At 71.1% G+C, this 52,126-nt stretch carries 46 protein-coding genes and 1 rRNA gene; 16 read left to right on the top strand and 31 right to left on the bottom strand.

Annotated features, from left to right (window positions below; genetic code table 11):
• Positions 1-313 precede the first annotated feature (313 nt).
• Entirely contained in the window at positions 314-727 is a 414-nt protein-coding gene (locus M8542_RS47780; protein WP_257927082.1) for a hypothetical protein, read from the bottom strand.
• 46 nt (positions 728-773) lie between these two features.
• Positions 774-1,640 (bottom strand): alpha/beta fold hydrolase, encoded by an 867-nt coding sequence (locus M8542_RS47775; RefSeq protein ID WP_257927081.1) that lies wholly within the window; start codon positions 1,638-1,640, stop codon positions 774-776.
• A 67-nt stretch (positions 1,641-1,707) separates the two neighbouring features.
• On the opposite strand from M8542_RS47775, the gene M8542_RS47770 reads away from it, so the two are divergent.
• Positions 1,708-2,451 (top strand): TetR/AcrR family transcriptional regulator, encoded by a 744-nt coding sequence (locus M8542_RS47770; RefSeq protein WP_257927080.1) that lies wholly within the window; start codon positions 1,708-1,710, stop codon positions 2,449-2,451.
• A 97-nt stretch (positions 2,452-2,548) separates the two neighbouring features.
• Here M8542_RS47770 and M8542_RS47765 read toward each other — a convergent pair whose 3' ends face one another.
• The 9 genes from M8542_RS47765 to M8542_RS47725 all read right to left on the bottom strand — a co-directional run bounded on the left by M8542_RS47765 (position 2,549) and on the right by M8542_RS47725 (position 12,968).
• Positions 2,549-3,196, bottom strand: a complete 648-nt coding sequence (locus M8542_RS47765) for a TetR/AcrR family transcriptional regulator (RefSeq protein ID WP_257927079.1) — start codon at positions 3,194-3,196, stop codon at positions 2,549-2,551.
• An 81-nt stretch (positions 3,197-3,277) separates the two neighbouring features.
• Positions 3,278-4,969: a flavin monoamine oxidase family protein gene (locus M8542_RS47760; protein WP_257927078.1), complete on the bottom strand. Its 1,692-nt coding sequence runs from the start codon at positions 4,967-4,969 to the stop codon at positions 3,278-3,280.
• Entirely contained in the window at positions 4,966-5,721 is a 756-nt protein-coding gene (locus tag M8542_RS47755) for a carbon-nitrogen hydrolase family protein (protein WP_257927077.1), read from the bottom strand. The genes M8542_RS47760 and M8542_RS47755 overlap by 4 nt, the downstream gene beginning before the upstream one ends.
• Positions 5,718-7,109, bottom strand: a complete 1,392-nt coding sequence (locus M8542_RS47750) for an amino acid permease (RefSeq protein WP_257927076.1) — start codon at positions 7,107-7,109, stop codon at positions 5,718-5,720. Before M8542_RS47750 ends, M8542_RS47755 begins: the two co-directional genes overlap by 4 nt.
• Before the next feature lie 255 nt (positions 7,110-7,364).
• Positions 7,365-8,654, bottom strand: coding sequence for a sensor histidine kinase (locus M8542_RS47745; RefSeq protein WP_257927075.1), 1,290 nt, complete (start codon positions 8,652-8,654; stop codon positions 7,365-7,367).
• A gap of 2 nt (positions 8,655-8,656) precedes the next feature.
• A complete protein-coding gene (locus tag M8542_RS47740) occupies positions 8,657-9,370 on the bottom strand; it encodes a response regulator transcription factor (RefSeq protein ID WP_257927074.1) in 714 nt (237 codons plus the stop codon).
• Between the two features lie 54 nt (positions 9,371-9,424).
• On the bottom strand, positions 9,425-10,237 hold the full coding sequence (locus tag M8542_RS47735) for a sugar phosphate isomerase/epimerase family protein (RefSeq protein ID WP_257927073.1): 813 nt from the start codon (positions 10,235-10,237) through the stop codon (positions 9,425-9,427).
• Complete coding sequence (locus M8542_RS47730; protein WP_257927072.1) at positions 10,237-11,370, bottom strand: DUF993 family protein; 1,134 nt, start codon at positions 11,368-11,370, stop codon at positions 10,237-10,239. Before M8542_RS47730 ends, M8542_RS47735 begins: the two co-directional genes overlap by 1 nt.
• A gap of 557 nt (positions 11,371-11,927) precedes the next feature.
• On the bottom strand, positions 11,928-12,968 hold the full coding sequence (locus tag M8542_RS47725) for a LacI family DNA-binding transcriptional regulator (RefSeq protein WP_257927071.1): 1,041 nt from the start codon (positions 12,966-12,968) through the stop codon (positions 11,928-11,930).
• A 212-nt stretch (positions 12,969-13,180) separates the two neighbouring features.
• Here M8542_RS47725 and M8542_RS47720 point away from each other — a divergent pair, with 212 nt between their 5' ends.
• From M8542_RS47720 to lpdA, 3 genes are all read left to right on the top strand, one after another.
• A complete protein-coding gene (locus M8542_RS47720; RefSeq protein ID WP_257927070.1) occupies positions 13,181-13,585 on the top strand; it encodes a nitroreductase family deazaflavin-dependent oxidoreductase in 405 nt (134 codons plus the stop codon).
• Positions 13,586-13,648: 63 nt separating this feature from the next.
• A complete protein-coding gene (locus M8542_RS47715; protein ID WP_257927069.1) occupies positions 13,649-14,413 on the top strand; it encodes a lysophospholipid acyltransferase family protein in 765 nt (254 codons plus the stop codon).
• A 49-nt stretch (positions 14,414-14,462) separates the two neighbouring features.
• A complete protein-coding gene (lpdA, locus tag M8542_RS47710) occupies positions 14,463-15,854 on the top strand; it encodes a dihydrolipoyl dehydrogenase (RefSeq protein WP_257927068.1) in 1,392 nt (463 codons plus the stop codon).
• A gap of 24 nt (positions 15,855-15,878) precedes the next feature.
• On the opposite strand, the gene M8542_RS47705 is transcribed toward lpdA, so the two are convergent.
• Positions 15,879-16,469 carry a DUF3558 family protein gene (locus tag M8542_RS47705; RefSeq protein WP_257927067.1) on the bottom strand — a complete coding sequence of 197 codons (591 nt, stop codon included), beginning with the start codon at positions 16,467-16,469 and terminating at the stop codon, positions 15,879-15,881.
• 68 nt (positions 16,470-16,537) lie between these two features.
• Here M8542_RS47705 and M8542_RS47700 point away from each other — a divergent pair, with 68 nt between their 5' ends.
• The 3 genes from M8542_RS47700 to M8542_RS47690 all read left to right on the top strand — a co-directional run bounded on the left by M8542_RS47700 (position 16,538) and on the right by M8542_RS47690 (position 20,070).
• The gene (locus tag M8542_RS47700) at positions 16,538-17,122 is read left to right on the top strand and encodes a nucleotidyltransferase family protein (RefSeq protein ID WP_257927066.1); all 585 of its coding nucleotides are present in this window, start codon (positions 16,538-16,540) and stop codon (positions 17,120-17,122) included.
• Positions 17,123-17,144: 22 nt separating this feature from the next.
• On the top strand, positions 17,145-18,032 hold the full coding sequence (locus M8542_RS47695) for an NADP-dependent oxidoreductase (protein ID WP_257927065.1): 888 nt from the start codon (positions 17,145-17,147) through the stop codon (positions 18,030-18,032).
• A gap of 136 nt (positions 18,033-18,168) precedes the next feature.
• A complete protein-coding gene (locus M8542_RS47690) occupies positions 18,169-20,070 on the top strand; it encodes a S8 family serine peptidase (RefSeq protein WP_257927064.1) in 1,902 nt (633 codons plus the stop codon).
• A gap of 96 nt (positions 20,071-20,166) precedes the next feature.
• On the opposite strand, the gene M8542_RS50515 is transcribed toward M8542_RS47690, so the two are convergent.
• Entirely contained in the window at positions 20,167-21,051 is an 885-nt protein-coding gene (locus tag M8542_RS50515) for a pentapeptide repeat-containing protein (RefSeq protein ID WP_257927063.1), read from the bottom strand.
• A gap of 94 nt (positions 21,052-21,145) precedes the next feature.
• Positions 21,146-21,691, bottom strand: coding sequence for a class I SAM-dependent methyltransferase (locus M8542_RS47680; protein WP_257927062.1), 546 nt, complete (start codon positions 21,689-21,691; stop codon positions 21,146-21,148).
• Between the two features lie 100 nt (positions 21,692-21,791).
• Here M8542_RS47680 and M8542_RS47675 point away from each other — a divergent pair, with 100 nt between their 5' ends.
• Positions 21,792-22,526 (top strand): SDR family oxidoreductase, encoded by a 735-nt coding sequence (locus M8542_RS47675; protein WP_257927061.1) that lies wholly within the window; start codon positions 21,792-21,794, stop codon positions 22,524-22,526.
• Positions 22,527-22,548: 22 nt separating this feature from the next.
• Here the strand turns inward: M8542_RS47675 and M8542_RS47670 are convergent, their stop codons facing one another.
• Positions 22,549-23,547 (bottom strand): SDR family oxidoreductase, encoded by a 999-nt coding sequence (locus M8542_RS47670; protein WP_257927060.1) that lies wholly within the window; start codon positions 23,545-23,547, stop codon positions 22,549-22,551.
• 70 nt (positions 23,548-23,617) lie between these two features.
• Here M8542_RS47670 and M8542_RS47665 point away from each other — a divergent pair, with 70 nt between their 5' ends.
• Positions 23,618-24,496: a LysR family transcriptional regulator gene (locus M8542_RS47665; protein ID WP_257927059.1), complete on the top strand. Its 879-nt coding sequence runs from the start codon at positions 23,618-23,620 to the stop codon at positions 24,494-24,496.
• 59 nt (positions 24,497-24,555) lie between these two features.
• Here M8542_RS47665 and M8542_RS47660 read toward each other — a convergent pair whose 3' ends face one another.
• The gene (locus M8542_RS47660; protein WP_257927058.1) at positions 24,556-25,125 is read right to left on the bottom strand and encodes a TetR/AcrR family transcriptional regulator; all 570 of its coding nucleotides are present in this window, start codon (positions 25,123-25,125) and stop codon (positions 24,556-24,558) included.
• Positions 25,126-25,163: 38 nt separating this feature from the next.
• On the opposite strand from M8542_RS47660, the gene M8542_RS47655 reads away from it, so the two are divergent.
• Positions 25,164-26,012: an SDR family NAD(P)-dependent oxidoreductase gene (locus M8542_RS47655; RefSeq protein ID WP_257927057.1), complete on the top strand. Its 849-nt coding sequence runs from the start codon at positions 25,164-25,166 to the stop codon at positions 26,010-26,012.
• On the opposite strand, the gene M8542_RS47650 is transcribed toward M8542_RS47655, so the two are convergent.
• Positions 26,009-27,454: a peptide ABC transporter substrate-binding protein gene (locus M8542_RS47650; RefSeq protein ID WP_257927056.1), complete on the bottom strand. Its 1,446-nt coding sequence runs from the start codon at positions 27,452-27,454 to the stop codon at positions 26,009-26,011. The two genes, M8542_RS47655 and M8542_RS47650, sit on opposite strands and share 4 nt — an antisense overlap.
• Positions 27,455-27,557: 103 nt before the next feature.
• Here M8542_RS47650 and M8542_RS47645 point away from each other — a divergent pair, with 103 nt between their 5' ends.
• On the top strand, positions 27,558-28,892 hold the full coding sequence (locus M8542_RS47645; protein ID WP_257927055.1) for an LVIVD repeat-containing protein: 1,335 nt from the start codon (positions 27,558-27,560) through the stop codon (positions 28,890-28,892).
• A gap of 72 nt (positions 28,893-28,964) precedes the next feature.
• Complete coding sequence (locus M8542_RS47640) at positions 28,965-29,144, top strand: hypothetical protein (RefSeq protein ID WP_257927054.1); 180 nt, start codon at positions 28,965-28,967, stop codon at positions 29,142-29,144.
• A gap of 30 nt (positions 29,145-29,174) precedes the next feature.
• Here the strand turns inward: M8542_RS47640 and M8542_RS47635 are convergent, their stop codons facing one another.
• The 7 genes from M8542_RS47635 to M8542_RS47605 form a co-directional block, all read right to left on the bottom strand.
• Complete coding sequence (locus tag M8542_RS47635) at positions 29,175-30,752, bottom strand: glycoside hydrolase family 13 protein (RefSeq protein ID WP_257927053.1); 1,578 nt, start codon at positions 30,750-30,752, stop codon at positions 29,175-29,177.
• A 34-nt stretch (positions 30,753-30,786) separates the two neighbouring features.
• The gene (locus tag M8542_RS47630) at positions 30,787-31,656 is read right to left on the bottom strand and encodes a carbohydrate ABC transporter permease (RefSeq protein ID WP_257927052.1); all 870 of its coding nucleotides are present in this window, start codon (positions 31,654-31,656) and stop codon (positions 30,787-30,789) included.
• Positions 31,653-32,627: a carbohydrate ABC transporter permease gene (locus M8542_RS47625; RefSeq protein ID WP_257927051.1), complete on the bottom strand. Its 975-nt coding sequence runs from the start codon at positions 32,625-32,627 to the stop codon at positions 31,653-31,655. The genes M8542_RS47630 and M8542_RS47625 overlap by 4 nt, the downstream gene beginning before the upstream one ends.
• Positions 32,605-33,981: an ABC transporter substrate-binding protein gene (locus M8542_RS47620; RefSeq protein WP_257927050.1), complete on the bottom strand. Its 1,377-nt coding sequence runs from the start codon at positions 33,979-33,981 to the stop codon at positions 32,605-32,607. The genes M8542_RS47625 and M8542_RS47620 overlap by 23 nt, the downstream gene beginning before the upstream one ends.
• 272 nt (positions 33,982-34,253) lie before the next feature.
• Positions 34,254-35,261: a LacI family DNA-binding transcriptional regulator gene (locus tag M8542_RS47615; RefSeq protein ID WP_257927049.1), complete on the bottom strand. Its 1,008-nt coding sequence runs from the start codon at positions 35,259-35,261 to the stop codon at positions 34,254-34,256.
• Between the two features lie 77 nt (positions 35,262-35,338).
• Entirely contained in the window at positions 35,339-37,513 is a 2,175-nt protein-coding gene (locus M8542_RS47610; protein WP_257927048.1) for a discoidin domain-containing protein, read from the bottom strand.
• Between the two features lie 12 nt (positions 37,514-37,525).
• Entirely contained in the window at positions 37,526-39,772 is a 2,247-nt protein-coding gene (locus M8542_RS47605; protein WP_257927047.1) for a discoidin domain-containing protein, read from the bottom strand.
• Positions 39,773-39,970: 198 nt separating this feature from the next.
• Here M8542_RS47605 and M8542_RS47600 point away from each other — a divergent pair, with 198 nt between their 5' ends.
• The gene (locus M8542_RS47600; protein WP_257927046.1) at positions 39,971-40,753 is read left to right on the top strand and encodes a class I SAM-dependent methyltransferase; all 783 of its coding nucleotides are present in this window, start codon (positions 39,971-39,973) and stop codon (positions 40,751-40,753) included.
• Positions 40,750-41,673, top strand: coding sequence for an alpha/beta hydrolase fold domain-containing protein (locus M8542_RS47595; protein ID WP_257927045.1), 924 nt, complete (start codon positions 40,750-40,752; stop codon positions 41,671-41,673). The genes M8542_RS47600 and M8542_RS47595 overlap by 4 nt, the downstream gene beginning before the upstream one ends.
• Here M8542_RS47595 and M8542_RS47590 read toward each other — a convergent pair.
• The 5 genes from M8542_RS47590 to M8542_RS47570 form a co-directional block, all read right to left on the bottom strand.
• On the bottom strand, positions 41,659-43,395 hold the full coding sequence (locus M8542_RS47590; RefSeq protein ID WP_257927044.1) for a choline/carnitine O-acyltransferase: 1,737 nt from the start codon (positions 43,393-43,395) through the stop codon (positions 41,659-41,661). The genes M8542_RS47595 and M8542_RS47590 overlap by 15 nt on opposite strands.
• Positions 43,392-44,213 carry a class I SAM-dependent methyltransferase gene (locus M8542_RS47585; RefSeq protein ID WP_257927043.1) on the bottom strand — a complete coding sequence of 274 codons (822 nt, stop codon included), beginning with the start codon at positions 44,211-44,213 and terminating at the stop codon, positions 43,392-43,394. The genes M8542_RS47590 and M8542_RS47585 overlap by 4 nt, the downstream gene beginning before the upstream one ends.
• A 16-nt stretch (positions 44,214-44,229) precedes the next feature.
• Positions 44,230-45,087, bottom strand: a complete 858-nt coding sequence (locus M8542_RS47580; protein ID WP_257927042.1) for a HalD/BesD family halogenase — start codon at positions 45,085-45,087, stop codon at positions 44,230-44,232.
• A gap of 88 nt (positions 45,088-45,175) precedes the next feature.
• Positions 45,176-45,703, bottom strand: a complete 528-nt coding sequence (locus M8542_RS47575) for a DUF4232 domain-containing protein (RefSeq protein WP_257927041.1) — start codon at positions 45,701-45,703, stop codon at positions 45,176-45,178.
• A gap of 45 nt (positions 45,704-45,748) precedes the next feature.
• A complete protein-coding gene (locus M8542_RS47570) occupies positions 45,749-48,346 on the bottom strand; it encodes a bifunctional FO biosynthesis protein CofGH (RefSeq protein WP_257927040.1) in 2,598 nt (865 codons plus the stop codon).
• Between the two features lie 144 nt (positions 48,347-48,490).
• Here M8542_RS47570 and M8542_RS47565 point away from each other — a divergent pair, with 144 nt between their 5' ends.
• The gene (locus M8542_RS47565) at positions 48,491-50,035 is read left to right on the top strand and encodes an IS1634 family transposase (RefSeq protein WP_443643439.1); all 1,545 of its coding nucleotides are present in this window, start codon (positions 48,491-48,493) and stop codon (positions 50,033-50,035) included.
• Here M8542_RS47565 and M8542_RS47560 read toward each other — a convergent pair.
• Positions 50,020-50,778 carry an SDR family oxidoreductase gene (locus M8542_RS47560; RefSeq protein WP_257927039.1) on the bottom strand — a complete coding sequence of 253 codons (759 nt, stop codon included), beginning with the start codon at positions 50,776-50,778 and terminating at the stop codon, positions 50,020-50,022. The genes M8542_RS47565 and M8542_RS47560 overlap by 16 nt on opposite strands.
• Positions 50,775-51,563 (bottom strand): alpha/beta fold hydrolase, encoded by a 789-nt coding sequence (locus M8542_RS47555; RefSeq protein ID WP_257927038.1) that lies wholly within the window; start codon positions 51,561-51,563, stop codon positions 50,775-50,777. Before M8542_RS47555 ends, M8542_RS47560 begins: the two co-directional genes overlap by 4 nt.
• 453 nt (positions 51,564-52,016) lie before the next feature.
• Between M8542_RS47555 and M8542_RS47550 the strand changes: the two genes are divergently transcribed.
• Positions 52,017-52,126 (top strand): 16S ribosomal RNA (locus M8542_RS47550); the annotation flags it as partial.

The following is a 52,126-nucleotide window of genomic DNA, read 5'->3' as shown; positions in this document are numbered from 1 at the left end:
GCTGCTCGTCCAGGCCGTCCAGCCCCGTCTCGGACTTCGAGTCCTCAGCGTTCTCCACGCCGGACATCATGTCGGTCATCAGGTGCACTTCCATGATCGGGAGTTACACCGCTCGTTTTACAGTCCCTGTCTGGAGGGTCGGCTCGCGTGTCTGGAGGGTCGGCTCGTGTGGCTGGAGGGTCGGCTCGTGTGATCGGGGCCGGAACTCGCGTGATTCGGGCCGGGACTCGTGTGATTGGGGGCGGGACTCGGGTGTCTGGAGGGACGACACGGCCGGCGGGCCTCCCGATCCCGCCGGCCGTGGCGGGGCCGGTCAGGTGACCGGGGTCATGGTGCGGGAGGCGGGGCGCGAGGCCGGGACGCGCGGAGCCGGGATCCGAACCGGCGGAGCGAGCGAAGCGAGCGCGCCGGCGAGCAAAGCCAGCCCGAACACGCCCGCGGCGACAGCCGAAGCCGGTGAGAAGCTCAGCTCACCCGCCCGCCCCAGCACGAACCCCGCCTGCAACGCCCACGCGACCACAGCCACGCCGAAAGCGGCGAGCACCGAGGTCCGACAAGCCGAGAAGAGCACGACCGAGCCCAGCGTGACCAGCGCGTACCACGGACTCCCCGTGGCCCCGGCGACGTCCGCCACCAGCACCGCGACCACCGCCGCCACGCAACCGAACGGGAACCCGAAGCCACCACTCATGCCGTCCAGTGCAACCCCGGCGACGACGTAGAACATGAGCCAGGACACATTCCGTACGCCCCGGCCACCGGATCTTGACGCGCTATTGACCCGTCACGCGTCCGATCGCCGCCACCAGCTCGGGCCACACCGCGCGCGGCAGGTTGTGGCCCATGCCCGGGATGATCAGCAGCTCCGCGTCCGGGACGGCCTCCGCCGTCGCCTTGCCGCCGCTGACGTTGATCAGCGGGTCCGCGTCGCCGTGGACGACCAGCGCCGGCAGCCGGACGTCCCGCAGACCGGCCGTGCGGTCACCCGAGGCCAGCACCGCCGCCGCGTGGCGCAGCGTGCCCACCGGGTGGCGGGCGCGGTCGTAGTGCAACGTCGCTTTGGCCAGCAGGAACGCCTCGTCGTCGGGGTAGCCGGGCGAGCCCAGCCGCCGGTAGCCGTCGACGCTGTCGGCGAGCGCCTGCTCGCGGGTCGACGCCGGCGGGCGCGCCAGCAGGGCCAGCGCCCACGGCTCGGCCTGCCCGACGCTCGGGTCGCCGGTGGTCGACATGATCGAGGTGAGCGACAGCAGGCGCTCCGGGTGGTCGATCGCCAGCTGCTGAACGATCATCCCGCCCATCGACGCGCCGACGACGTGCGCGCGGGCGATGCCGAGCGCGTCGAACAGCCCGATCGCGTCGTCGGCGAGGTCCGAGAGCCGGTACGGCGCCGTCCTGAGGTCGCCGGCGGCCAGCGCGGCCAGGTCCGGCGCCGGGAGGTCGTCGAGCCAGGTCGAGAGCCCGACGTCCCGGTTGTCGTAGCGCACCACGAAGAACCCGCGCCCGGCGAGCAGCTCGCAGAAGCCGTCCTCCCAGGTGACCATCTGGGCGCCGAGGCCCATCACCAGGACCAGTGGCGGATTGTTCGGATCGCCGAAGGTGTCGTATTCGAGCTCGAGACCGTTGGCCTGTGCGCGTGCCATGCCCCGATCCTGCCGTACCCGCGCGGAGCTGGCACCGGCCCGGCGGGTGCGGTTACCGTTACCCCCCATGCCGACTTCATCCTCGGGCACCGGCCAGCGCCCACGGTCACGGGCGGCGGCCGGCCTGCCGGCGATCACCGCCGACCGGATCATCGACGCGGCGACGACGTTGACCGGCGAACGCGGCCTCGACAACTGGACGCTCCGCGAGCTCGCCCGCGCGGTCGAGGCCTACCCGGCGGTGATCTACCACCACGTCGGCGACCGGGACGCGGTGGTCAACGCCGTCGTCGACCGGGTGGTCGGCCTGCTGGAGCTGCCCGATCCCGACCTGCCGTGGCAGCAGTGGTTCACCGAGCTGCTGGCCGGCCTGCGCGCGGTGCTGCGGGCCTACCCGGGCTGCGCGCGGCGGCTCGCGCTGTTCGGCCCGTCGGTGGAGGCGGCCACGCGCAGCATCGACGCCGGTGTGCGCGTGCTGCTGCGGACCGGCTTCGGCCGCGAGAGCGTGCTGGCCTACAACCTGCTGCTGATGACCGCGTGCCAGTTCGTCGCGATGGAGGACGACCGCGACGGCGCGCTCGCGTTGCGCATCGACAACACCGAGGAGTACGCGACCTACCGCGAGCGCGCCGACCTGCCGGGGATGGCCGAGCTGGGCTCGGCGATGCACGACCTGATGGGTGATCCCGATCTCGCCGCGGGGTACTACGCGCAGGTGTACGACTACGCGGTCCAGCGTTGCCTCGACGGCCTGACCCACCGCCTGGCCGAACTTCGCGAATCGGACGATCCGGGGTTGACAGCGACTTGACAGTGCCCGGGCGTACCGTGGGCGTGCGTCGGTGGTCCGTCCATCGACCCGGAGCCCCTGGCGCCCTCCTCCCCCTCGTGGCGCCGGGGGCTTCGGTCTATTCGCGACCCTGACGGGGCGCCGGCGGCGCGGCCTGCACGACCGGGAAGATCTCCCCGACGAGCGTCACGAGCGATTTCGCCAGCAGCAGGTGGACCTGTTCGCGGGTGAGCGAGCCGCGCACGAGCCATTCCCGGCCCGCCGCCTTCACCATGCCGCCGAACGCGCGCACGAGCGCGTTCAGCTCCGGACCGTGGTCGCTTTCGCTGGACAGCCCGACGGCTTCGAGCACGCGGTCGGCCGATTCCCGGTCCGCCTCTTCGAGAATGCGCTCGACTTCGAGGTCGCGGCCGATGCCTTCGGGCGCGATCGCGGCCAGCCACATGCGCTCCTGGCTGGTGACCATGTCGAGGAACCACTCGATGGCGACGTCGGCGCGCAGTTCGAGGGGACCGTCCGGGAGGATTTCGACCGCCAGCCGCGGCACGGTCAGCGCGCGGCGGATGATTTCCAGGTACAGCTCGCGTTTCGTGCCGAAGTAGTGGTTGATCAGCCCGCGCGCGACGCCGGCCGCGGCCGCGATGTCCGAAGTGGACACTTCGGAGTAGGGGCGTTCACCGAACAGCCGCGCCGCGCAAGCGTAGATCTGTTCCTTCCGTTCGTCCGGTTCCAGTCTTCGCCATCTCGGCGCCGGCTCGGTGTTCATGCTCTCCATGGTCGCACGCGTGGTTGGCCGGGGCAGGCCGATCCCCGCGGTGTCGGACGGCCCGCCACGATCGGGGCACGCTCAGTCCGGGAGAGTGAGCGGCGCGAGGTCCTCGAACAGGTCCCCAGGCCCCGGGTTCACCGGATCGGTGCCGCCGCCGAAGTGGTTCAGCACGCCCCACACCGCGTTCAGCGCCGTCTGGACCGCGCCCTCGGCCCAGCCCGCCGTCCACGACACGTCGTCGCCGGCGAGGAACAGCCCCCGGTACCGCCTGGGCAACGACTCCTGCGCGAAGTGCGTGAAGAGCCGGTGCTGGTAGCGGTAGTGCCCCGGCAGGTTCGCCTTGAACGCACCCATGAAGTGCGGTTCGGCCTCCCACGAGACGGTGACCGGGTCGCCGATGATGTGCCGCCGGACGTCGACCCCCGGGTAGATCTCGCGCAGTGACTGGAGCATCACCTCGACGCGCTCGGCGACCGGCAGCGGCAGCCACTTCAGCGAGTCGTCGGCCCACGTGTACGACAGGCAGATCACCGCCGGCCGGTCCGGGGCGGAGCCGAGCAGGTACGTGCCGCGCGGCATGCGGTCGGTGAGCGTCATGCTCATCGCGTCGCGGCCGGTCGCCGGGTCGCGGTCGAGCCAGAACGGGCGGTCCACCGGCACGAACACCTTCGACGACGCCATGTAGTGCGTGCGCTCGATCGCCGTCCAGTGGTCGATCGGGAAGAGCGCTTCGTCGCACTCGATCTTCGACAGCAGCAGCCAGCTCTGCGCGGTGAACACGGCCGCCGGGAACGTCCTGATGTGCCCGTCGGTGTCGGTCACCGTGATGTTGTGCGGCGCGGTGCGGTGCAGCCGCGCGACACCCGGCTGCGGCCGGCCGCCGTGCAGCGAGGCCAGCGACGTGCCGGCCGGCCAGAAAGCGATCTCCGACGGGGCGTGTTCCCACAGCCGCAGCGGGAGCTGCCGGCTGCCGCCGACGATGCTGCGGTGCTCGTCGTCGGCGCCGGTGTAGACCACGCGCAGGATTTCCAGGATGGAGTTGGGGAAGTCGGTGTCCCAGCCACCGGTGCCGAAGCCGACCTGGCCGAAGATCTCGCGGTGCCGGAAGGAGGCGAACGCGGGGGAGTCGCACAGGAACCCGTAGAACGTCTGGTTGTCCAGCTTCGGGACGAGCTCGTTCCACAGCCGCTTGATCGTCTTCGCGTCGCGGTCACGGATCGCCGTCTGCATCTCGGCGAACGACGCGTGCTCGGCCAGCGTGCGGTCCCAGGCCTCGGCAACTTCGGCGAAGACGCCGGGCAGGTCGGCCGGCGTCCGCGCGTAGTGGCTCTGTCCTTTGAGGTCCACGACCGTGCTCGGCGTCTCCGGCGCGAGCGGGTTCGGGAACGGCGTGGTCTGCAGGCCGACCTTGTCGATGTAGTGGAACAGCGCGGTCGACGACGGCGGGAAGCGCATCGCGCCCATCTCGGCGACGACGTCGTCCGGGCAGCCGGGGAAGCGCACGCTGCGCAGCCGGCCGCCGATCTCGTCGATCTCGTAGACCACCGGGCGCAGGCCCAGCTTCATCAGCTCGTACGCCGTGACGACGCCGGACAGGCCGCCGCCGATCACCGCCACCTCGGTGCCGTGCCGCTCGGACGGCACCGAGCCGAGCCCGGCGGGGTGGGCGAGGTAGTCGTCGTAGGCGAACGGGAAGTCGGGGCCGAACATCGTGATCGGGCGGCCCGCCGGTTCGTCGTGGGGGATCGCGGTGGGAACGGCGGCGGTCATGCGGGGTTTCCTCGGTACAGTTCGGGCCGTCGGTCGGCCAGGTGGGTGTTCTCCAGCCGCGACGCCACGAGCGCGGTGCGGCTGACGTCGGCGGTGAGCAGCGCGGGCTCCGCTCCGGCGCGGGCGAGCACTTCGCCGGTCGGGGCGACCACGCAGGAGCGTCCGCAGTAGGTCAGTTCTCGTTCGACGTCACACCGGTTGGCGTAGGCGACGAACAGCTGGCTTTCGTAGGCCCGCGCGGGCACCAGGGTGTCGGCGACCAGTTCGTACGGGCTCATCAACGCGGTCGGGACGACCAGCAGCTCGGTGCCGGCCAGCGCGTGCGCGCGGACGATCTCCGGGAACTCGACGTCGTAGCAGATCAGCAGCCCGACGCGGAGGCCGGCGATGTCGGCCTGCACCACCGGCTCGTCGCCGGGGGTGAACCACGCCTTGTCGAGGTCGCCGAACAGGTGCGTCTTGCGGTAGTTCGCCCGCCGCTGCCCGGCCGCGTCGATGAGCTGGACGCTGTTGTGCACGCGTTCGCCGTCGCGCTCGGGGTAGCCGTACGCCAGCGCGACGCCGGTTTTCTTCGCCAGCGCGGACATCCGTGCCGCCGTCGGGCCGTCGGCCGGTTCGGCGAGGGTGTGTGCGCGCTCGCCGATGTGGTAGCCGGTGGTGGCCATCTCGGCCGTGACGACGAGGTCCGCGCCGGACGCGGCGACCGCGTCCGGGAGCGCGTCGAACGGGCCCTGGTGGATCGCGACCTTCATGCCAGCCTCGAGCGCCGGATGCCGTAGCCGAAGTAGATCAGCAGGCCCAGCGCCATCCAGCCGCCGAAGACGACCCAGGTGGCGCCGTCGAGGCTGAGCATCATGTAGGCGCAGCACAGCACGCCCAGGATCGGCGTGACCGGCGAGAGCGGCACGCGGAAGGAGCGCGGCCGTTCGGGCTGGCGCTTGCGCAGCAGCAGGACCGCGACGTTGACCAGCCCGAACGCGAACAGCGTGCCGATGCTGGTGGCGTCCGCGAGCTTGCCGAGCGGGATGAACGCGGCCAGCGCGGCGACGAAGCCGGAGACCACCAGGGTGTTGATCCGCGGCGAGCCGGACTTCGGATCCACTTTGGACAGCACGCCGGGCACCAGGCCGTCGCGGGACATCGCGAACAGGATGCGCGTCTGTCCGTAGAGGACGGTCAGCACGACGCTGGAGATCGCCACGATCGCGCCGACGGCGAGCAGGCCGGCCCAGAACGGGTTGCCCGAGACGACGCTCAGCACGTGCGAGAGCGCGGCCTCCTGGCCGTCGAACTGCTGCCACGGCAGCGCGCCGACCGCGGCGAAGGCGACCAGGCAGTACAGCAGCGTGACGATGCCGAGCGAGAGCAGGATCGCCCGCGGCAGGTCGCGCTGCGGGTTCTTCGCCTCCTCGCCGGCGGTCGACGCGGCGTCGAACCCGATGTAGGAGAAGAACAGCTTCGCGGCGCCCGCGCTCATCCCGGCCAGCCCGAGCGGCAGGAACGGGGTGAAGTTCTTCGCCCGCACCGCGGTGAACGCGATCGCGCAGAACAGCACCAGGGTCGCGATCTTGATGGCGACCATGACCGCGTTGGCCCGCGCGCTTTCCTTCGCACCCGACAGCAGCAGGACCATCGCGAGCACCACGACGACGATCGCGGGCACGTTGACCAGGCCGCCCGAGCCGGGTGGCTGGCTGAGCGCGTCCGGGATGGCGAAGCCGAAGGCCAGCCGCAGCAGCTCGTTGAGGTACTGGCCCCAGCCGACGGCGACCGACGCCACCGAGACGCCGTATTCGAGCACCAGGCACCAGCCGCAGACCCAGGCGACGAGTTCGCCGAGCGTGGCGTAGGCGTAGGAGTAGGACGAACCGGACAGCGGGATCATGCCGGCGAGCTCGGCGTAGGACAACGCCGAGAAGAGCGCGGTGACCCCGGCGAGGACGAAGGAGAGCACGACCGCCGGGCCGGCCACCGGGACGGCCTCACCCAGCACGACGAAGATGCCGCTGCCCAGCGTCGCGCCGATGCTCAGCATGGTGAGCTGCCCGAGGCCGAGCGACCGCTTCAACGTGCCATGATCACTGTCGGCAACCAGATCGGCGACCGGTTTCCGCCGCCCCGTCGCGGCTCGCAGATTCATGCCGACGACCGTATCCGCCGCACCGAAGCGACAAAACAGGGAAACATTGCGCGTACAGATGAATCACAGGTGATTCATTGCACAGCGCAGCCGAACCATGGCGATTCGTTCCGCGTGCGGAAAGGGGGTATCACGCGTGATCAGCGGGGCATCACGCGTGATTGCGGGGGCATCACCGCGATGCCCCGCCAGACACAGGCGATGCCCGCTCAAGCACGCGTGATGCCCCTCCGCGCACGGGTGATGCCCGGTTCGTCACACCGGGGTGGGGGGCTCGTCGGTCGGGAGGAGCAGGGTGAACGTCGGCGGGGCCGGGCTGCTCAGGCGCAGGCGGCCGCCTTCCGCCTCCGCCAGGCTGCGGGCCAGGCGCAGGCCGATGCCGTCGCCCGCCGCCGTCGCGAACGGGTCGGCTTCGCCCAGGTCGGGGCCCTCGTCGGCGACGTCGATGGCCAGCGCGTCACCCGCGTCGCGGGCCACCACCGTGACCGTGCCGCGGCCGTGCGTCACCGCGTTGTCCAGCAGCACCGCCAGCACCTGCCGGACCGCCGCGGCCGCCACCCGGGCCCGCGGCGGGTCGTGTCGGGTGATCAGCAGCGTCCGGCCCCGCGGCGCGAGCAGGGCCTCGCCGCCCTGCCGGAGCTCCTCCAGCAAGGCCTCCAGGTCGAGCTCGGCCCGCGGCGCCCGGCGCTCCCGGCCCAGCGCCAGGAGGTCCTCGATGGTGCGTTCCAGCCGGTCGGCGGACGCGATCCCGGCGCGGATCGCCGCGTACGGGTCCGCCTGCGGGGTTTCCAGCGCCGCCTCGAGCTGCAGGCGCAGCCCGGTCAGCGGGGTGCGCAGCTGGTGCGACGCCTCCGCGGAGAACGCGCGCTCACGCTCCAGGGTCTCGCCGATCCGGGTCGCCGTCGCGTCCAGCGCCTCGCCGACGCGGTCGATCTCGGCGATCCCGGCACGCGGGCCGCGTGCGGTGAAGTCGCCGTCGCCGAGCCGCCCGGCCGCGGCCGCGAGCTCCTCCAGCGGCCGGACCAGCCGCGTCGCGTACCGCCGCGCCATCAGCCAGCTCGCCCCGATCGCCGCCACCGCGAGCCCGGCCATGCCGAGCCAGGTCAGCACGACCCGCAACCGCAGCTCCGACATCGGCAGCGCGGCGCGCACCACCCCGGTGACCCGCGAGCCGCTGAGCACCGGGACCGCCAGCGCCACTTCGTCGCCTTCGCGGCCGAGGACGACGTCCACGGTCGCGCGCGCCGCCTGCCGCTCGACCGTGCCGCCGACGGCGGGGCCGCGCCCGGCGAGCAGCCGCGCGTCCGGGCCGTAGACGCCGACATCGGCCTCGCCTTCTTCGTCGTCGAGCGGCGGCATCGCCGGCGGCCGGCCGGCGCTGAGCTCTTCCGACACGGCGAGCGCGACGGCGTCGGCCGCCCGCTCCAGGTCCGCCTTCGTGTCGTCGCGGTAGTACTGCATCACCGCGATCAACAGCGGCAACGCGAACAGGACGGTCGCGACCAGCGCGGCCAGCACGGTCAGCGAGATGATCCGGCGGCGCACGGCTACCCTTCGGCGACGGTCCGGGCGGGGTCCTCCAGCCGGTAGCCGTGCCCGCGCAGGGTGGCGATCCGGGGGACCTCCGTGCCGTGCGGCGCCCCGCAGGCGGCGAGCTTCCGGCGCACCGCCGCGATGTGCACGTCCAGGGTCTTCGTCGAGCCGTACCAGTGCGCGTCCCAGACCTCCGACATCAGCGTCTCGCGGCTGACGGCGACCCCGGGCTGCTCGGCGAGCCGCGCGAGCAGGTCGAACTCCTTCGCGCGCAGCACCACCTCGTGCCCGCCCAGGGTGGCGCGACGGCCGGCGATGTCGACGGTCAGCGCCCCGACGGTCACCGGCGGCCGGGCCCCGGCCGGCGCGCCCCGGCGCAGGTGGGCCCGCACCCTGGCCAGCAGCTCGCCGAGCCGGATCGGCTTGGTGAGGTAGTCGTCGGCACCCGCGTCGAGGCCGACGACGACGTCCATCTCCTCCTGGCGGGCGGTGAGGATCACCAGCACGGTCGAGGGCAACGCGCTCCGCAGGCGGCGGCACACCTCGACGCCGTCGAGGTCGGGCAGGCCGAGGTCGAGCAGCACGAGGTCGAAGTCGCCGGTCTCGGCGGCCTGCAGCGCCGTCCGGCCGTCGCGCCGCCAGCACACCTGGTAACCGTGCAGTCGCAGGGTCGATTCGAGCACGCTGCCGATCGCCGCGTCGTCTTCCACCACCAGCAGGTTCGGCATGCCGGGAGCCTAACCAACGTTCCACCCGACGGACGGGTGGCAAAGGCCATAACGTCAGGCGACGTGCCGCTCGAACGCCGCGACGGTCTCCGCGAGCACCTCCGCACCCGGTCGCGCCCACAGGCCGGCGTTGAACACCTCGACCTCGATCGGGCCGGTGTAGCCCGCCGCCTCGACGGCCGCGCGCAGGTGGCGGTGGTCGATCGGGCCGTCACCCGGCAGCGCGCGGCCCAGCAGCGGGTCGGGCAGCGGCACGAGGACGTCGCACACGTGGAACCCGGCGATCCGCCCGGCGGCCGCGGCGATCGACTCCTCGATGCGCGGGTCCCACCAGACGTGGAACTCGTCGACGATCACCCCGACCTGCTCGGCCGGGTGCTCGGCCGCGATGGCCAGCGCCTGCTCCACAGTGGACAGCACCGACCGGTCCGCGCACTGCATCGGGTGCAGCGGCTCCAGCCCGAGCCGCACCCCGCGCTCGCCGGCGTAGGGCGCGAGCTCGCCCACGGCGTCCGCGACCCGCTGCCGGGACGCGGCGAGGTCGTGCCCCGCGATCCCGCCGACGACCAGCACGAGGACGTCGGCGCCGAGCGCGGCGGCTTCGTCGATCGCCTCGCGGGTCTGGGCGACACCGTCCACAGGGGAGCCCTCCGGCGTCACGCCGGTGAAGAACCCACCGCGGCACAACGAGGAAACCCGCACACCATGCGCGTTCAGCAGCCGCGCGGTTTCGGCGACGCCGGTTTCAGCCACTTTGTCTCGCCACAGCCCGATCCAGCCGACCCCCGCGGCCGCGCAGCCGGCCACCGCTTCGGGCAGCGACCAGGCCTTGGTGGTGATCTGGTTGAGGCTGAACCGGTCGTCCATCACACGACCCCCGCTGCTTGCAGCAACGGCCGCATCCGGGCGAGCGCCAGGTCGGGGTCGGCGAGCACGCCGGCCTCGTCGGCGAGCCGCAGCAGCGTGGCCAGGTGGGTGATCGTGCGCGCGGACTCGCTCCCGGCGATCATCCGGAAGTGGTTCTGGTGCCCGTTGAGGTAGGCCAGGAACACGACGCCGGTCTTGTAGTGCCGGGTGGGGGCGCGGAAGATCTCGCGGGCGAGCGGCACGGTCGGGTCGAGCCGGGCGCGGAACCCGGCCGGATCGCCGTCGTCGAGCCGGGCCAGCGCGGCCGCGGCGACCGGGGCGAGCGGGTCGAAGACGCCGAGCAGGGCCTCGCTGTGGCCGTGGTCGTCGCCGGCGATGAGCTCGGGGTAGTGGAAGTCGTCGCCGGTGTAGCAGGCGACGCCGGCCGGCAGGGCCCGCCGGAACTCGGTCTCGACCTCGGCGTCCAGCACGGAGACCTTCACCCCGGCGATGACGTCCGCGTGCTCGGCGCAGAGCTTCGCCAGCTCGCGCGCCGCGCCGCGGACGTCGTGGTGGCCCCAGTAGCCGGCCAGCGCCGGGTCGAACTGCTCGCCGAGCCAGTGGAGCAGGACGGGCCCGCTCGCCTCGGACAGGAGCTTCCCGTACGCGGTGTGGTAGTCGCCGGGGCTGGTGGCCGCGGCGGCCAGCGCCCGGCTGGCCATCACGACGGGGACCGCGCCCGCGCCGCCGACGAGGTCGAGCTGCGCGCGCCAGGCGTCCACAATGGACGCGGCGGTGGCCGGCCCCGGCGGCAGCTGGTCGGTGCCGACCCCGGCACACCACCGGCGCCCGTCGGCGAGCGCCCCGGTGCGGGCGACGAGGGTTTTCGTGGTGGCCCAGTCGAGGCCGGCACCGCGCTGGGCGGTGTCCATCGCTTCGGCGACGCCGAGGCCGCAGGACCAGAGGTGTTCACGGAAGGCGAGGGTGGCGTCCCAGTCGACGGCACCGGTCTCATCGGCGAGCGCATCGGCGACGACGTGCGCGGCGGCGTAGGCGATCCGCGACGTCGGCGCGGTCGCCGGCGGCGCAGGGCACGGTGGTCCGGCGGGGGACCAGTTCACCAGCCTGCCGCCGGGAACCGGGAGCGCGAGCATCGGGGCCTCCGGGGTGTTGGAAAGCGCTTTCTCGGAGTTCACGGTAGGGGGTGGGCGGGAGCACGACAAGGCCCGTGCGGGTGGGGCTTCGCGGGGCCGCAGCGCGGGGTTGCTGCGGCGGTCGGCGCGGGTTGCTGCAGGCGGCGGGGTCGGGCTGCCGGGCGGATGGGCGCTCGGGCGTGCGGTGGCCGGTGTGGGGTTGTTGCGCGCGTGGCTGCGGCGGTGCGGTCGGCTTGTGGCGCGGGTTGCTGGTCGGGCGTGCGGTGGTCGGCGCGGGGTTGCTGCGCGTGGCCGGCTTGTGGCGCGGGTTGCTGGGTGGGTGTGCGGTGGTCGGTGTGGGGTTGTTGCGCGCGTGGCCGGCTTGTGGCGCGGGCTGCTGGTCGGGCGTGCGGTGGCCGGCGCGGGGTTGCTGCGCGCGTGGCCGCGGCGGCGCGGCTGGCTTGTCGCGCGGGCGAGTGGGCGCTCGGGCGTGCGCCGCAGCCGGCGCGCGGGCCGAGCGGCTGCCGAGCCGAGGCGCGCGCAAGCCGCGTGCCCGCCGAGCCGAACCGCGCGTCGGCTCAGCGCTTCGGCCGCCCCGTGCTCTCCCGCAGCACCACCTCGCCGGAAAGCCGGACCGTCCGCGGCCGGGTGCCCGCCGCGCCCTTGATCGCCAGGTCCATCGCGCGCTCGCCCAGCTCCTCCAGCGGGAGCCGCACCGTCGTCAGCGCCGGGGCCAGGTCGCGGACCACCGGGATGTCGTCGAAGCCGGCCACCGAGATGTCGCCGGGGACCGACAGCCCCTCCTCGCGCAACGCCGTCATCGCGCCGATCGCCATCACGTCCGTGACCGCGAAGACGCACGTCGGCAGCTTGCGCTTGCGGCCCGCCAGCAGCCGCTTCGTCGCCTCGTAGCCGCCGTCGCGGGTGAACGCCGCCTCGACCACGTCGTCTTCGTGCACCGTGATGCCGTGCTCGGCGAGCGCGTCGGTGAAACCGGCCAGCCGGTCGATGACCGTGCTCAGCCGCCGCGGGCCGGCGAGCACCGCGAACCGCTTGTGGCCCAGCCCGGCCAGCGCCTGTGCCAGCGCCGCCGCGCCGCCCTTGTTGTCCGGCTGCACCGTGTCGATCTTGAGGCCGCGGTGGCGGCTGACCGCCGCGACCTGCCCGCCGCCGCGGCGGTAGGGCTCCAGTTCGGCCGCCATCGCGCGTTCCCACGTCCGGTCTTCGAACGCCGAGCCGATCAGCAGGATGGCCGCGGCCCGCTGCGCGCGCAGCGTCGAGACGTAGGCGACCTCGCGGTCCGGGTCGCGGAACGTGCCGGCCAGCATCACGAGCAGCCCGTTGTCGGTGGCCACGCGCATCACGCCGCCGGCGATGGCGGCGAAGTACGGGTCGCTGACGTCGTGACAGATCACGCCCACCGTGCGGTGGGTGCCGCCGGCCAGTGCCTGCGCGTGGGCGTTCGGGGCGTAGGCCAGCTCGGCCGCGGCGGCGGAAACCCGCTCCCGCAGGTCGGCGCGGACGGACGCGGTGCCGTTGAGCACCCGCGACGCCGTCGCGAGCGAGACGTTCGCGCTGCGTGCCACGTCTTCCAGTGTCACGTGCGGCCGGGCCTTCATGGCTCCTCCAAGATCGGTCTCGGGCCGGGGCCCGCGTGCTCGGTCGGTGCAATCTACTGGCACGGGGGTGGCCCCCGAGAAGCCGCTGGTCGGGGGACCTACCCCGAACGAGTGAAATGCACGGGAAGATCGGCGCGGCCGTGTTTGTTGGAAACAAGGAGAACCTTCAAGCAGTGAGTCCGCCACTGCTGTCGAACCCGAAAGGAACACGCATGCTGTTCGGTGACGAACACGTCCGCCGCTACGAGGAAACCGACGGCGAGGTCGGCCACGAGTGGAAGGAAGGCGTCCCGACGCTGGTGCTGACCACCAAGGGCCGCAAGACCGGGCAGGACCGCAAGTTCGCCCTGATCTACCAGGAAGTCGACGGCAACCCGGTGATCGTCGCGTCCAAGGGCGGCGCGCCGAACCACCCCGGCTGGTACTTCAACCTCGTCGAGACGCCCGAAGTCGGCGTCCAGGTGAAGGCCGACAAGTTCACCGCCCGCGCCCGCACGGCCGAGGGCGAAGAGCGCGCGAAGCTGTGGGAAAAGCTCGCCGCCGTCTGGCCGGACTACGACAACTACGCGAAGAAGACGGACCGCGAGATTCCTGTGGTGGTTCTCGAGCGACTGTGATCTGCGCCGCGTTCGGCGTGCGTCCGGGCCGATCCGGCCGGTCGTGGGCTACGAATGACACCCATGACCGACCGCTGGACCGCCCTCGACCACGAGGGTGAGCTGCTCACCCGACGCCAGATGATCGCCTACGGCCGGCGCTTCGCCCGCGCCGGCCGTGGCGCCTGGTACAGCTTCGCCATCGAGGTGGTCTGGCAGTTCCTCGCGCAGACCACCCGCTTCCGCGTGCGGGGCTCGCGCCACATCCCGAAGACCGGCGGCGTGCTGGTGGCCTCGAACCACCTCTCCTTCGCCGACCCGACGACGTTGACGGCGTTCTGCCTCGCCGCCGGCCGCGTGCCGCGGTACCTGGCGAAGGCGTCGCTGTGGAAGCTGCCGGTCGTCGGCCGCGTGATGCGCTCGGGACGGCACATCCCGGTCTACCGCGGCGCCGCGACGGCGGCGGAAGCCTACCGCGACCTGGTCGCCTCGGTGCGCGACGGCGAATGCGTCGCCGTCTTCCCCGAAGGCACGTTCTCGAAGGACCCCGACGGCTGGCCGATGCGCGGCAAGACCGGCATCGTGCGTGCCGCCCTGGAGACCGGCGCGCCGGTGATCCCGGTGGCCAACTGGGGCACGCACCACCTGCTGCCGTCGACGGCCTGGTTCCCGCGCGGGTTCCCGCGCAAGACCGTCGAGCTGGTCGCCGGGCCGCCGGTGGACCTCTCGGACCTGCGTGACCGCCCGCTCACGCGCGAGGTCCTGGAGGAGGCGACGGCCCGGATCATGGCGGCGGTGACCGCACTGCTGGAGACGATCCGCGGCGAGCAGCGCCCGGTCGCCGCCTGAGGCCCGCGTCACCCCGCCCCGGCCTGCCCGAAGGGGTACTTTCGGGCGTATGAGTGCACAACACTTTGACGTCGTCGTCCTGGGGGCCGGAGTCGGTGGCTACGTCGCGGCGATCCGCGCGTCCCAGCTCGGGCTGAGCACCGCGGTGGTCGAGGAGAAGTACTGGGGTGGCGTCTGCCTGAACGTCGGGTGCATCCCGTCGAAGGCGCTGCTGCGCAACGCCGAGCTCGCGCACATCGTGACGCAGGAGGCGAAGGCGTTCGGCATCTCCTCCGACAGCCCGATCAAGGTCGACTACTCGGCCGCCTACGAGCGCAGCCGCAAGGTCGCCGACGGGCGCGTCAAGGGCGTGCACTTCCTGATGAAGAAGAACAAGATCACCGAGATCGACGGGCACGGCACCTTCGTCGACGACCACACCCTCGAGGTGAACGGCGACCAGGTGACCTTCGACCACTGCATCATCGCCACCGGCGCGACCACGCGGCTGCTGCCCGGGACGGCACGCAGCGAGCGCGTGGTGACCTACGAAGAGCAGATCCTCTCCGGCGAGCTGCCGTCGAGCATCGTGATCGCCGGCGCGGGCGCGATCGGCGTCGAGTTCGCCTACGTGCTGCACAACTACGGCGTCGATGTCACGATCGTCGAGTTCCTCGACCGGATGGTGCCGCTGGAGGACGCCGAAGTGTCGGCGGAGCTGGCGCGCCGCTACCGCAAGCTCGGCATCAAGGTGCTGACCTCGACCCGCGTCGAGTCGATCGACGACTCCGGTTCCTCGGTTCAGGTGACGGTGTCCTCGGAGAAGAACGGGCAGCAGGTCCTCACCGCCGACAAGGTGCTGCAGGCGATCGGCTTCCAGCCGCGCGTCGAGGGCTACGGCTTGGCCAAGACGGGCGTTTCCCTGACCGAGCGCGGCGCGATCGCGATCGACGGCCGGGGCCGCACGAACGTCCCGCACATCTTCGCGATCGGCGACGTGACGGCGAAGCTGATGCTGGCGCACGCGTCGGAGTCGATGGGCGTGGTGGCGGCGGAGACGATCGCCGGCGCGGAGACGATGGAGCTCGACTTCCCGATGATCCCGCGCGCGACCTACTGCCAGCCGCAGATCGCGAGCTTCGGCTGGACCGAGGAGCAGGCCCGCGAGAAGGGCTTCGACGTGCGCGTCGCGAAGTTCCCGTTCACGGCCAACGGAAAGGCCCAGGGCCTGGGCGACGCGGGCGGCTTCGTGAAGCTGATCAGCGACGCGACGCACGGCGAGCTGATCGGCGGGCACCTCATCGGGCCGGACGTCACCGAGCTGCTGCCGGAGCTGACGCTGGCGCAGCAGTGGGACCTGACGGTGCACGAGGTTTCGCGCAACGTCCACGCGCACCCGACGCTGGGCGAAGCGGTGAAGGAAGCGGTGCACGGCCTCGCCGGGCACATGATCAACATGTAGGCGCCGGCCGGTCCTGGCCGCGGGTCAGGACCGGCTGTCGATGGTCTTCACGACCTCGGTCGCGACCTTGGTGGTCGCCTTGCAGGAGTGCGTTTCGCGCGAGGCCATGTCGTCGAAGTGGATGAGCTGGACCACGACGGTGGCGTCGGCGACGGCGATCGCGATGTCGCAGTTTTCCGGTGAGCCCTGGTGGGTGTAGGCGACGGCCTGGTGGCCCGCGAACTCCGCCGGTTTCCAGTATTCCTTGGAGAACCCGCGGGCGTGGTCGTCTTCGAGCTCCTTCATGCTCCTGCCCTCTTGGTAGATGACCCACGCCATGAAGCTGCCGGAAGGCCGGTTCGCGTAGTCGCCGTACAGGCAGTTCACCGGGCGGTTGTGCTCGTCCGGCTCGCCGGGCAGCAGGGGGACGCCCTGCTTCTTCAGGTCCTCGCGTTGGGTGTCACTCAGGGTCGCGCACGGCGTTTTCGCGAGCCCGTGGAAGCTGTCCGGGGGCGGTGGCGGCGGTGTGGTGCTCGTGGTCGCCGGCGGTGGTGGCGGCGCCGCCACGGGCTCGTCGCTCGTGCATGCCGTCAGAGTCGTCGCCAGCAGTGCGACCGTCAGTACTTTCCCCCACATGCGCCGATGATCGCATCCGCGAGCGGTCTGTGTCCGGAAAACGGCGAATCCGGGCCTACGATGGCGCCATGACGAACTTCGCGCGGCTCCGGAACATCCTGTCGCACAACGAAATCCTCGTCGACCTGCTGCACCGGGCGCGGGAGCTGGGGCTCCCGCACTGGTACTTCGCCGCCGGCTGTGTCGTGCAGACCGTGTGGAACGTCCTCGACGGCCGCGAAGCGGCGCGCGGGATCAAGGACTACGACCTCGTCTACCACGACGCCGCCGACCTCGGGTGGGCCGCGGAGGACCGCGCCATCCGTGCCGCGGCGAGCGCGTGCGAGGACCTGCCCGTCGAGGTGGAAGTGCGGAACGAGGCCCGCGTCCACCTCTGGTACGAAGCCAAGTTCGGGCTCCCGTGCCCGCCGTACCCGAGCACGGAAGCCGCGATAGACGCGTTCCCGGCGCGCTGTTCGTGTGTCGGCGTCCGGCTCGAGCCGGACGGCACGTGGCACTTCCACGCGCCGAACGGGCTCGACGACCTGTTCGCGATGGTCGTGCGGCCGAACCCGGTGCTCGCCCCGCGTGCGGTTTACGAAGCCAAAGCGCAACGGTGGCTGACGCAATGGCCGCGCCTGCGCGTGCTGCCTTGGCCCTTGACTTCGAGGTAACTCGAAGTATCACGCTGGTCCCATGAAAGCCGTTGCGTTCACCGAATTCGGCGGGCCCGAAGTGCTCCGCGTCCTCGACCTGCCCGCACCGCACGCCGGGCCCGGGCAGGTCCGGGTGCGCGTCAAGGCCGCCGGGGTGCAGCCGTACGACGCCGCCGTGCGGGGCGGGTGGGAGCCGCCGGGGCTCGCGCTGACCTGGCCGCGCGTGCCCGGCAACGAGTTCGCCGGCGTGGTCGACGAAGGCGACCTCGAGCCGGGCACCGAAGTCCTCGGCTTCACCGCCGTCCAGGCCGCCGCCGAATACGTCGTCGTGCCCGCCGGCGACGTCACGCCGAAACCACCGGAAATGCCGTGGGAGGTCGCCGGCGGGTTCACCGCGGGCACGCAGACCGCGTCGATCGCGCTCGAAGCACTGCGGCTTCGCGAAGGCGAGACGCTGCTGGTGCACGGCGCCGCCGGGGCGGTCGGGACCGCCGCCGTCCAGCTCGCGCGGCTGCGGGGCGCCACCGTCGTCGGCACCGCGAGCCCGGCCAACCAGGACTACCTGCGCCAGCTGGGGGCCACGCCGGTCGTCTACCTCGAAGGGCTGAAGGACCGCGTCGCGCCGCTCGGGATCGACGTCGTGCTCGACGGGGCCGGTGGCGTCGCCCTCGACGTCTCACTCGAACTGGTGAAGGACCGGAGTCGTATCCTCACGCTCGTCGACCACCACCGGGCCGCGGGACTCGGCGTGCTCGTCTCGAAGTCCGGACGCTCCGCCGCGCGTCTCGCCGCATTGGCCGCGTTGTACGCGAAGGGCGATCTGCGGTTCCCCGTGCGTCGCGCCTACTCGTACACCGAGGCCGTGGCCGCGCACCGGGAAATCGAGACCGGGCACGGGCGGGGAAAAATAGTTCTCACGTTCCCCTGATCGTTCCAGGATGTGGACCACCGGACGTTCCCGACTTTGGTCGGTGGACCACTGCCCGGTCACTCCTTAGATTCTCCCCATTACACCTGGTTGGGTGTCATTCGGTCGAGTGACCGAGTAGGGCAGGGAGAAATCGATGGTGAGATTCAGCCGGGTCGCCGCGCACGCGGTTCCGCTGACGGTCGGCGCGCTGCTGCTGACGGCGGGGGTCTCGGCGGCGCAACCGTCCACCGTGGACGCGGCCGCCGCGCGCACCGAGGCGGGGATCAGCGCGCTGCAGAGCATCAAGAAGAGCCTGAGCCCGGCCGAGCGCAAGCAATCGAGCCAGCTGGTCGTCGAGAAGCGGTTGCGGGCCGACCGGTTCCTCGCCGCGAAGCTGCCCGACTACCGCTCGGGCGTCGGGGTCAGCACCGCCGGCACCGTCGCGGTCGACATCGCCTCGACCAAGGAACAGGCCGTCGCCAACGCGGTCAAGGCCGCGGGCGGCACCGTCCGGTACGCCGCGGGTGGCGCCGTCCGCGCCGACCTGCCGCTGGCCGCGGTCGACGCGATCGCCGGCCGCGCCGACGTCGCCGAGGTCAAGCCGGCCGCGAAGGCGCTCACCTGGAACGAACCGGGCAACCGCGACGCCGGGGTGCACGCCGCCGTGCAGGCCGCCGCCACCCAGGTGTCCGAAGGCGACAAGGCGCACGGCGCCGACACCGCCCGCGCGACCTACGGCGTCAGCGGCTCCGGTGTCAAGGTCTGCGTGCTCTCCGACGGCGTCGACTCGCTGGCGAAGTCGCAGACCGCCGGCGAACTGCCCACGGTGGACGTCCTGTCCGGCCAGAAGGGCAGCGGCGACGAGGGCACCGCGATGCTGGAGATCATCCACGACCTCGCGCCGAACGCCGCGCTCGGCTTCGCGACCGCGTTCACCAGCGAAGCCAGCTTCGCGGCGAACATCCGCGCGCTGCGCACCACCGGGCACTGCACGATCATCGTCGACGACGTCGCCTACTTCGACGAGTCGCCGTTCCAGGACACGCAGGTCGCGCAGGCGGTCAACGACGTGACCGCGGCCGGCGTCCTGTACTTCTCCTCGGCCGGCAACTCGGGCAACGCGACCGACGGCACGAGCGGCTACTACGAAGGCGACTTCCGCGCGTCGTCGTCGAAGATCAGCGGCGTCACCGGCACCCCGCACGACTTCGACCCGAGTGCCACCACGCAGAACTTCGACGCGCTTTCGGCGGGCTCGCTCGGCAAGCCGGTGACGTTGTTCTGGTCCGACCCGTGGGGCAAGTCCGCCAACGACTACGACCTGTTCATCCTGAACTCTTCGGGCAGCGTCGTGGCCTCGAGCGAGAACGGCCAGTCGGGCTCGCAGAACCCGTACGAGATCGCTTCGGTGCCTTCGACGGGCTCCGGGTACAAGGTCGCGGTGGTCAAGTACAGCGGCGCGGACCGGTTCATCGCGCTGAACGTCATCCGCGGCCGGTTCGTGGCCTCGGGCTCGCTCAAGGCGTTCAGCACCAACGGCGTCACGAACGGCCACTCGTCGGCGGCGAACGCGTTCAGCGTGGCGGCGGCCCCGGCCGGCCCGGCGTTCGGCCGGCCCCTGGAGGCCGGTGACCCGGCCAACCCGGCGGGCCCGTACCCGGGCCTGTTCACCGCGTCGAGCAAGTGGGAGCGCTTCTCCTCCGACGGCAAGCGTCACCTGTTCTACAACGCGGACGGGTCGGCGATCACCCCGGGCAACGTGTCCTCGACGGGCGGCACGACGCGCAGCAAGCCGGACATCACGGCGGCGGACGGCGTGGCGACGTCGGTGACGGGCTTCCAGCCGTTCTTCGGCACCTCGGCGGCGGCCCCGCACGCGGCGGCGATCGCGGCACTGCTGTTGTCGGGCAAGCCGACGGCGACCCCGGCGCAGATCCGCTCGGCGCTGGTGTCGAGCGCGATCGACCTGGGCGCGCCCGGGTTCGACACGGTGACCGGCAACGGCGTGATCATGGCCGGGCCGGCGCTCGCCGCGCTGGGCGTGCAGCCGAAGTAGGGTTTGGTTCGTGAGAGGGCCCGGCGGCTGCCGGGCCCTCTTGCCATTGCCGGGTGGTCGACGGCAGCCGGCCTGGTGCTGGTGACTTGGGCTGGTTCACGGTGCGATGGACAACCCGGCGGCCGCGGGGTCGAAGCCTTGCGGCCACCAGGTCGTCTCGTCGTAGACCGCGTCCTGGAAGTCGGTCTCCAGCAGGATCGTTTCGGTGAGGTCGGCCCCACGGAGATCTGCCTTGACGAGATTGGCGCGCGCCAGGTTCGCTCCGTTGAGGCGGACGCGCCAAAGGGAACCGCCGGACAGGTTGGCCATGCGAAGATCAGCGTCACTGAGATCGACCGTCGGCCAATAGTCGCTGCTGTCGACCTTAGGTCCCCACCGACACAGAACGGTCAGCGCGGCCTGGACGTCGACAGCTCGTACACGCAGTGGTGGCACCTGATCGATCGGATCGTCCGCCGGACAGCGGGCTGACGGACCCGGTGGCCACGGCGATTCCTTGCGAACGTACGCCGCCAGCAGATTCACGATGGGATCCCGGTCGTCCGGCGATTCGGCCGCGATTCGATCGAAAGCGTAGATACCGCCGAGTCGAACAGAGTCGTTGGTGCTTCCCAACTGTTCGACCGATCGACCGAACCGGTCGGTTATCTGGCCCAGCCGGTCCAGCTCTCGCTGGGATCGGCCGGCCTGAATGTTGTGGCTGAGCTGACGCCATGCCCCGTAGGCACTGGTCAGCACCGCCGCGCCGGCGATGCCTTGCAGCAGCGAACCGCCGATGCTGTTCACGGCAGTGGCGTATTCAGTCGCTGACATCGTCTTCACGCGCGACGAGCCGATGTCGACACGGATGACCAGGGCAGGCAAGAAGGCGATGCAGGCAACAAAGGCGAGCAATGCCAGGCTCGCCAGGAGCGCGACTGTGATTGCCCTTCGCGACGTCGACATCCGCCGCCCTTTCGTCATGTGGTCAGCGGCGTTCACGCGCTGGGTCGCACCAGGGCGCCGCCGCCGGTGCTGACCGCGGTCACCGGGCGCGGCGCGGTCGTACTGGCCGCCGTGCCCCGCGTTCTCGTCGCTATTTCCCACAGATCAGCAGGTGGAAGCCGAGGCCGCTGTGGGCGAAGCGCTCGTGCCGGCGCATCGTCAGCCCGGCGTCCGTGAGTGTGGCTTCGAGCTCGGCGATCGGGCGGATGCGGAAGCCGTTCTCGGTCAGCATCCGGGCGCGGCCCATCAGCTCGGGATCGCCGACCCCCAGCACGAACCGGCCGCCCGGCGCGAGGACCCGGGCCACCTCGGCGAACGCGCCCGGCAGGTCCTCGACGAAGTAGACCGTGTTCGTCGTGATGACCGCGTGCACCGAGCCGGTTTCGAGGGGCAGTGCCGTCATTGGGCCTTCGCCCAGCACCAGCCGCCCCGACGCGACCTCTCCTCGGAACGCCGCCTGGGCCCGGGCGAGCATCGTCGCCGAGATCTCCACGCCATGCACTTCGGCGGCCTTCGGCAGTAGCAGGCGAAGGCCCAGACCGCCGCCGAAGCCGATGTCCAGTGCCCTTTCCGTGCCCGTCAGCTCCAGTGCCGCGACCGCCTTCACGACCGCTTCCCGGTTCCGGCGGTTGAGCATCGCGCCGACGACCCGGCCCCGCAGGCCGCTAGGGTGGTTGCCGGGCCAGCCCGGCCTGGAAACTTTCGCGAAGTCCCATGCGAACAGTCTAGGAGGCGCAGTGGCGAAAACGGCGGTGGTGACCGGAGCCGGATCGGGGATCGGGCGGGCCGTGGCGCGTGCCCTCCTCGAAGACGGCTGGTCCGTGGCGCTGGCGGGGCGCCGCGAAGAAGCGCTGAACGAAACCGCCGCCCGCCACGAAAACGCCCTCGTCGTGCCCACCGATGTCTCGGACGAAGAGTCCGTCGCCGCTTTGTTCGGCTCGGTCCGAGAACAGTGGGGCCGGCTCGACCTGCTGGTCAACAACGCCGGGATCGGCGCCGCCGGGACCATCGTCGACCTCTCGGTCGACGACTGGAAGCGGACCGTCGACGTCAACCTCACCGGCATGTTCCTCTGCGCGCGGCAGGCCGTCCTGCTGATGAAGGACCAGGACCCGCGCGGCGGCCGGATCGTCAACAACGGCTCGATCTCCGCGCACGTCCCGCGGCCGGCCAGCGTCGCCTACACCGCGACCAAGCACGCCATCACCGGGCTCACCCGGTCGATCTCCCTCGACGGCCGCGCGTGGGACGTCGCCTGCGGGCAGATCGACATCGGGAACGCCGCCACCGAGATGACCGAGCGGATGGCCGCCGGCATCCCGCAGGCCGACGGGCGAGTCGTCGCCGAACCGACCTTCGACGTCCGGCACGTCGCCGACGCCGTGCGGTACATGGCCGGCCTGCCGCTCGACGCGAACGTCCAGTTCCTCACCGTCACCGCGACCACCATGCCGTTCATCGGCCGCGGCTAGAGGTTGCGGCTAGAGGTCGCGGCTAGGGGATCACCCGCGCCTTCCGGAACTCGTCGAACAGCCGGTAGAACATCTGCTCCGTCTCGACGTAGGTGTGGAAGCCCGCCCGGCGTGACTTCGACGTGTCGGCGAACATGTCGTAGTCCCACCCGAACACGAAATCGCCGAACTCCCACGACGACGACACGTCCGCATAGGACGCCGTCAAGCCGTGCCGGGCCGCAATGTCGGTCCACAGTGGAGCCTTGTCGGCCATGACGTCCACCAGGGACATCCGCAGCGGCGGCGCGAGGTCGAGGTCGAAGTAGGCCGCCAGCTTGGGCCACAGCTCACGCCAGCGGAACAGGTCGCCGTTCGCGATGTTGAACGCGCCTCGCTGCCCCGTCGCCCAGACCGTCGCTTCGGCCAGCAGGCCCGCGTCCGTCATCTCCAGCAGGCTGTCGTACGCGCCGGGCTGGCCCGGGAACCGCAGCGGCAGCCCGAGTTCCTTGGAAATCGACGCGTACACCGCGATCACCAGCGCCAGGTTCATCGGGTTGCCCAGCGCCGTGCCGCCGACCACCGACGGCCGGATCGCCGACCACGCGCCGCCCCACCGCTCGAGGAACCGCTGCTGGTCGACGTTGAACTCCGGCGGCATGTGCCCGGCGTCGGTCTCGCGCGCCGGTGTCTTGAACGGGCCGAGGTGCGCGCCGTAGACCTTGTAGCCCTGCATCAGGCTGACGTGCTCGAGCGCGGCCGGGTCCAGCGCGCCGACCAGGTTCGTCAGCATCGCCAGGTTCGGCGGGACCAGCTCGGCCCACGTCGGCCGGTCCTGGTAGGCGGCGTAGAAGAGGTGCGTGACGCCGGTCAGCGCGCCGACCTTCGCGCGTGTGTCGGCCGCGTCGAGCAGGTCGACGGCGAGGCCGCTCTTGCGGGAGACGCCGATGACGTCCCAGTTCCCGTCCGCCCGCAGGTGCTCGACGAGGTTCTTGCCGATGATCCCGTTCGCCCCGGCGACCAGGGCTGTCTTGCGTTCCATGACTCCAGGGTGGCCAGCCCAATGTGATAAGTCCAAGGCATAGTTCTTTCGAGGGCGATAAGCTGAGTTCATGACAAGCCTGCGGCAGCTGGAGTACCTGGTCACGGTGGTCGACACCGGTTCGTTCACCCGCGCCGCCGAGCAGCTGCACGTCACGCAACCCGCGTTGTCGCACCAGATGCGCGCGCTGGAGCACAGCCTCGGCGGGCCGTTGCTGGAGCGGCTGCCCCGCACGGTCCGGCTCACCCCGATGGGCCGGGCGATGCTGCCGCACGCGCGGGCGGCGCTGGCCGACGCCGAACGCGCCCGCTGCGCCGCCCGGCTCGCGTCCGGCACGACGGCGGGCGAGCTGCAGGTCGCGACCGTCTATTCGATGAGCCTCGGCGTGCTGCCGCCCGCGTTGCGGGTCTGGCGGCGCGACCGGCCGGACGTCGACGTCCGGCTGCTCGAGTTCCGGCACGCCGACGAGCTGCGCGACGCGATGGCCGCGGGCGAGGCCGACGTCGCGCTCGGCCCGCACCCCGGCGACTGGCCCGGGCCGGTGCGGGAGCTGGGCGTCGAGGAGTTCGTCGTGGTGCTCCCGGCGGACGGCGCCGCGGAGGGCGACGACACCGGCGTCGTGGACCTGGCGACGCTCGCCGGCTGCGCGTGGGTGCACTACGCCCCGGGCAACGGCCTCGCGGAGCTGGTCGACGCCACGTGCGCGGCGGCGGGGTTCCGCCCGCGCCCGGCGGTCCGCACCGAGCAGACGGCGGCCGCGCCGATCCTGGCGGCGGCGGGCCTCGGCCCGGCACTGGTCCCGGCGAACGTGCTGCCGGCGCGGTTCGACGGCCGGGTGTTGCGCCCGTCCGTGCCGGTCCGGCGGACGTTGGTCGCGTACACGCGGGCGGCGCCGGATCCGTTGGCGGCGGCGTTCATCGAGACTCTTGCGGTCCACGTGGCGATCTAGGCGGCGCCGGACCCGCTGACGACCGCGTTCATCCAAACCCTCGCCGCCCACGCGGCGATCTAGGCAGTCCCGCGCCGGATCGCCTCGACCAGCGTGTGCACCAGCTCGTCGCCGCCGACCTGCCACTTCTCCTTCGCGAGGTGACCGCTCAGCTCGAGCCCGGCGATCCCGTGCGCGCTCGACATCAGCAGCGCGCCGTACCGCAGGGACTCCGCTTCGCCGACGAGGTCGGCGACCAGCGCGAGGTACACGTTCTCCAGCCGGCTCGCGGCCGCGGCGGCGGCCGGGTCGTCGGCCACCGGGGTGCTGAACATCAGCGCGTACACGTGTGGTTGCCGCCGTCCGACCCCGATGAGCGTCAGCAGTGCGCGCTCGAGCCGTGCCGCGGGGCTGCCGGCCGGGAGCTGCTCCGCTTCGTCCGCCACGGCGTTCCACGCGTCGACGGCGAGCTGGGTCAGCAGCGCCGCCTTGTCCTCGAAGTGGCCGTACGGCGCGCCGCGTGAGACGCCGGCGCGCGCGCCCACCGCGCGGAGCGTCACCGCGTCGGGGCCGCCTTCGTCGAGCAGTTCGGCCGCGGCACGCACGAGGGCGCCGCGGGTCGCCGCGGCGGATTCGGTTCGGGTCGCCATGGTTGACAGTGTCACACGAAGTCCGGATAGTGGCTCATATGACAACGTCACATGAACTGGTGGTCGTCTCCGGGGCCTCGACGGGCCTGGGCGCGGCGACCGCCCGCGAGCTCGCCACCCGCGGCTACCACGTGCTCGCCGGTGTCCGCCGGGATCGCGACGCGGACGCCATCCGGGCCGACGGCGTCGAGCCGGTGCTGCTCGACATCACGCGGCCCGAACACGTCCGGGCCCTCGCCGAGCGGGTCGCCGCCGATCCGGCCGGCCGTCCGCTGCGTGCCGTGGTCAACAACGCCGGCATCTCGGTCAACGCGCCCGTCGAGGCGCTGCCGCCGGCGGAATGGCGGCGGGTGTTCGAGGTCAACCTGTTCGGGCACGTCGCGCTCACCCAGGCGCTGCTGCCGTTCCTGCACCGCAGCCGCGGCCGGATCGTCAACATCAGCTCGGTCGGCGGGAAGGTCGCGATGGCCACTTACGGCGCATACGCGGGAGCGAAGTTCGCACTCGAAGCGGTCAGCGACGCGCTCCGCCGCGAACTCGCCCCGCACGGGGTGCAGGTCGTCGTGGTCGAGCCCGGAGCGGTGCGGACCGAGATGGGCGAACGCGGCGCTGCCACCGCCACCGACCTCGCCGCGGAGATGAGTCCCGGGAACCGGCAGCGGTACGGCGAACTCGTCCGTGCGGTCGTCGCGCAGTCACTGGCGTTCACCCGGGCGGGCTTGCCCGCGGCCAAGGCCGGGGCGATCGTCGCCGACGTCGTCACCGCGCGCCGCCCGCGAACGCGCTACACCGTCGGTCGCGACGCGGCGATGCTGACCCGCCTCACGCGCTTCCTGCCCGACCGGGTCCTCGACCGGCTCATCGCCGCGGGCCTGTCGAAGTACTAGACCGACACACCCGCCAGCACCGGCCCGGTGAACGGCGTCGTCGTGACGTCGTGGACGCGCGAGGACCAGACCGCGTGCCCGTGGCCGGACCACAGCGGCGCCACCGGGAGGTCGCGCAGCAGCTGGTTTTCGGCCAGCCGGTACAGCTCGCCGGCCTCGGCCGGGGTCGCCGCCGCGTCGGCCAGGGCGAGGTTCTGGCGGAAGACGTCGTCGGTGTAACCCGACTCCGAGGCCAGCTGCGAGAGCAGTTCGTACGGGCTCGCCGTCGCCAGCTTGAGGTCCAGTGTGGCCGGTCCGTCGAGCGGTCCGGTGCCCGGTTTCGCCTGCGCCGTCACGGAAACGTCGAGTGCCTTGTGGAGCCCGACCGTCAACGTGCGGGTCCACTCCTCGGCGCCGGGTCCGAAGTAGATGGTCGCGCCGCCGGGGAACGCGACCTGCTTCAGCAGGGCCTTGCCCGCCGCCGCGTCGAAGCTGCAGGGGCGGCACGTGCCGGACCGCTCGCCGGGCGCGTCCGACGGCGGCAGGAGCGCCTTGGCCGGGTCGGCTTGGTGGGCCAGCGGGCCCGCCTCGAGCGCCGCGCGGTCGACACCGAGCGCGAAGCCGTGACGGACCGTCGCGTCGGCGAAGCGGGGGTCCGCGACCGGGAAGGCCAGGTAGCCGGCTCGCGGCAGCGCCCAGGTCGCGTGGTGGTCGTCGCCGAAGTCGGCGTGCATGGCGTCGTGCTTCTCGCCGGGGACCTCGGTCACGAGGTCGAGCGTGCCCGCCTTCACCGCGTCGTACTGGGCGGCCGGCTCGCCGACGCGCAGCTCGATCTCCTGGGCGTTGCCCTGGCCGACGCGCTTGAGCGTGCCGCCGGAACCGGGCTTCCACGGCCCGTCGAGCCGGTACGGCCCGTTGCCGACCGGCGCCTTCGCGAAGCCGTTCCAGTCGTGCGACGCGAGCACCGACGCCGGCAGCGGCACCAGGCCCGGCGCCGAGAGCAGCGCGGGCACCTGGCCGGACGGCCGGTCGAGCGTCACCGCGATCGTGTCCGGCGCCGGTGCGGTGATCTCCTTGGCGCGCAGCAGTTCCGTGAGCACCGGCGTGGAGAACCAGTGCCCGGCCGCGACGGCGCGCCAGGTGTCCACATAGGACTGCGCGGTGACCGGCGTGCCGTCGTGGAACGTGCCGGCGCGCAGCTTGACCGTCCAGTGCACGCGGTCGGCGCTGTCGATCGACTCGGCCGCCCGCGGCGTGACCTTCCCGGACGCCGCGTCGTAGTCGGCCAGCGGCGTCCACAGCGCACCCGTCACCAAGCGGCCGGCCTGGTCGGAGAGGTCGGCGGGCAGCAGCGTCGAGGGCTCCCGGATGCCGACGGTCAGGACGCCGGGGCGGGCGGGATCGGAGCCGGAGCAGCCGGTGACGGCGAGGGCCAGGACGGCGAGCAGGGCGAGCAGGCGCATGCGCCAGTCCTACCAGTCAAGAGCCAACAAAAGACGGTTGTGTCCGGTTGATCTCCGTCGTACCGTTCGGTTGGTCACGCTCATAGCGTTCTGGGAGGTTCGCGTGCGCACCTGGGTACGGTCGTGCATCACCGCCGTCACCGTCAGCGCCACGCTGGTCGCGACCGGGCTCCCGGCCGCCGCCTGCGGCGAGGACGACAAGCCCGCCACCCCGGCCACCCGCACGTTGGGCGACCCGGGCGCGATCAAGAACGTCCGGTCGGTCGGCAACGTGCCCGACGCCGCCGGCGCCATTTCGATCAACTTCCTCGACTACGGCCGCCGCGACGTGATGGTCGTGTCCGGCGAGTTCGGGCTGAAGGTCTACGACCTGACGAAGAACCCGGCCGCGCCGAAGCTCGTCGGCCAGGTCAGCCTGCCGGGGCTGTGGGAGACCGAGGACACCGAGGTCGACCAGAACCGCAAGCTCGTGTTCCTCTCCCGCGACCCGCGCGCGTTCGAGGGCAACACGCACAACGGCGAGTCCGGCATCTACGTCGTCGACGTCTCGCGGCCCGAGGCCCCGGCGATCGTGAGCTACACGAAGGTGCCGGCCGGGCACACCACCAGCTGCGTCGACAACTGCCGCTACCTGTGGACGGGCGGCCCGGCCAAGGCCGACGACCAGCCGGCCGACTGGGGCGGCCGGCCGATCTGGGTCACCGACGTCCGCGACCCGCGGCACCCGAAGGTGAACCCGGAGCCGATCGAGCTGGCCCGCAACGACGGCAAGACCGACTACGTGCACGACGTCCAGGTGGACGGCGACGGCGTGGCCTGGGTGTCCGGCCGCGGCGGCGTGCGCGGCTACTGGACGAACGGCGTGCACCGCGACCCGGTCACGAACAAGGTCCGCCGCGCGACGGCGCACGACCCGGTGCCCTACGCCGGTGGCGGCATCGCCGAGACGGCGGCGCCGTCGCGGTTCATGCACAACAGCTTCCACCCGGCCGGCCACCGCGTCGGCGACGGCGCGTGGCGCGGCCAGGACCTGATCTACGCGACGGAGGAGAACTTCGTCGACGGCTGCGCGGGCGACGGCGTCCTGACGATCTCGTCGCTGAAGGGCTCCTACCACGGCGAAGGCTGGCGCTCGACGCCTTCGCAGCCGTTCCGGTTGCAGAGCGTGGGCACCTGGGGCGTCAACGGCCAGGAGGGCAGCGACCCGGCCTCGGACGACTGCTCCGCGCACTACTTCGACGTCCGCGGCAAGGTCCTGGTGCAGTCGTTCTACGCGCAGGGCACGCGGTTCCTCGACGTCAGCGACCCGACGAACCCGCGTCAGATCGCGTACTACCGCCCGGGCGACGCGAGCGCGTGGGCGCCGTACTGGCACGGGAAGTACGTCTACGTCGCGGACAACGCCCGCGGTGTGGACATCCTGCAGCTGACCAAGTAGCAACTTTCGATGGTCCCGCGTGGGCACCTTCCGCCGTAGCGGCGGTGGGTGCCCACGCGTTTTGCTGGGGCCATGGTCACCTCACGTTCGAAGGGTTCCCGGGTCGTCGCCCTCGCCGTCGCGGTCGTGCTGATCGTCGGCGGGGCCACCGGCCTGGCCGCGGGAAACCACCCCGTGGCCACCACGATCGGTTCGGCCGCCGCGATCCTGGCGGGCCTGTTCTTCCTGCGCGTCGCCGCCCGCAAGTCCTGAGGGGCGCCACCGGGGCGCCCCTCAGGACGTTCAGCCGCGCAGCCAGACCGCGGTGTCGGTCGGCAGTTCCGTGCCGACCGGCCCGCTGGCCAGCAGGATCTCCCCGGCCGGCAACGGCACCGGGGTGGCCGAGAAGTTCAGCGCGAACGTGAACTCCGGCCCGATCCGGAACGCCAGCACGCCCTCGCCGAGCGAAAGCCACTCCAGCGCACCCGTCGGCAGGGACCGCCGCAGGCGGAGCCCGGCCCGGTAGAGCGATAGCATCGACGCCGGGTCGTCGGCCTCGGCGGCAGCCGTGTAGTCACTCCACTCCGCGGGCTGCGGCAGCCAGGCGCCACCGTCACCGAAGCCGAACGGCGGCTCGTCACCCGACCACGGGATCGGGACGCGGCAGCCGTCGCGGCCGGGGTCGGCGCCGTTCGTGCGGGCCCACACCGGGTCCTGGCGCAGCTCGTCCGGGATGTCCAGGACCTCCCACAGCCCCAGCTCCTCACCCTGGTAGACGTACAGCCCGCCGGGCAGCGCCAACGTCAGCAGGGCCGCCGCGCGCGCCCGGCGGGTGCCGAGTGCGCGGTCCACCGGCAGCTCGTGCAGCCGGTCGGCGAAGGAGAAGCCCGTGTCGCCCTCCCGGCCGTAGCGCGTGACGTGCCGGGTGACGTCGTGGTTCGACAGCACCCACGCCGCCGGCGCGCCGACCTCGTCGTGCGCCTTCAACGTCCGGTCGATGACGTCGCGGAAGCGCCGGCCGTCCCACGGGCAGACCAGGAAGTCGAAGTTGAACGCCGAATGCAGCTCGTCGCGGCGCAGGTACCGTGCCGCGCGGGACATGTCCGGCAGCCACATCTCGCCGACCAGCACGCGCTCGCCCGGGTAGCTGTCGACGATCTTGCGCCACGAACGGTAGATCTCGTGCAGGCCCTCCTGGTCGGAGAACGGCGTCTCGTCGCCCTCTTCGACGTCGGGCAGGCGCGGGTCCTTGACCAGGCCGTCGGCGACGTCGATCCGGAAGCCGTCGACACCGCGGTCGAACCAGAACCGCAGCACGTCCTCGAACTCGGTGCGGATCTCCGGGTTGTCCCAGTTGAAGTCCGGCTGGCGGGAGCTGTAGAGGTGCAGGTACCACTCGCCGTCGGGCACCCGCGTCCACGCCGACCCGCCGAAGCGCGACTTCCAGTTGTTCGGCGGCTCGCTCCCGTCCGGGCCGCGGCCGGGGCGGAACCAGAACCGTTGCCGCTCCGGCGATCCCGGGCCCGCCGCGAGCGCGGCCTGGAACCACCGGTGCTCGTCGGAGGCGTGGTTGGGCACGATGTCGATGATCACCCGGATGTTCCGCGTGTGGGCTTCGGCGATCAGTGCTTCGGCCTCGGCGAGCGTGCCGAACAGCGGCTCGATGTCGCGGAAGTCGGCGACGTCGTAGCCGCCGTCGTCCATCGGCGACGGGTACCAGGGGGTGAACCAGATCGCGTCGATCCCCAGGTCGGCCAGGTGGTCGAGCCGGGCGCGGACGCCGGCGAGGTCGCCGACGCCGTCGCCGTTGCCGTCGGCGAAGCTGCGGATGTAGATCTGGTAGATGGCCGCGCTCCGCCACCAGCCGGTCTTGTCGGTCACGAAAGTGCCCCTCCTAGTCGTTGTGGAAAAGCCCTCAGCCCTTGATGCTGCCGGCGGTCAGCCCGGCGAGGATCTGCCGCTGGAAGGCCAGGAACAGCGCCACCATCGGCAGGCTGGCCAGCACCATCCCGGCGACGAGCACGTTGAGCGGCATGTCGATCGCCACCCGCTGCAGCATCACCGAGAGCGTCTGCTTTTCGGTGTCCGGGAACACCAGCAGCGGCCAGATGAAGTCCTTCCACGCGGTGACCACCGCGAGGATCGACACCACGGCCAGGATCGGCCGCGAGATCGGCAGGATGATCTTCCAGAGCGTGCGCACCGGCCCGGCGCCGTCGATGCGCGCCGCTTCGATGAGCTCGTCGGGGATCTGGTCGAAGAACCGCTTCAGCAGGTAGATGTTGAACGCGTTCGCCGCCGCGGGCAGCCAGACGGCGGTTGGCGAGTTGATCAGGTTGAGGTGCAGCAGCGGCAGGTCCGTCACCGTCACGTACGTCGGCACGAGCAACGCTGTCGCCGGCAGCATCAGCGTGGCCAGCATCAGGCCCAGCACGACGTTGCCGAACTTGGGCCGCAGCTTCGACAGCGCGAACGCGGCCGGGACGTCGATGGCCAGCTGCGCCAGCCACGCGCCGCCGGCGACGACGAGCGTGTTGAGGAAGTACTTGCCGAGGCTCAGCTGGTCCCAGGCGTCGGCGAAGGTCTCCGGGTGCCAGTCGTGCGGGATCAGCGTCGCCGGGGTCTGCGCCAGCTCCTGCGGTGACTTCATTGCGCCTGTGATCACCCAGTACAGCGGGAACATGAAAGCCAGCACGAACACCGCGAGCGTGCACGCGAAGATCACGCCGTAGCCGATCTTGCCGCGCCGGCTGCGCAACGTGCTGGGGGAGACGAGGGTCCTCATGTCTGGTCCGCCTTCCGCGTCAGCCGGACGTACCACGCCGAGAACACGCCGAGCGCCACGAACAGCAGCAGGCTCATCGCGCTCGCCGAGCCGAAGTCGTTGTAGACGAAGGCGTAGCGGTACAGCAGCAGGAGCACGGTGACCGTGGAGTCGTCCGGGCCGCCGCCGGTCATCACGTACGGCTCGGTGAACACCTGCATGGTCGCGACGATCTGCAGCAGCAGGAGCACCAGCAGGACGAACCGCGTCTGCGGGAAAGTGACGTGCCGCAGGCGTTTCCACAACCCGGCGCCGTCGAGTTCCGCGGCTTCGTAGAGCTCGCCGGGGATCGTGCCGAGCGCGGCCAGGTAGATGAGCGTGGTGCTGCCCATGTTGGCCCACGTCGAGACGAACACCAGCGACAGCATCGCGGTGCCGCTCGAGTCGAGCCACTGGCCGCCGGGCAGCCCGACCGCGCCGAGCGCGGAGTTGAACAGGCCGGGACCCGGGTCGTAGAACCACTTCCACATCAACGCCGTCACCACCGGCGGCAGCATCACCGGCAGGTAGACGGCGAGCCGGAAGAACGCCTTGGCGTGCCGGATCTCGTTGAGCAGCACGGCGGTCAGGAACGGGACGGCGAAGCCGAAGACCAGCGCGAGCCCGGTGAACAGCAGCGTGTTGCGCCAGGCGACGCCGAACAGCGGGTCTTCGAAGAGGCGCTGGAAGTTGTCGAACCCGACCCACGTGGGCGCGTTGACGAAGTCGACCTGCTGGAAGCTCAGCAGGACACCGCGCACGATCGGGTACCAGGAGAAGAGCGCGAACACCACGAGCGCGGCGCAGAGCAGGCCGTACGCGGTGACGTTCTCCTTGATCTTGCGCTTCAGCCTGCCGCGGCGGCGTTCTTCCTGGGACGCGACCGGGCGCCTGGCCCGCGACGAAGCCGTCGCGGGCCAGGCGAGCAGGCTACTTGACCTGGGCGAGGACACTGTTGACCTTCGACGACGCCGACGACAGCTGCTGGTCGATGTTGGCGTTCTGGTCGGTGAGCACGGCCTGCATCACGCTGTCGAGCGCGGCGTAGATCTGCTGCGCGTTCGGCGGCTCGATGCTGCCCTTGATCTTGCTCGTGGTGTCCACGTAGGACTGGTAGTTCTTCGCGGGCACGTTGGCGAACTTGGCCTTCAGCGCCAGCTGCTGCTCGCGCACGGAGCCGGTCCAGACGTCGGGGGTCGGCTCGGCGGGCAGGCCGACCGGCTGCTTGCCGTCGACGTACTGCTGGATGTGCTTCTCGAAGCGGTCCGGGTTGAGGTACTTCCACTGGATCCACTCGAGGCCGGCCTTGATCTTTTCGGGCGAGGCCTTCGGGTTGATCATGTAGCCCTCGCCACCGAGCAGGGTGCCCTGGCCGCCGGGCATGCCGGCGATGCCGTAGTCCTCGTACTTGCCGTTGAACTGCTTGACGAGCACGGGCACGTTGTCCGGGGCGGCCATGTACATGCCGAGCTGGCCCGCGCCCATCATGCGCTGGACGTCGGTGGCCTCGAGGAGCTGCTTGGCGCCCATGGAGTTGTCGGTCCAGCGCATGTCGTGCAGGTACTGCAGGGCCTGCTTGCCCTTCTCGTTGGCGAAGTCGGCAACCCACTTGTCGCCGTCCTTGCGGGCGATGTCGCCGCCCATCGAGTACAGCCAGCCGGTCATGTGCCAGCCGCCCTGGTTGTTCTTGCTGTAGTCGGCGTACCCGACGACCCCGTTGCCGAGCGCGGCGATCTTCTTCGCGTCCTCGCGGACTTCGTCCCAGGTCGTCGGCGGCTTGTCGGGGTCGAGCCCGGCCTTCTGGAACAGCGGGCGGCTGTAGACCAGGCCCATCGTGTAGTTCATCGTCGGGAGGCCGTAGAGCTTGCCGCCGGCGTCGCGGAAGTTGTCGAGCAGTTCCGGCTTGATGTCGTTGATGTGCGGGACGCTCTTGGCGGCTTCGGTGATGTCGGCGGCCTGGTGCCGCGCGATGATCTGGGCGGGGTCGGTGAAGTAGACGTAGTAGACGTCCTCGAGCTGCCCACCGGCGAGCTTCGCGGAGAACGTCTTCGGGTCCATGAACCCTTCGTGCGGGTCGATGTCGATGTTCGGGTGGGCGGCCTCGAACTCCTTGACGTCGGCGTCGAAGACACTGCGCTCGAACGGCTGGCTGGTCGGCGGCTGGCCGGTGACCGTGATCTTCACCTTGCCGCCGGTCTGCGCGGCGGTGTCGCCGTCACCGCAGGCGGCCAGTGAGAGTGCCAGGCCTCCCGCGGCGATCAGGCACAACGTGCGGCGGGACACGGATCGGGACCAGGGACTGCTCATCTCAAGCCTCTTCTCGGGGTCGCGACGGCTGTCACGTGATTGCGGTCACTCTAAAGTGTCAGACCAGATCGACGCAATAAGACGACGAGAAGTTGCAAGTTACGAACAGGCTGCGCCCACCCCGGAGCGCCCCAATGTGGCGTTGGGTGCGCTGGACGCACCGAACGCCACATTGGGTGCGATGGATGCGCCGAACGCCACATTGGGGCGCTTGGCTGGGCGCGCAAAAGAGCGCGACGGCCGGTGGGCCGTCGCGCTCGGTGGAGGCGGGGTCAGGGGGTGCGGCGGGCCGTGGAGCCGCGGACCACCAGCTCCGGCGCGAACAGCAGCTCCTCGGCCGCCACCTCGCCGCCGTTGATGCGCTTCACCAGCAGCTCCACCACCGCGCGGCCCATTGCCTCGATCGGCTGGCGCGTGGTCGTCAGCGGCGGGTCCGTGCAGTTCATCAGCGCCGAGTCGTCGTAGCCCACCACCGAGACGTCCTCCGGGACCGAAAGTCCCTGCCGCCGGGCCGCGCGGACCGCGCCCAGTGCCAGCAGGTCGCTCGCGCACAGCACCGCCGTCGCGCCGCGGGGGTAGAGGCGGGCCGCCGCCGCGTGGCCGCCCTCGATCGAGAACATGCCGTGCTCGACCAGCTCGTCCAGCACCGGCAGCCCCAGCTTCGCCGCGTACGACTGGAACGCCGCCAGCTTGCGCTGCGACGGCACGTGGTCCGTCGGCCCCAGCACCAGCCCGATCTTCTCGTGCCCCAGCGAGCTGAGGTGCCCGACGACCTGCTCGACCGCCACCGCGTCGTCGCACGACACCTGCGGCAGGCCGAGGTGGTCGACGGCCGCGTTGATCAGCACCGTCGGCAGCCGCCGCTCGACCAGGTGGTGGTAGTGCGAGTGCACCGCGTCGGCCTGCGCGTACAGCCCGCCGGCGAACACCACGCCCGACACCTGCTGCTGCAGCAGCAGCTCGACGTACTCCGCCTCCGACACCCCGCCCGCGGTCCGCGTGCACAGCACCGGGGTGAACCCCTGCTGCGCGAGCGCGTTGCCCATGATTTCGGCCAGCGCGGGGAAAATGGGGTTCTGCAGCTCCGGCAGCACCAGCCCGACCAGGCGGGCCCGCTCGCCGCGCAGCTGGGTCGGGCGTTCGTAGCCCATCACGTCCAGCGCGGTGAGCACGGCGGCACGGGTGCTGGCGGACACCCCGGACCGGCCGTTGAGCACCCGGCTGACCGTGGCTTCACTGACCCCGACCTGGCGGGCGACTTCGGCAAGACGACGCGTCATAGGTGAAACTTTACAGCAACCGGGCGCAAAAGTAAGACAAGCCCGTACCGGTGTCACCACCGGTACGGGCCGTCAGGTTACGCAGCCGCCACCTCGAACTCGGACACCTGACCCGCGGGCCAGCCGGTGTTGCCGGTGAACGTCAGCCGCACGAAACGCTGGGACGTCGCCGCGAAAGAAGCCGACGCCGTGTTGCCGGAAGCCGGGTCGAACGCGTAGCCGCGCGAACCCACCAACGTCGTGTACGCCCCGCCGTCCGTGCTGCCGGAGATCGTCACCGTCTGCGTGCGCGCGCCCCAAGCCGACGACGGCGGCAGCCGCAACGTCACCTTGTTGATCGACGCCGCCGCGCCCAGGTCCACCGTCAGCGTCTGCGGGAACGCGTTGTTCGCGCTCTCCCAGTACGTGTTCGCGTCCCCGTCGACCGCGTTCGACGGCGGGAACCCACCGACCGACGCCGACGCGCTGATCGCCTTGCCGCGGGCGATGTTCGTGCCCGACTGGGGCGGCTGGGGCGGTCCCGAGTTCGGCGCCGGCCACGTCGAGCAGTCGCTCCACGTCCCGGTCCAGCCGCTGTTGCCCGACCCGCCGAACGTCATGCGGGGGATCGACGCCGGGTACGGGCAGTTGTACGTCCCGGTCACGCCGACCCCGGACGCGGTCAGGTTGCTGATCGACACCGACCCCTGTGTCTGCGACTGCGCCACGAACGTGCCGGCGCCCTGCACCGAAACGCCGTCGATCGTGATGCCCTGGATCTGCTTGCCCGCGCCGTTGCCGTCGATGAACTGGATGGCCTCGTACGGGCTCTGGATCGCGGTGAACCCGGTCACCCGGATCGTCACGCCGGTGATCGCCTGGTCGCGCGCGTCGAACCACAGCGCGCCGACGCCGAACTTCCAGTTCGGGTCGAGCGCCCCGGCCCGCAGCGCGGTGTTGTTCGACAGCGTGACCGTGCCGGACAGCGGCACCGAGTTGAACCGGTTCGCCACCAGGTACCCGCCGCCGAGCGCGTTGGTGTCCTGCACCAGGTTGCCGCTCACCGTGTTGTTCGACCCGCCGTACAACGCGATGCCGTTGGCCAGGTTCGGCTGCACGACGGTGTTGTTCACCAGCGAGTTGCCCGAGTCGGCCTGGCCGTTGGACCACAGCGCGAGCCCGTCGTCGCCATTGTTGCGCAAGTAGTTGTTGCGCAGTGTCGAATTGGTTACCGCGCCGTCGAAGTTCACGCCGTCGGCCTGGGTGTCGAGGATGCGGTTGTTCTCGATCGTCAGGTTCGACGACGCGCCGTTCATCAGCCACAGCCCGCACTTCGTGTCCTGGATCCACAAACCGCTGACGACCGAGCCGTTGCCGAGCACGCCGTGGAACGCGTTGTCCGGGCTGCCGTCGTTCCGCTCGGTCACGTCACCGAACACCGCGAAGTCGTACAGCTTGATGTTCCCGGACGCGCTGCCGTTGTTGAAGATGTTGTTGCCGTGCAACACGGTGTACCACTGACCCGCGCCGCGCACTGTGGTCTGGTCGATCTGCAGTGCCGATCCGATTTCGAACCGCCCGGACGGCACCCAGACCTCGCGACCCTGCGATCGTGCCGCCGAAAGCGCGTTGCGGAACGCCTGCGAGTCGTCGGACGAGTCGTTCGCCGTGGCGCCGTAGTCGGTCACCGACAACGCGGCCGCGGGCTTCGAGCCCGCGCCACCGACCTGCTCGAAGTCGGCGAGGTCGATGGTCGCCTGCCCGACGTCACCGGAGTCGGCCGAGACCCGGACCTTGGCGCCCGCCGAAGCGTTCTGGCCGAACAGCACCCGGGCGTCGTCGAAGAAGTGGTGCGTCTTGGAGCCGGTGATGAAGCCGGTGTCCACGTAGGTGTACCGGGACGTCACGGGCAGCGCGAGCTTGGACCCGTTGACCGTCACCGAAAGCCGGCCCGAGGATCCGTCGGGCAGGTTGTAGTGGACGTTGATCGAGTTGGCCGCCGCGGGGAGCGTGAACTCGACGTACTGACCGGTCGTGATCTTCACGGCCTGCCGCCCGGACGCCTCGGAAGCGATGCTGCCCTGGGTGTAGTCGGGGCCGACGGCCGAGCCGTTCGTCGCCGAGCACTCGGCCTCGACGGTCCGGAACGGCACGCTCGCGCCGCCGGACGCCGTGGTCGGGCAAGACGCGGCCGCGGCCGGAGTGCTGCCGGCCAGCACCGTCAGGCCGGACGCGGCGAGCGCGACGGCGAGCAAAGCGGGAATGCGGGACATCGTCAGCACCTCTCAGGACGAATAGGCTTCGAGTTCGGACAGCTGCCCGGCGGGCCAGCCCGTGTTCCCGGTGAAGGTCAGGCGCAGGGTGCGCGTCGAGGTCGCCGGGAACGTGATGGTCGCGGTGTTCCCGGTCGCCGGGTTGAACGTGTAGCCGGCGGCCGCCTTGACGCCGTCGACCGCGATCGTCTGGGTGCGGGTGCCCCACGCCGAGGACGGCGGCAGCTTCAGCACCAGCCGCGACACGGAAACCGTGCTGCCGAAGTCGACGGTCAGCGACTGCGGGAACGCGTTGTTCGCGCTCTCCCAGTAGGAGTTCGCGTCGCCGTCGACGGCATTCGAAGCGGGGAAGCCGCCCTGCGAACCGGACGCCGTGACGCTCTTGTGCAGCGCGAGGTTCCCGGCCGGCTGGGTCGGAGTGGTGGTCGGCGGCGGAGTGGTCGTCGTGCCGCCGTTGTCGGAGCCGTACACCGGCGTCGGCCACGAGCCGCAGAACGTCGTCGTCCAGCCGGAGTTGCCGCCCTGATCGGCCAGGCCCGCCATGGCGTCCGGGCCCATGCAGTTGTAGACGCCCGCGCGTCCGACGCCGGTCGCGACGACGTTCTTCACCGACCCCGTCGGCTTGGCCTGGATCTGCCACGCGAACGTGCCCGCGCCGGTGATCCGGACGTTCGTGAAGTGCACGTCGGTCGTGGCGCTGTCGATGAACTGGATCGCCTCGTAGTTGTTGTCCTGCAGGTCGAGGTCGGTGACGTCGACGCGGCCGGTGATCGCCGAGTCGCGGCCGTCGAACCACAGGGCGCCGACGCCGAACTGCCAGTTCGAGTCGAGCACGCCGGTGCGGATCGCGGTGTTGCGCGCGACGGTCGTCGTCCCGGACAGGGGCACCGCGCTGAACCGGTTGGCGATGTGGATACCGCCGCCCTGGTCCTGGTTGTCGGCCACGACGTTGTCGGACACCGTGTTGTCGTGCCCGCCGTAGATCGCGATGTTGTTGGCGAGGATCGGCAGCAGCACGGTGTTGAAGGAGAACGTGTTGTGGTGGTCGGCGTCGTGCTCGGACCACATCGCCAGGCCGTCGTCGCCGGTGTTGCGCAGGAAGTTGTTCGTCACCGTGACGTTGCTGATGCCCTGGTGCAGGTTCAGCCCGTCGGCGGTCTGGTCGAGGATCCGGTTGCCGGACACGGTGAGCCCGTCGAACGGCCCGTCGAGCCACAGCCCGACCTTCGTGTGCTGCAGCCACAGGTTCTGCACGACCGAGCCGCCGCCCAGCGCGCCGCCGATGGCGTTGGACTGGTCGCAGTCGACGCGGGCGTCGACCTGGCCGATGATCGCGAAGTCGTAGAGCTTCACCGCGCTGCTCGTGCCCGGCACCGCGGCGTTGCCGGGGTAGGTCGACGTCCCGCAGCTCGCCGGTTCCCCCTTGCCGAAGATCCCGGCGCGCGGGCCGGTCAGCACCGAGTACCACGGGCCCGCGCCGCGGATCGTCACCTGGTCGACGGTGATGTGGTGCCCGAGGGTGAAGGTCCCGGACGGGATCCAGACCTCCTTGCCCTGACTGCGAGCCGCCGCGACGGCCGAGTCGAACGCGGCAGCGTCGTCGCTCGTGTCACCGGCGGTGGCGCCGTAGTCGGTGACGGAGACGGAGTTCGCCGGTCGCGCGTTCGCCGCGCCGACCTGCTCGAAGTCGGCGAGGTCGATGGTGGCGGGGGTGACGTCGCCCGCGTCGACCTGCAGCTTGATCTTGGTGCCGGCCGGGTACGACGTGCCGAGCAGCGCGCGGGTCTCGTCGTAGAAGTGGTGCGCGTGACCGTCGCCGGGGTTGTTCGTGAACGGGTAAGAGCCGTAGTACCAGGCCCACTTCGACGTCAGCGCGATATCCCGGTTGTGGGTACCGCCGACGTAGAGCGAGATCGTCCCGTTAGTGGAATCCGGGAGGCTGTAGCGGAAGTCGATCGAGTTCGCCGGTGCGGTGAGGGTGAACTCGACGTACTGGCCTTGGCCGGACAGCGTCACCGCCTTCCGGCCGGACGCTTCGCCGGCGAGCGTGCCGGCGGCGCGGTTCGGGCCGATGACCGAGCCGTTGGTCGCGGCGGTTTCCGCTTCCTGCTCGACAAAAGGCACGCTCGCGCCGCGGCCGGCCGCGAGGGCCGAACTGCCGGCGGGAGCGGCGGCGATCGTGATTCCGGCCGCGGCGAGCACGGCGGCTAACGCCCCGAAGCAGATTCTGGGCGCACTGAAGACAGAGCTGGGGGACATGGGCAGCACTGGCCTTTCCGCAGCTGGTGGGGACCTCTGTGACCCGGATCATACGAATCCTGAACAAGAATCCGCAATAGTTGGACTAACTTACGCAAGTTTGCGACAGGAATTGACGACTGCGCCGGATGCCCGACGTCCGCTTACACCCGCCGGAGCAACGGTCTCCACGACGGTCCGCGCTGATAGTTTTCTGCCATGAGCCAGCGACGTGCGGACGGCAGCGCCGGGGACGCGGACTACGGCGCGATCGGCGGGGTCTACACCGACTACCGCAAGCCGGATCCCCGGATCGGCCAGTACATCCTCGACGCGCTGGGGGACGCGCGGACCGTGCTGAACGTCGGCGCGGGCGCCGGTTCCTACGAGCCGGCCGACCGCGAGGTGACCGCGGTGGAGCCGTCGGCGTCGATGCGGGCGCAGCGCCCGGCCGACCTCCCGCCGGCGGTCGACGCGGTCGCGGAGAAGCTGCCGTTCCCGGACCGGGCGTTCGAGGGCGCGATGAGCACGTTCAGCGTCCACCAGTGGAGCGACCTCTGGCTGGGGCTGAAGGAACTGCGCAGGGTCACCCGCGGCCCGATCGCCGTTCTGACCTGCGACCCCGCGCTGCTGCGCCGGTTCTGGCTGCTCGACTACGCCCCCGAGGTGATCGAGACCGAAGCCCGGCGCTACCCGTCGGTCGACGACATCGCCGACGGCCTCGGCGGCCACACTTCGGTGGTGCCCGTGCCGATCCCGATCGACTGCACCGACGGCTTCAACGAGGCGTACTACGCGCGCCCGGAACGCCTGCTCGACCCGGGCGCGCGGCTGTCGTGCTCGGCGTGGAGCTTCGTCGACGACCGCGTGCACCACCGCTTCGCCGCCGAGCTGCAGCACGACCTCGACGACGGCACGTGGGACCGCCGCTACGGCAAGCTCCGCGAGCAGGAGACGTTCGAAGGTTCGCTGGTGCTCGTCGTCTCGGAGCCGGAAGGATGACGCCCCCGCCGTTCGATCGCGAGCTCGCGGACGTCCTCGAAACACTGCGAGCCCTTCGCCCGCTGCTGGCCACGCTCGACGACATCCCGGCGCGGCGCGAGCTGAACGCCGCCGAGCACCGGACCGTCGAAGAGCTGGCCGCTGCCTACCCGGTATACAAAGTCGCCGAAGAATACGCCGGACACGTCCCGCTGCTGGTCATGCGCCCGGAGGAGAGCGCGGGCGTCCTCTACTACGTCCACGGCGGCGGCACGATCGTCGGCAGCCACCTCGGCGGGGACGTGCCGAACCTGCTGGCCTGGGCGGGCGAGCTGAACCTGACGATCGTCTCGCCCGGCTACCGGCTCGCGCCCGAGCACCCGTACCCGGCGCCGGTCGAGGACTGCTACGACGGTCTCTTGTGGACGGTCGAGCACGTCGCCGGCCCGCTCGTGGTCGGCGGCGTCAGCGCCGGTGGCGGCCTGGCCGCGGGCACGACGCTGCTGGCCCGCGACCGCGGCGGCCCGGCCATCGCGGGCCAGCTGCTGCTGTGCCCGATGCTCGACGACCGCAACGACTCGCCGTCGGCGATCGACCTCGACGGCCTGGGTCTGTGGGACCGCACGGCGAACAATGTCGGCTGGATCGCGTACCTCGGCGACCGCCGCGGCACCGAAGACGTCCCGGCCTACGCGGCCGCGGCTCGCGCCACGGACCTGGCCGGGCTGCCGCCGACCTTCCTGGACGTCGGCACGGCCGAGACGTTCCGCGACGAGGTCGTCGCCTACGCGAGCCGGCTCTGGCGGGCCGGCGGTGACGCGGAGCTGCACGTGTGGCCGGGTGGCTTCCACGGGGCGGACTCGCTGGTGCCCGAAGCGGCGATCAGCCGGGCGGCGCGGGCCGCCCGGCTGACGTGGTTGCGCCGGCTACTCGGCCAGTAGCTCCTGCAGCTCCCGCACTGCGACGGCGAGCTCGTCGGCGAAGCGGTGCATCTCGGCCGACACGTGCTTCGGCGTGCTGAGGTAGATGTTCCAGCGGTCCGGCAGCAGCACGTACGCGACGCCGATGCACTGCGGGCTCGTCGAGCCGAAGCCGAAGTACTGGATGTTGACCGACGGTGCCGAGCTGGTGCTCAGGTAGTCGTTCCGCGTCTTCAGCCAGCCCGGCGAGGTGAAGAACGCCGGGACCTCGGTGTCACCGCGACGTTTCCCGATCAGCTGCAGCTCCCACAGGTGCTGCTCGGGCGCGTCCCCGGCCTGGCACTCCTTCGCCCGCGCGACGTGCTTCGCCGCCGCCGCGCGGAACGCTTCCCGCTTCTGGTCGGCCGAAGCGTCGGAAGTCATGACGTCGGCGAAGCGGACGACCTCGGGCGTCACGACGCGCATCGCCTCGGTGCGGCCGTTCCGGAACTGCCGGGTGGCGATCGACTCGTACGTCGCGCCGGTGAGGCCCTTCGCCCGGCGGTGCGCCAGCTGGTATGACATCTGCGCGAAGGCGTCTGGGGACATCCCCAGCTCCTTCGCGCGGTTCGCGCCGAAATCGAACGACACCGCCTGCGTCGCCGTCGCGTCCGCGTAGGCCCGGAAGGCCGCTCCGGCCGCGCGCGCGTCTTCGCGCAGGGCGTCGGTCAGCGTGAACTCGACGACCTCGTGACCGGGGACGCCTTCCGCGGGCTCCCGCGAAGCCCGCGAACCGCTCAGCAGCGCGTCGGTGAAGCCGAGGATCGTGGTGCCGTCGAGCTCGCAGTGCTCGACGTTGATCCCCGCGGTGCCGTCCTCGAACACGACGAGCGAGACGGCCTTGTCGTACCAGCGGTTGTCCCCGTGCAGCAGCCGGTCACCGGCTTCGAGGGCGTCCGACGGCGTGAAGTCGTCCAGGCACACGCAGAACAGCGCGGTCTCGATGGTCTCCAGGGCTTCCGCGTTGCCGGCTTCGAGCAACGAGGCACGCGACGCAGCCCATTCCGGGCGGGCCTTCGTCGTGAAGTACCCGGCGGGGACTTCGGCGCCGTGGTCGTCCTTGAGGATCGCGTGCAGCCCGTCCGCGAGCTGCGCCGGCGAGTACGGGCGCCCGTCCTCGGCGAGGACGTCCATCCGGAACGGCGTGCCCTTCGAGAACACGACGATGTGCCGCTCGGGCGACGGGAACCGCGTGCGCACGGTGTCGAGCAGCTCGCCCGGGATGCGCGTCGCCGAGAACAGGTACTGGTGCTGCACCATCGACTGCGGCGTGCCCCGCAGCAGCACCGGCGGCACCAGCTGCTCGTCGAGCTTGAGCTTGTAGTCCACAGCGGACGCGGTCAGCTCGGCCGCGCGCTCCACCTGGCCGAGCGGGGAGTCCTGGAACAGGAAGAAGAAGTTGGCGTTGAGCGCGATCCGGTCGCGGCGGCCGAGGTAGCGGTACGGCCAGAACGTGTCGAGCCAGGACCGCACGCCGGGCGAGCGGTCGTACTCCTCGAGCGCCGCCTGCAGCTCGGGCCCGGCGCCGGCCAGGAACTCCGCGAGCGCCGCTTCGGTCTCCGCCAGCTCGTCCGGCGTCAGCAGCGGCGCGCACCATTCGAGGAAGCGGCGGCGGCTGTCCTCCAGCGTGGGGACGGGGACGCGGGGGAGCCGGTCCTCGTTGCCGAAGGTGCGGGTGGACCATTCCGGACTGCTCACGGTCATCCTTCTTCGTCGAAGTTTTCCAGCGCGGCCGCGAGCGCGTCCGCGCGTTCGGGTCGGGAAACGAACAACTGGGCGTAGAGCCAGCCGTCGGACTCCACGCCGGCCGGGTCGACGCCGACGCTGTCCAGGGTGTCGAGGATCTGGGTCCGCTCCGCTTCGGAGGCGAACCGCCGCTGCCGGAACACCCCCGGCACCTGAGCGGTTTCGTAGCCCAGCTCCGCCAGGCTGTCCGCGACCGGCTCGTAGGAGAACATCCGCAGCACGAAGTGCGCCATCCACGGCCGCGCGCCGCGGGCGATCCGGGTCAGCGTCTTCTCGGTGACGTACCCGACGCAGCCGGTCGAGATCACGAGGTCGACGTCGTCGAGCAGCTTCTGCTGGGCCGCGTCGGGGTCGTCGCGCTCGAAGTCGGCGTGGATTGAGCCGTCGAGGAAGCCGGCCGATACCGCGTACTCGAGTGCCGGCGCCGACGCGTCCAAGCCGTAGAACGGGAGATCGTCGACGTGGGCGCGCGCCCGGTCCGCCTCGACCAGCGCCGCATGGTCCAGGGCGAGCACGGCCGGGTCGGTGTAGTGCGCGTAGAGGTCGTCCATCGTGGCGTCGCAGCGCCGGAGCGCGGAGCTGACGCCGTAGGAGCACCCGACGTCGAGCACGGTCGGGCGCTCGGCGGGGTGTTCGTCGATCAGCTTGGCGAAGTACGGCTTCGCCAGCTCGGGGATGTGGTAGTCCACGCGGCGCAGCGTGCCGAAGAACGGCCGCGGGTCGGGCGCGGTGTAGATGTCGTCGAACGAGATCTTGCCGGTCGAGTCGAAAGGCACAGGCCAGGCTCCTGATCTAGTCGAGCAGCTCGTCGCCGCGGGCGGAGCGGCCCGCAAGGTGGGCGGGGAGAACCCGGCCGAAAAGCTGCCTGGTCCGCTCCGCGCTGCCGATGACCCCCGGACGCTCGCTGTAGGCGAAGATCGCGGAATGCCGCGCGATCTCGCCCTTCACCGTACTGACCCGGTGCAAGGCGAAGCGGCCCTTGAACAGCTGGAGATCACCCGGACGGAGGCCGAGCCGCCGCACCGGAGCGGTGTTTTCGCCGGTCAGGACGCCGCGAACGGCGGGAAAGTGCTCATCGGTGGCGGTCCGGATGTTCGGGCAGTACTCGAAGGTCCCACCCGCGTCGGCGGCCTGGGTCAGCATGCTGACGGTGTGGGTGTTGGTGTCGAAGTGCCACGGGTGCGCCCGGCCGGGCGCGATGACGTTGAGCGTCAGCCCGGACAGCGGATCGGCGAGCTCGTGCAGTTCCGGCAGGCCGAAGCAGTCCGCGACGAACCGCTGGAACACCGGGCTGGTGTAGAGCCGGCTGATGAGCGACGACGCGGGGATGCGGTCACGCGCCACGAAGGCGTTGCCGCGCTCCATGATCAGCCGGCCAGGGTGGTCTTCGGGCAGCGGCTCGCCGATCGCGGTGTTGTAGGCGTTGACCTGCTCGATCTTGGTGTGGGCGTGGGCTTCGAGCGCGGCGCACTCGGCGCGCAGGAGGTCGTGCAGCTCGGGGCGGACGAAGTCGGCGAGGACGCTGCAGCCGACGTCGGCGAGATCGGCCCGGGTGCGGTCCACGGTGTCGCGCCAGGCGGGACTGTCCGGTTCGGTGAGCGGGTAGCGGTCGGTGTCGACCATTTCCAGGGGGGCCACGGAGGTGCTCATCGAAAGTCCCTTCCGGCGGGTGAAGGAACAGAGTTAGCACAGACCCCGGTTGGTCAACCGGCGGTTTGTGAGCGGTGACACAGGGTTGTCAATGGCCGATCTCGGTGGCCCACGCGCTGAGCTTGACGGTGTCCGTGGTGCCGAGGTCGGTCTCCAGCGGCTGCTCCTGCGCGGCTTCGCCGGGGATCGAGACGACCGAGATCGCCGCGCCGGTGTGCGGGTCGCCGCTGGTCACGGTCGCCGACCAGGCGAGCACGGACAGGGCTTTCTGACCGGGTTGGAGCGTCAGGTCCTGCGGGCCCGGGTCGGGTGCGAAGTAGGACGTCTCGTGCAGCACCTTGACGTCGAGTGGTGATCCGTCGCCCGCCAGGACCTTCACGTCCGGGTAGCCGGTGACCTTGCGCGGCACGCTGTCCAGGTTGGTCAGCGTCAGCACGCTCGCGCGGTGGCCCAGCCCGGCCTCGACCTGGCCGACCGAAAGCGACAGTCCGGTGGCCGGCGGTGGGGTGTGGCTCGGGCTCGGGGGCGGTGTGGGCGTCGGCGCGGGCGGCGGCGGAGTGCCGCAGCCGGCCAGGAACGCGAGAACGAGCAGTGGTGCGAAGCGAGAAACCCCCATGCGGCGCAAGGGTAGCGGGCGCCCCGCGAGGCGCCCGCTACCACCTCACGGAGTCAGCAGCGGCAGCAGCGGCTTGCGCACCGCGGTCGCGACGCCGTCCGAAGCCTCCGCGGCGGCGACGCGCTCGGCCGACGGCCGGCCGTAGCCCGTGGTGCGCTGGACGAGCGGGCGGCCGAGTGGTTCGACCATCTCGCGCATGTCGCTGATCGTCTTGTACGACCCGTTCGACGCGCCCGCCATCCGGCTGATCGTCTCCTCCATCAGCGTGCCGCCGATGTCGTTGACGCCGCCCTGCAGCACCGCGCGGCTGCCCTCGACACCGAGCTTCACCCAGGAGCTCTGGATGTTGTCGATCATGCCGTGCAGCAGGAGCCGCGAGAGTGCGTGCACCGCGCGGTTCTCCCGCACGGTCGCCCCGGCGCGGGCGAGCCCGGCCAGGTAGATCGGTGAGCTCTGGTGGATGAACGGCAGCAGCACGAACTCGCTGAAGCCGCGTCGCCCGTGCTTCTCCAGGCCTTCGCGCTGCAGCCGCGCGAGGAGCTTGAGGTGCGCGACCCAGTGCGCGGGCGTGTCGACGTGGCCGTACATCATCGTGGACGTCGTCGGCAGCCCGACTTCGTGCGCGGTGGTGACGACCTTGATCCACTCCGACGTCGGCAGCTTGCCCTTGGTGAGCACCCAGCGGACGTCGTCGTCGAGGATCTCCGCCGCGGTGCCCGGCAGCGAGTCGACGCCGGCTTCCTTGGCCTTGATCAGCCAGTCCTTCAGCGACAGGTTGGTCCGCGAAGCACCGTTCACGACCTCCATCGGGCTGTAGGAGTGCAGGTGGATCTCCGGCTGCCGCCGCTTGACCTCGGCCGCGAGGTCGAAGTACGCGGTGCCCGGCAGGTCCGGGTGGATGCCGCCCTGCATGCAGATCTCGGTCGCGCCCGCGGCCCACGCCTCGTCGACGCGGTCGCCGACCTGCTCCAGCGAAAGCGTGTACGCGTCGGCGTCGGTGCGACGCTGCGCGAAGGCGCAGAAGCGGCAACCCGTGTAGCAGACGTTGGTGAAGTTGATGTTCCGCGTGACGACGAACGTGATGTCGTCGCCGACGGTCTCGCGCCGCAGGTCGTCGGCGAGCCGCGTGAAGGCGTCCAGTTCCTTGCCGTCGGCGTGCAGCAGCGCCAGCGCGGCGTCGTCGGAGAGCCCGGCCGGGTCCTTTTCCGCGCTGCGCAACGCTTCCAGGATGTCCGTGTCGAACTTCTGCGGCCCGGTCTTGATCCGGTCGCCGATCTCCTTCCAGTCCCCGTACACGGAGTCGAAGTCGCTGCGCCGGTCCTCGGTGCGGCCGGTGGTGTCGATCTCGGTGTGCAGGTCGGTGCGGCCGGACTCCTGCCAGCCGCCGTCCGGCTCCTGCCACGGGATGCCGACCGGCATCGCGCCTTCACGCGCCATCCCGGTGTCGTAGTCGACGAGCGCCGCGACGTGCCGCGTGATCCGCGGGTCCAGCCACGGCTCGCCGGCCTTGACGTACTCCGGGTAGATGGTCAGCCGCTCCTTGAGCTCGAAGCCGGCCTTTTCGGTCCGGCGGGCGAGCTCGTCGATCTGCGGCCAGGCGCGTTCCGGGTTGACGTGGTCCGGGGTCAGCGGCGAGACACCGCCCCAGTCGTCGATACCGGCGCGGATCATCAGGTCGTACTGGGCGCCGATCAGGTTCGGGGGCGCCTGGATGCGCATCTTCGGGCCGAGCACCAGCCGCGCGACGGCGATGTTCGCCGCCAGCTCTTCGAGGTCGGCGTCCGGCGTCGCGCGCATCTTCGTGTCCGGCTTGGCCCGGAAGTTCTGGACGATGACTTCCTGGATGCCGCCGTAGGTCTTGGCGACCTTGCGGATCTCGAACAGCGCGTCGGCGCGCTCCTCGAACGTTTCGCCGATGCCGATGAGGACACCCGTGGTGAACGGGACTGAGCTGCGCCCGGCGTCCTCGAGCACCCGCAGCCGGACCGCGGGGTCCTTGTCCGGTGACCCGTAGTGCGGGCCGCCCTTCTCACTCCACAGCCGGGTCGCGGTGGTCTCGAGCATCATGCCCATCGACGGCGCGACCGGCTTGAGCCGCTGGAAGTCCTGCCAGGACAGCACCCCCGGGTTGAGGTGCGGCAGCAGGCCGGTCTCCTCCAGCACCCGGATCGCCATCGCGCGGACGTAGGACAGCGTGTCGTCGTAGCCGTGCGCGTCCAGCCACTCGCGCGCGGCCTTCCAGCGGTCCTCGGGCCGGTCGCCGAGGGTGAACAGGGCTTCCTTGCAGCCCATCTCCGCGCCCTTGCGGGCGATGTCGAGGACCTCGTCGGGCGAGAGGAACGGCGATTCGAGCCGGCCCGGGACGGTGACGAACGTGCAGTAGCCGCAGCGGTCGCGGCACAGCCGCGTCAGCGGGATGAACACCTTGCGGCTGTAGGTGATGATGCCGGCGCGGCCCGCCTCGGCCAGGCCGGCGTCGCGGATGCGCGACGCGTACTCGGAAAGCTTCCCCAGGTCTTCGCCGCGGGCGTGCAGCAGGACGGCCGCCTCGGCTACGTCGAGTGTTTTCCCGTCACGCGCCCGGGCGAGCGCACGGCGCATCGCGGAGGCGGTCGGGGTGGTGGCGTCGGGTTCGGGTCCCATTCCGCCCACGCTAGGTCCGGCGTCGCGCGAGCAGCCAGTGTGTGTTCCGCACGCGGCCGGGGTTGGACCCGGTCGTGATCGTCGTCGCAGGTCACCGTGCCGACGTGGTTGTCGATCAGCCTGGTGGCGTGTATTACCTAAAGGGTGGCATCGGTGGTCGGCAAGAAGATCGGCGGACGGACGTACTACTACCTGGCGGAGTCCGCCCGGGTCGACGGCAAGCCCCGGGTCGTGACCCAGCGTTACCTCGGGACGGCCGAGGAGATCGCCCGCGCCGTCCCGGGCGGCGAACCAGCGTCGGCTTCGTACCGGACGTACGGGGACGTCGCCGCGGTGTGGGCGACCCTCACCCGGCTGGACTTCGTCCGCCGGGTCGACGAGGTCGTGCGGTCGAAGCCTTCGCTCGGGCTGAGCCTGGCGGTCGCGGTGCTGCACCGCGCGACCGCGCCGGCGACGCCGATCGGGCAGTGGTGGGCGGCGAGCCCGGCCGCGAACCTGGTCCGGCTCTCCACAGTGGACGGTCTGTGGCGGGCGCTGGAACGCCTGACCCCGGCGCGGATCGCGGGCATCGAGGAGACCGTTTCCACCGCCGTCCTCGAGACGCTCGACGACCACGAGGCCCTCGCCGTCGACGTCCCGCAGTTCGCCGTGTTCGCCCCCGCGGACTGCACGCTGCCCTCGGCCTGCCGGGAGGTGCTCGCCGGCGTGGGGCTGCGCGTCACCCGCGACGGCGCCATCCCGCTGGCCTCGCGGCTGTACCGCCGCGACAACGCCCCGACGTTCGCCGCGCTGACCGGCGAGCTGGGCCCGGCCACGCTGGTCTTCCACGCCGGGCAGGCCGCGCAGCTCGACCTCGGTTCCCGCAGCGGGTTCGTCGGCTCGGTGCCGCTGACCGACCACCCGGAGCTGCTGACCCAGCCCGCGTCCGCCCGCAAGCCCGTCGACCCCGAGCGGTTCGCCGGGCTCACCGCGCTGGACACGCACGCGCTGGTCGACGGTGTCCGCCGCCGGGTGGTCCTGACCCACTCGGCGACCCTGCACGCGGCCCAGTCCCGGGCGTTCGCCGACGAGCTGGCCACCACCACCCGCGAGCTGGACGGCCTGGCCGCGGCGCTGGCCGCCGGCACCCACCGCGGCGATCGCGCGCAGGTGCACGCCGAAATCGGCCGGGTGACGCGGGGCCGGCGCATCGAGCGCGTGCTCACCGCCACGCTGAGCGGGAACCGGCCGGGCGGGATCCGGCTGGAACGGCGCGTCGACACCGCGGCCATCGCCCGGCTCGACGACGAGTTCTTCGGCAAGCAGGTGCTGGTCACCGACCGGGACTGGCCGGTCGGCGACGTCGTCACGGCCTACCGGGCCCGCACCCACCTCGAATCGACGTTCCGCTGGCTGACCGGCCCCGCGATCACCGGGCCGGCCCCGCGCTGGGAGTGGACACCGCCGCGGATCGCCGCGCACGGGCTCGTGTCGGTGCTCGCCGCGACCGTCACCCACCTGATGCGGCGCGAGGCCGACCGGGCCGGGATGAACCTGTCCGTGCGCGAGCTGCTCGACCAGCTGGCCGGCGTCGGCGAGCTGGTGCTGCGGTACCCGTCGACCGGCGGGCGGCCGCGGACGAAGCGCCTGCCGACCGAGCGGGACCCGGCGCAGCAGGCGCTGTTCTCGCTGTTTCAGGACTCCCGGTAGATCTGCAGCGCGGAGAAGCTCTGCACCACCGGCATCAGCTCGATGACGTTGATGTTCACGTGCGGCGGCTGGTTCGCGGCCCAGAAGACGGACTCGGCGACGTCGTCGGCGGTCAGCGGCGTGGTGCCCTCGTAGACCTTGTCGGCCTTGCCCTGGTCGCCGTCGAAGCGGACCTTCGAGAAGTCCGTGCCGCCGACCATGCCGGGCTCGACGTTCGTCACCCGGACGCCGGTGCCGTGCAGGTCGCTGCGCAGGTTGAGGCTGAACTGGTGGACGAACGCCTTGGTCGCGCCGTAGACGTTGCCGCCGGGGTAGGGGTAGGTGCCGGCGATCGAGCCGATGTTGATCACGTGGCCGCGGCCGCGCTCGACCATGCCGGGCAGCAGCGCGCGCGTGACGTGCGCGAGGCCGCGGACGTTGGTCGCGATCATCTCGTCCCAGTCTTGGAGGACGGCCTTGTGCGCGGGCTCGAGGCCCTTCGCCAGTCCGGCGTTGTTGACCAGGACGTCCACTTGCCACTCTTCGGGGAGGTTGTGGACGGCGGCCTGGACGGCGTCGGGGTCGCTGACGTCGAGCGTGACGGGCAGGACGGCGTCGCCGAGCTCGCCGGCCAGCTTCTCGAGCTTGTCCGCGCTGCGGGCGACGGCGACGACGCGGGCGCCCTCGGCGACGAACCGGCGCGCGATGGCGTCACCGAAGCCGGCGCTGGCGCCGGTCACGAACACGGTCTGCTGCTGGGTCATGGCGTGGCTCCGCTTTGCGTCAGGAAGGTGTCGAGTGCCTCGTTGAACTCGGTCTCGCGCTCCAGGTTAGGCAGGTGGCCCGCGCCCTCGACGACCACCAGGGTCGAAGCCCCGATCTCCCGGTGGATCCGTTCGGCGTCTCTTACGGGGGTGAACTCGTCCTCGCTGCCGACGACCACCAGGGTGGGGACGTCGATCTTGCGCAGGCCGGGTGTGTAGTCGGGGCGTTCGGCGCGTCCTCGCAGCGCGGCCGCGGCTCCTTCCCGCGGCGCGTCGCGCATCATGCGTCTGACGTGGGCCTCGACGTCCGGCCTGGTCTCGCGCGTCTGTTTCGAGATCATCTTGGGGAGCAGCTCGTCGGCGTAGGCGCTCATGCCCTCCTCGGTGATCCGGTCGGCGGTGTCATAGCGGGCCTGTTTCGCGTCCGGGGTGTCGAGGCAGGGGAAGGTGTCGGCGAGGAGGACGGCTTCGGCGCGGTCCGGGTGGGCCTCGAGCAGCTGCATGACGATCTGGCCGCCCATGGAGAGGCCGCCCAGGACGAACCTCGCGAGGCCGAGGTGGTCGGCGAGGTCGACGAGGTCGTCCGCGAAGACGTCGAGGGTGGTCTTGGTTCCGCTGCCCGGGGAGTCGCCGAAGCCGCGGAGGTCGGGGGTGATGACGCGGTGGCCGCGCTCGGCGAGGTACTCGGCTTGGGGACGCCACATGGAGCGGTCGAAGGGGTGGCCGTGGACGAGGAGGACCGGCCGGCCGTGCTTCGGGCCGAGGTCGTCGTGGGCGAGTGTCATGCGGCCGACGCTAGGCGGAGCTTTGGCGCGGTGCAATACGGTGCAATGTACTCGGAGCAATGTTTTCCCGGACGCTTCCTCTGGCGCTCCGGGGCCGGCGGGTGCAGACTGGGTCGCGGACGGGCTTCGTCACGGGGTCTGACCTGCGCTGATCTTGTTAAGGGACCCCCCTGTTTCGGGCCCTTTCCGGGCATGTAAAGTTCTCCAAGTCGCCAGGGAAACCGAGCGGCGGGGACACGAACCAAGCTCTCGCTCACCGCGATTGAGTGGGTGTCCCACACAAACTGCTAGAAATAACTCGCTTCGAGTAAGGCCGCTGGACGGCGGTGCGACTCGGGGTGTGTTGCTTGAGAACTCAACAGTGTGCTAGTGAACTAAGCCAGTAGAGCTTATGTATTGAACCTCGTATGAGGTTCCTTTGAGAGCATTAAATTGCCTCGATTAAACTGTTCATTGTTGGAGAGTTTGATCCTGGCTCAGGACGAACGCTGGCGGCGTGCTTAACACATGCAAGTCGAACGCTGAACCGGTTTCGGCCGGGGATGAGTGGCGAACGGGTGAGT

It is taken from the genome of Amycolatopsis iheyensis, from assembly GCF_024703995.1.
Lineage (GTDB): Bacteria > Actinomycetota > Actinomycetes > Mycobacteriales > Pseudonocardiaceae > Amycolatopsis > Amycolatopsis iheyensis.
Note: the sequence above shows the minus strand (reverse complement) of the source record. Positions and strands in the feature narration are given on the sequence as shown.

Excerpts from the sequence above, each read along its gene's own strand:
- M8542_RS47740 (WP_257927074.1), bottom strand. The coding sequence starts at position 9,370 with ATGCCGAACCTGCTGGTGGTGGAAGACGACGCGGCGATCGGCAGCGTG.
- M8542_RS47755 (WP_257927077.1), bottom strand. The coding sequence starts at position 5,721 with ATGAAGGTCGCGATCCACCAGGGCCCGTTCGACGCGCTCCCGGACGCG.
- M8542_RS47750 (WP_257927076.1), bottom strand. The coding sequence starts at position 7,109 with ATGAATCTGCGAGCCGCGACGGGGCGGCGGAAACCGGTCGCCGATCTG.
- M8542_RS47655 (WP_257927057.1), top strand. The coding sequence starts at position 25,164 with ATGACAACGTCACATGAACTGGTGGTCGTCTCCGGGGCCTCGACGGGC.
- M8542_RS47765 (WP_257927079.1), bottom strand. The coding sequence starts at position 3,196 with ATGAACACCGAGCCGGCGCCGAGATGGCGAAGACTGGAACCGGACGAA.
- M8542_RS47730 (WP_257927072.1), bottom strand. The coding sequence starts at position 11,370 with ATGCTCGCGCTCCCGGTTCCCGGCGGCAGGCTGGTGAACTGGTCCCCC.
- M8542_RS47640 (WP_257927054.1), top strand. The coding sequence starts at position 28,965 with ATGGTCACCTCACGTTCGAAGGGTTCCCGGGTCGTCGCCCTCGCCGTC.
- M8542_RS47680 (WP_257927062.1), bottom strand. The coding sequence starts at position 21,691 with ATGCTCAACCGCCGGAACCGGGAAGCGGTCGTGAAGGCGGTCGCGGCA.
- M8542_RS47780 (WP_257927082.1), bottom strand. The coding sequence starts at position 727 with ATGTTCTACGTCGTCGCCGGGGTTGCACTGGACGGCATGAGTGGTGGC.
- M8542_RS47715 (WP_257927069.1), top strand. The coding sequence starts at position 13,649 with ATGACCGACCGCTGGACCGCCCTCGACCACGAGGGTGAGCTGCTCACC.
- M8542_RS47610 (WP_257927048.1), bottom strand. The coding sequence starts at position 37,513 with ATGTCCCGCATTCCCGCTTTGCTCGCCGTCGCGCTCGCCGCGTCCGGC.
- M8542_RS47580 (WP_257927042.1), bottom strand. The coding sequence starts at position 45,087 with ATGAGCACCTCCGTGGCCCCCCTGGAAATGGTCGACACCGACCGCTAC.
- M8542_RS47770 (WP_257927080.1), top strand. The coding sequence starts at position 1,708 with ATGCCGACTTCATCCTCGGGCACCGGCCAGCGCCCACGGTCACGGGCG.
- M8542_RS47700 (WP_257927066.1), top strand. The coding sequence starts at position 16,538 with ATGACGAACTTCGCGCGGCTCCGGAACATCCTGTCGCACAACGAAATC.
- M8542_RS47630 (WP_257927052.1), bottom strand. The coding sequence starts at position 31,656 with ATGAGGACCCTCGTCTCCCCCAGCACGTTGCGCAGCCGGCGCGGCAAG.
- M8542_RS47600 (WP_257927046.1), top strand. The coding sequence starts at position 39,971 with ATGAGCCAGCGACGTGCGGACGGCAGCGCCGGGGACGCGGACTACGGC.
- M8542_RS47595 (WP_257927045.1), top strand. The coding sequence starts at position 40,750 with ATGACGCCCCCGCCGTTCGATCGCGAGCTCGCGGACGTCCTCGAAACA.
- M8542_RS47735 (WP_257927073.1), bottom strand. The coding sequence starts at position 10,237 with ATGGACGACCGGTTCAGCCTCAACCAGATCACCACCAAGGCCTGGTCG.
- M8542_RS47725 (WP_257927071.1), bottom strand. The coding sequence starts at position 12,968 with ATGAAGGCCCGGCCGCACGTGACACTGGAAGACGTGGCACGCAGCGCG.
- M8542_RS47775 (WP_257927081.1), bottom strand. The coding sequence starts at position 1,640 with ATGGCACGCGCACAGGCCAACGGTCTCGAGCTCGAATACGACACCTTC.
- M8542_RS47590 (WP_257927044.1), bottom strand. The coding sequence starts at position 43,395 with ATGACCGTGAGCAGTCCGGAATGGTCCACCCGCACCTTCGGCAACGAG.
- M8542_RS47665 (WP_257927059.1), top strand. The coding sequence starts at position 23,618 with ATGACAAGCCTGCGGCAGCTGGAGTACCTGGTCACGGTGGTCGACACC.
- M8542_RS47720 (WP_257927070.1), top strand. The coding sequence starts at position 13,181 with ATGCTGTTCGGTGACGAACACGTCCGCCGCTACGAGGAAACCGACGGC.
- M8542_RS47695 (WP_257927065.1), top strand. The coding sequence starts at position 17,145 with ATGAAAGCCGTTGCGTTCACCGAATTCGGCGGGCCCGAAGTGCTCCGC.
- M8542_RS47605 (WP_257927047.1), bottom strand. The coding sequence starts at position 39,772 with ATGTCCCCCAGCTCTGTCTTCAGTGCGCCCAGAATCTGCTTCGGGGCG.
- M8542_RS47650 (WP_257927056.1), bottom strand. The coding sequence starts at position 27,454 with ATGCGCCTGCTCGCCCTGCTCGCCGTCCTGGCCCTCGCCGTCACCGGC.
- M8542_RS47560 (WP_257927039.1), bottom strand. The coding sequence starts at position 50,778 with ATGACCCAGCAGCAGACCGTGTTCGTGACCGGCGCCAGCGCCGGCTTC.
- M8542_RS47555 (WP_257927038.1), bottom strand. The coding sequence starts at position 51,563 with ATGACACTCGCCCACGACGACCTCGGCCCGAAGCACGGCCGGCCGGTC.
- M8542_RS47570 (WP_257927040.1), bottom strand. The coding sequence starts at position 48,346 with ATGGGACCCGAACCCGACGCCACCACCCCGACCGCCTCCGCGATGCGC.
- M8542_RS47670 (WP_257927060.1), bottom strand. The coding sequence starts at position 23,547 with ATGGAACGCAAGACAGCCCTGGTCGCCGGGGCGAACGGGATCATCGGC.
- M8542_RS47575 (WP_257927041.1), bottom strand. The coding sequence starts at position 45,703 with ATGGGGGTTTCTCGCTTCGCACCACTGCTCGTTCTCGCGTTCCTGGCC.
- M8542_RS47615 (WP_257927049.1), bottom strand. The coding sequence starts at position 35,261 with ATGACGCGTCGTCTTGCCGAAGTCGCCCGCCAGGTCGGGGTCAGTGAA.
- M8542_RS47660 (WP_257927058.1), bottom strand. The coding sequence starts at position 25,125 with ATGGCGACCCGAACCGAATCCGCCGCGGCGACCCGCGGCGCCCTCGTG.
- lpdA (WP_257927068.1), top strand. The coding sequence starts at position 14,463 with ATGAGTGCACAACACTTTGACGTCGTCGTCCTGGGGGCCGGAGTCGGT.
- M8542_RS47690 (WP_257927064.1), top strand. The coding sequence starts at position 18,169 with ATGGTGAGATTCAGCCGGGTCGCCGCGCACGCGGTTCCGCTGACGGTC.
- M8542_RS47705 (WP_257927067.1), bottom strand. The coding sequence starts at position 16,469 with ATGTGGGGGAAAGTACTGACGGTCGCACTGCTGGCGACGACTCTGACG.
- M8542_RS47620 (WP_257927050.1), bottom strand. The coding sequence starts at position 33,981 with ATGAGCAGTCCCTGGTCCCGATCCGTGTCCCGCCGCACGTTGTGCCTG.
- M8542_RS47760 (WP_257927078.1), bottom strand. The coding sequence starts at position 4,969 with ATGACCGCCGCCGTTCCCACCGCGATCCCCCACGACGAACCGGCGGGC.